At 52.8% G+C, this 57,671-nt stretch carries 51 protein-coding genes (1 of these 51 only partly in view); 14 read left to right on the forward strand and 37 right to left on the reverse strand.

Annotated features, from left to right (window positions below; genetic code table 11):
* Positions 1–141: 141 nt before the first annotated feature.
* Positions 142–1,926, reverse strand: coding sequence for an ABC transporter substrate-binding protein (locus C162_RS15495; RefSeq protein WP_036695398.1), 1,785 nt, complete (start codon positions 1,924–1,926; stop codon positions 142–144).
* A 145-nt stretch (positions 1,927–2,071) separates the two neighbouring features.
* On the opposite strand from C162_RS15495, the gene C162_RS15500 reads away from it, so the two are divergent.
* On the forward strand, positions 2,072–3,313 hold the full coding sequence (locus C162_RS15500; protein ID WP_036695399.1) for an MDR family MFS transporter: 1,242 nt from the start codon (positions 2,072–2,074) through the stop codon (positions 3,311–3,313).
* A 227-nt stretch (positions 3,314–3,540) separates the two neighbouring features.
* Here C162_RS15500 and C162_RS15505 read toward each other — a convergent pair whose 3' ends face one another.
* The 8 genes from C162_RS15505 to C162_RS15540 form a co-directional block, all read right to left on the reverse strand.
* On the reverse strand, positions 3,541–4,908 hold the full coding sequence (locus C162_RS15505; RefSeq protein WP_268748802.1) for an FAD-dependent oxidoreductase: 1,368 nt from the start codon (positions 4,906–4,908) through the stop codon (positions 3,541–3,543).
* Between the two features lie 32 nt (positions 4,909–4,940).
* Positions 4,941–5,789: a carbohydrate ABC transporter permease gene (locus C162_RS15510; RefSeq protein ID WP_156949637.1), complete on the reverse strand. Its 849-nt coding sequence runs from the start codon at positions 5,787–5,789 to the stop codon at positions 4,941–4,943.
* Positions 5,773–6,687, reverse strand: coding sequence for a carbohydrate ABC transporter permease (locus C162_RS15515; RefSeq protein WP_036695401.1), 915 nt, complete (start codon positions 6,685–6,687; stop codon positions 5,773–5,775). Before C162_RS15515 ends, C162_RS15510 begins: the two co-directional genes overlap by 17 nt.
* A gap of 18 nt (positions 6,688–6,705) precedes the next feature.
* Positions 6,706–7,398: a hypothetical protein gene (locus C162_RS15520; protein WP_036695402.1), complete on the reverse strand. Its 693-nt coding sequence runs from the start codon at positions 7,396–7,398 to the stop codon at positions 6,706–6,708.
* 86 nt (positions 7,399–7,484) lie between these two features.
* Positions 7,485–8,774, reverse strand: a complete 1,290-nt coding sequence (locus C162_RS15525; protein ID WP_036695403.1) for an ABC transporter substrate-binding protein — start codon at positions 8,772–8,774, stop codon at positions 7,485–7,487.
* A gap of 131 nt (positions 8,775–8,905) precedes the next feature.
* Positions 8,906–9,673, reverse strand: coding sequence for a response regulator transcription factor (locus C162_RS15530; protein WP_036695404.1), 768 nt, complete (start codon positions 9,671–9,673; stop codon positions 8,906–8,908).
* Positions 9,666–11,495, reverse strand: a complete 1,830-nt coding sequence (locus C162_RS15535) for a cache domain-containing sensor histidine kinase (RefSeq protein WP_036695405.1) — start codon at positions 11,493–11,495, stop codon at positions 9,666–9,668. The genes C162_RS15530 and C162_RS15535 overlap by 8 nt, the downstream gene beginning before the upstream one ends.
* 214 nt (positions 11,496–11,709) lie before the next feature.
* Entirely contained in the window at positions 11,710–12,672 is a 963-nt protein-coding gene (locus tag C162_RS15540; protein ID WP_036695406.1) for a helix-turn-helix transcriptional regulator, read from the reverse strand.
* A 100-nt stretch (positions 12,673–12,772) separates the two neighbouring features.
* On the opposite strand from C162_RS15540, the gene C162_RS15545 reads away from it, so the two are divergent.
* Positions 12,773–13,726 (forward strand): Gfo/Idh/MocA family protein, encoded by a 954-nt coding sequence (locus C162_RS15545; protein WP_036695407.1) that lies wholly within the window; start codon positions 12,773–12,775, stop codon positions 13,724–13,726.
* A 716-nt stretch (positions 13,727–14,442) separates the two neighbouring features.
* On the opposite strand, the gene C162_RS15550 is transcribed toward C162_RS15545, so the two are convergent.
* The 5 genes from C162_RS15550 to C162_RS15570 all read right to left on the reverse strand — a co-directional run bounded on the left by C162_RS15550 (position 14,443) and on the right by C162_RS15570 (position 18,271).
* Complete coding sequence (locus tag C162_RS15550) at positions 14,443–14,931, reverse strand: flavodoxin domain-containing protein (RefSeq protein ID WP_036695408.1); 489 nt, start codon at positions 14,929–14,931, stop codon at positions 14,443–14,445.
* An 11-nt stretch (positions 14,932–14,942) separates the two neighbouring features.
* Positions 14,943–15,842 (reverse strand): hypothetical protein, encoded by a 900-nt coding sequence (locus C162_RS15555; RefSeq protein WP_051493549.1) that lies wholly within the window; start codon positions 15,840–15,842, stop codon positions 14,943–14,945.
* Positions 15,843–15,852: 10 nt separating this feature from the next.
* The gene (locus C162_RS15560; protein ID WP_051493550.1) at positions 15,853–16,476 is read right to left on the reverse strand and encodes a TetR/AcrR family transcriptional regulator; all 624 of its coding nucleotides are present in this window, start codon (positions 16,474–16,476) and stop codon (positions 15,853–15,855) included.
* 184 nt (positions 16,477–16,660) lie between these two features.
* The gene (locus tag C162_RS15565) at positions 16,661–17,728 is read right to left on the reverse strand and encodes a hypothetical protein (protein ID WP_036695409.1); all 1,068 of its coding nucleotides are present in this window, start codon (positions 17,726–17,728) and stop codon (positions 16,661–16,663) included.
* A 33-nt stretch (positions 17,729–17,761) separates the two neighbouring features.
* Positions 17,762–18,271: a GNAT family N-acetyltransferase gene (locus C162_RS15570; protein WP_036695410.1), complete on the reverse strand. Its 510-nt coding sequence runs from the start codon at positions 18,269–18,271 to the stop codon at positions 17,762–17,764.
* 135 nt (positions 18,272–18,406) lie between these two features.
* Here C162_RS15570 and xerS point away from each other — a divergent pair, with 135 nt between their 5' ends.
* The 4 genes from xerS (at position 18,407) to map (ending at position 21,982) form a co-directional block, all read left to right on the forward strand.
* Complete coding sequence (xerS, locus tag C162_RS15575) at positions 18,407–19,501, forward strand: tyrosine recombinase XerS (protein ID WP_036695504.1); 1,095 nt, start codon at positions 18,407–18,409, stop codon at positions 19,499–19,501.
* 49 nt (positions 19,502–19,550) lie between these two features.
* Complete coding sequence (locus C162_RS15580) at positions 19,551–20,420, forward strand: pentapeptide repeat-containing protein (RefSeq protein WP_036695411.1); 870 nt, start codon at positions 19,551–19,553, stop codon at positions 20,418–20,420.
* 142 nt (positions 20,421–20,562) lie between these two features.
* Positions 20,563–21,189, forward strand: a complete 627-nt coding sequence (locus C162_RS15585; RefSeq protein ID WP_036695412.1) for a TetR/AcrR family transcriptional regulator — start codon at positions 20,563–20,565, stop codon at positions 21,187–21,189.
* A 43-nt stretch (positions 21,190–21,232) separates the two neighbouring features.
* Positions 21,233–21,982 carry a type I methionyl aminopeptidase gene (gene map / locus C162_RS15590; protein WP_036695413.1) on the forward strand — a complete coding sequence of 250 codons (750 nt, stop codon included), beginning with the start codon at positions 21,233–21,235 and terminating at the stop codon, positions 21,980–21,982.
* An 803-nt stretch (positions 21,983–22,785) separates the two neighbouring features.
* Here the strand turns inward: map and C162_RS15595 are convergent.
* From C162_RS15595 to C162_RS15630, 8 genes are all read right to left on the reverse strand, one after another.
* Positions 22,786–24,006 carry a molybdopterin molybdotransferase MoeA gene (locus C162_RS15595; RefSeq protein ID WP_442792441.1) on the reverse strand — a complete coding sequence of 407 codons (1,221 nt, stop codon included), beginning with the start codon at positions 24,004–24,006 and terminating at the stop codon, positions 22,786–22,788.
* 295 nt (positions 24,007–24,301) lie between these two features.
* Positions 24,302–24,808 carry a DUF4178 domain-containing protein gene (locus C162_RS15600; protein ID WP_036695414.1) on the reverse strand — a complete coding sequence of 169 codons (507 nt, stop codon included), beginning with the start codon at positions 24,806–24,808 and terminating at the stop codon, positions 24,302–24,304.
* A 38-nt stretch (positions 24,809–24,846) separates the two neighbouring features.
* Positions 24,847–25,257: a DUF350 domain-containing protein gene (locus C162_RS15605; protein WP_036695415.1), complete on the reverse strand. Its 411-nt coding sequence runs from the start codon at positions 25,255–25,257 to the stop codon at positions 24,847–24,849.
* Positions 25,258–25,383: 126 nt separating this feature from the next.
* Positions 25,384–26,052, reverse strand: coding sequence for a PspA/IM30 family protein (locus C162_RS15610; RefSeq protein WP_036695416.1), 669 nt, complete (start codon positions 26,050–26,052; stop codon positions 25,384–25,386).
* A 68-nt stretch (positions 26,053–26,120) separates the two neighbouring features.
* Positions 26,121–26,465, reverse strand: a complete 345-nt coding sequence (locus C162_RS15615) for a prenylated flavin chaperone LpdD (protein ID WP_036695417.1) — start codon at positions 26,463–26,465, stop codon at positions 26,121–26,123.
* Positions 26,466–26,558: 93 nt separating this feature from the next.
* Positions 26,559–27,491, reverse strand: a complete 933-nt coding sequence (locus C162_RS15620; protein ID WP_036695418.1) for a dihydroorotate dehydrogenase — start codon at positions 27,489–27,491, stop codon at positions 26,559–26,561.
* Complete coding sequence (locus C162_RS15625; RefSeq protein ID WP_036695419.1) at positions 27,484–28,188, reverse strand: dihydroorotate dehydrogenase electron transfer subunit; 705 nt, start codon at positions 28,186–28,188, stop codon at positions 27,484–27,486. The genes C162_RS15620 and C162_RS15625 overlap by 8 nt, the downstream gene beginning before the upstream one ends.
* A gap of 86 nt (positions 28,189–28,274) precedes the next feature.
* Entirely contained in the window at positions 28,275–29,315 is a 1,041-nt protein-coding gene (locus C162_RS15630; RefSeq protein WP_036695420.1) for an NADH:flavin oxidoreductase/NADH oxidase, read from the reverse strand.
* A gap of 179 nt (positions 29,316–29,494) precedes the next feature.
* Here C162_RS15630 and C162_RS15635 point away from each other — a divergent pair, with 179 nt between their 5' ends.
* Positions 29,495–30,394: a polysaccharide deacetylase family protein gene (locus C162_RS15635; RefSeq protein WP_036695421.1), complete on the forward strand. Its 900-nt coding sequence runs from the start codon at positions 29,495–29,497 to the stop codon at positions 30,392–30,394.
* Between the two features lie 218 nt (positions 30,395–30,612).
* Here C162_RS15635 and C162_RS15640 read toward each other — a convergent pair whose 3' ends face one another.
* Entirely contained in the window at positions 30,613–31,296 is a 684-nt protein-coding gene (locus tag C162_RS15640) for a 3D domain-containing protein (protein ID WP_036695422.1), read from the reverse strand.
* A gap of 300 nt (positions 31,297–31,596) precedes the next feature.
* Between C162_RS15640 and ppk1 the strand changes: the two genes are divergently transcribed.
* Positions 31,597–33,717 (forward strand): polyphosphate kinase 1, encoded by a 2,121-nt coding sequence (ppk1, locus tag C162_RS15645; protein ID WP_036695423.1) that lies wholly within the window; start codon positions 31,597–31,599, stop codon positions 33,715–33,717.
* Here ppk1 and C162_RS15650 read toward each other — a convergent pair.
* The 4 genes from C162_RS15650 to C162_RS15665 all read right to left on the reverse strand — a co-directional run bounded on the left by C162_RS15650 (position 33,665) and on the right by C162_RS15665 (position 37,628).
* On the reverse strand, positions 33,665–35,191 hold the full coding sequence (locus tag C162_RS15650; protein WP_036695424.1) for a Ppx/GppA phosphatase family protein: 1,527 nt from the start codon (positions 35,189–35,191) through the stop codon (positions 33,665–33,667). The two genes, ppk1 and C162_RS15650, sit on opposite strands and share 53 nt — an antisense overlap.
* A gap of 108 nt (positions 35,192–35,299) precedes the next feature.
* Entirely contained in the window at positions 35,300–36,022 is a 723-nt protein-coding gene (locus C162_RS15655; protein ID WP_036695425.1) for an amino acid ABC transporter ATP-binding protein, read from the reverse strand.
* Positions 36,009–36,668: an amino acid ABC transporter permease gene (locus tag C162_RS15660; protein ID WP_036695426.1), complete on the reverse strand. Its 660-nt coding sequence runs from the start codon at positions 36,666–36,668 to the stop codon at positions 36,009–36,011. The genes C162_RS15655 and C162_RS15660 overlap by 14 nt, the downstream gene beginning before the upstream one ends.
* Positions 36,669–36,803: 135 nt before the next feature.
* Entirely contained in the window at positions 36,804–37,628 is an 825-nt protein-coding gene (locus C162_RS15665) for a transporter substrate-binding domain-containing protein (protein ID WP_036695427.1), read from the reverse strand.
* A gap of 234 nt (positions 37,629–37,862) precedes the next feature.
* On the opposite strand from C162_RS15665, the gene C162_RS15670 reads away from it, so the two are divergent.
* Both C162_RS15670 and C162_RS15675 read left to right on the forward strand, forming a co-directional pair.
* Positions 37,863–39,626 (forward strand): alpha-glycosidase, encoded by a 1,764-nt coding sequence (locus C162_RS15670; RefSeq protein WP_036695428.1) that lies wholly within the window; start codon positions 37,863–37,865, stop codon positions 39,624–39,626.
* The gene (locus tag C162_RS15675) at positions 39,619–39,990 is read left to right on the forward strand and encodes a nuclear transport factor 2 family protein (protein ID WP_051493553.1); all 372 of its coding nucleotides are present in this window, start codon (positions 39,619–39,621) and stop codon (positions 39,988–39,990) included. The genes C162_RS15670 and C162_RS15675 overlap by 8 nt, the downstream gene beginning before the upstream one ends.
* Positions 39,991–40,346: 356 nt before the next feature.
* On the opposite strand, the gene glgA is transcribed toward C162_RS15675, so the two are convergent.
* Both glgA and glgB read right to left on the reverse strand, forming a co-directional pair.
* Positions 40,347–41,783 carry a glycogen synthase GlgA gene (glgA, locus tag C162_RS15680; protein ID WP_036695429.1) on the reverse strand — a complete coding sequence of 479 codons (1,437 nt, stop codon included), beginning with the start codon at positions 41,781–41,783 and terminating at the stop codon, positions 40,347–40,349.
* Between the two features lie 45 nt (positions 41,784–41,828).
* Positions 41,829–43,745, reverse strand: a complete 1,917-nt coding sequence (glgB, locus tag C162_RS15685) for a 1,4-alpha-glucan branching protein GlgB (RefSeq protein ID WP_036695430.1) — start codon at positions 43,743–43,745, stop codon at positions 41,829–41,831.
* Between the two features lie 216 nt (positions 43,746–43,961).
* On the opposite strand from glgB, the gene C162_RS15690 reads away from it, so the two are divergent.
* Positions 43,962–45,182 carry a glucose-1-phosphate adenylyltransferase gene (locus C162_RS15690; protein WP_036695431.1) on the forward strand — a complete coding sequence of 407 codons (1,221 nt, stop codon included), beginning with the start codon at positions 43,962–43,964 and terminating at the stop codon, positions 45,180–45,182.
* Positions 45,183–45,269: 87 nt separating this feature from the next.
* Here the strand turns inward: C162_RS15690 and C162_RS15695 are convergent, their stop codons facing one another.
* The 5 genes from C162_RS15695 to C162_RS15715 all read right to left on the reverse strand — a co-directional run bounded on the left by C162_RS15695 (position 45,270) and on the right by C162_RS15715 (position 50,707).
* Entirely contained in the window at positions 45,270–46,703 is a 1,434-nt protein-coding gene (locus tag C162_RS15695) for a sensor histidine kinase (RefSeq protein ID WP_036695432.1), read from the reverse strand.
* A complete protein-coding gene (locus C162_RS15700; protein ID WP_036695433.1) occupies positions 46,700–47,398 on the reverse strand; it encodes a response regulator transcription factor in 699 nt (232 codons plus the stop codon). The genes C162_RS15695 and C162_RS15700 overlap by 4 nt, the downstream gene beginning before the upstream one ends.
* On the reverse strand, positions 47,391–48,698 hold the full coding sequence (locus C162_RS15705) for a hypothetical protein (protein WP_179090463.1): 1,308 nt from the start codon (positions 48,696–48,698) through the stop codon (positions 47,391–47,393). The genes C162_RS15700 and C162_RS15705 overlap by 8 nt, the downstream gene beginning before the upstream one ends.
* Positions 48,699–48,731: 33 nt before the next feature.
* Entirely contained in the window at positions 48,732–49,457 is a 726-nt protein-coding gene (locus C162_RS15710; protein WP_036695434.1) for a phosphonate ABC transporter ATP-binding protein, read from the reverse strand.
* Between the two features lie 89 nt (positions 49,458–49,546).
* On the reverse strand, positions 49,547–50,707 hold the full coding sequence (locus C162_RS15715; RefSeq protein WP_036695508.1) for an MFS transporter: 1,161 nt from the start codon (positions 50,705–50,707) through the stop codon (positions 49,547–49,549).
* 160 nt (positions 50,708–50,867) lie between these two features.
* Here C162_RS15715 and C162_RS15720 point away from each other — a divergent pair, with 160 nt between their 5' ends.
* The 3 genes from C162_RS15720 to C162_RS15730 all read left to right on the forward strand — a co-directional run bounded on the left by C162_RS15720 (position 50,868) and on the right by C162_RS15730 (position 53,408).
* Positions 50,868–51,785 carry an ArsR/SmtB family transcription factor gene (locus C162_RS15720; protein WP_036695435.1) on the forward strand — a complete coding sequence of 306 codons (918 nt, stop codon included), beginning with the start codon at positions 50,868–50,870 and terminating at the stop codon, positions 51,783–51,785.
* Between the two features lie 24 nt (positions 51,786–51,809).
* Entirely contained in the window at positions 51,810–52,562 is a 753-nt protein-coding gene (locus tag C162_RS15725; RefSeq protein ID WP_036695436.1) for an HAD family hydrolase, read from the forward strand.
* Between the two features lie 108 nt (positions 52,563–52,670).
* Entirely contained in the window at positions 52,671–53,408 is a 738-nt protein-coding gene (locus tag C162_RS15730) for a thioredoxin domain-containing protein (protein WP_036695437.1), read from the forward strand.
* Between the two features lie 99 nt (positions 53,409–53,507).
* Here C162_RS15730 and C162_RS15735 read toward each other — a convergent pair whose 3' ends face one another.
* The 3 genes from C162_RS15735 to C162_RS15745 all read right to left on the reverse strand — a co-directional run.
* A complete protein-coding gene (locus tag C162_RS15735) occupies positions 53,508–55,796 on the reverse strand; it encodes a type IA DNA topoisomerase (RefSeq protein WP_036695438.1) in 2,289 nt (762 codons plus the stop codon).
* Between the two features lie 103 nt (positions 55,797–55,899).
* Complete coding sequence (locus C162_RS15740; protein ID WP_036695439.1) at positions 55,900–56,313, reverse strand: hypothetical protein; 414 nt, start codon at positions 56,311–56,313, stop codon at positions 55,900–55,902.
* Positions 56,314–56,377: 64 nt separating this feature from the next.
* Positions 56,378–57,671, reverse strand: partial view of a proline--tRNA ligase gene (locus C162_RS15745; protein ID WP_036695440.1) — the 3' portion only. Its footprint extends 437 nt past the window's final position; the window shows 1,294 of its 1,731 coding nt (coding positions 438–1,731); its start codon lies off the right edge, out of view; it ends in the stop codon at positions 56,378–56,380.

The raw sequence follows: 57,671 nt of genomic DNA on the forward strand, positions 1-57,671 counted from the left end.
CCCGCCTCGCGCCGACTTTCTGCGAATTCAGGGGCATTAGCATAACGCTAACCGCCAGCATCAAGCACAAAGAAACGGCTGCTTGCCTTGCCCTTCATGACAGCAGCCGTTTCACAATTAAGCAAGTCGGCTAGAGACAAATTACTGAAACCCCGATTTCACCCACAGCTTGGAGATATCCAGAAATCCGAAGGAGCCAGCCTGTAGACCAAACAGATTCTGACTTAATTGCGCTTTTTTATTCATGTGACAGCCATACAGTACCCATCCGTTATCACGCAGCTTGCCTTCGGCCAGCTCCAGCACCTCTGCCCTCTCCCCGGCGGCCAACCGGGCGAAAGGCTTTAGCACCTCTGTGAGCTCAGATTTCTGGCTGTCCAGCAGCAGGTGATGCAGATAATTGGACTCATTGCGAAAATAATTGATCATCCCCCACTGCCAGTCATCCTCCAGCACTTCTTCGCAGATCACAAGATCCGCATGGCTCACCAAGTCCGGCAGTTCATAATCTGCTAAAGGATACAGCTCAAGCTGTAATCCAATCTTCCTGCTGCGCTCCTGCAGCCAAATTCCCTCATCCCGATCCTCTTTACAGGGCCGGTAGGCCAGCTTCACTACCTCTCCTCTGTATCCGCCGTCCTGAAGCAGCACCTTCGCTTCCTCTAATAACGTTTCTACGAACTCCCGCTTACTGCTCTGCCAGGGAAGGAAGCTGTCTGCCGGCATAATCCGGTTGCCTCCCAGCTCACGGATCAGCGCGAGCTGATTGTAGAGAATACGCATGGCCTGCCGGACTGCGGGATGATGGTGTACGCCTTCTTTTCGAAAATTAAACAGAAGGTATCTGCACCCGACAGCCGGATAATCGATACTGTGGCTCCTCCCCTCCTCTGCTGCGGCCACACTGCTCAGACTGGTACTGGCACCCGTCAGCTGATATTGACGTACCCCCGAGGCCAAATGCGGCAGGTACCAGATCTCGACCCGGTCCAGCAGTGGGCGGATTCCGTAGTAAAGATCGTAAGCGCTGAGTACAAGCACATCCTGGCTCAGATCCACTACCTGATAGGGCCCCGTGCCGACCGGATGCGCGGCGAAATCCACATCGTACGGAACAATCGACATATAGATCGAGCTGAACAGATGCAGGAAGAAGAAATTAGGCTGCACCAGATCAAACCGGATAACGTAATCCCCCTCCAGCTCCACATGCTTGATATCCTCAAAATGACAGATCGCCGGACTTTTAAGTCCGATCAGACGCTGGAGGGTTTCTTTTACATCCCGGGAAGTCATCATGCGGCCGTGGTGGAAGCGCACCCCCTTGCGCAGATAGAACAGGTAACTCGTACTGCTCTCGTTAGCCTCCCACGTGTGGGCCAGCCCCGGCAGGAAAACCCCGTTCTGTGCATCATAGGTAATCAAGGTACTGCAAATATGCCCCAGCAAATAGGTCTCAAAAGCGGTGTATACGGTAGCCGGGTCCAGCTTTTCCATCGCACGGTTACGGGAGATCCGCAGCACCTCCTGCCCGGAAGTGGAGCCGGGTTCGCTCCAGAAGCCCATTTGCTTATCTAGAACCGCCAGCAGGCGTTCTTTGAGCGGCTCGTTAACCGGGTATTGACCAATCAATTCGATGGCAGGCTTAATCCGGCCTTTGTTGACCAGCTCCTGAAATCTCTCCTCCAGCACCTCATCCACATGACGTAAAAAAGTCATTAGCGAGTGATTCCCTCTCCCTCTCCCAGGTATCCAGGCAATCAGCTGCTGCTCCTCCAGCTTCCGCAGAATAAACTTCACATTGCGCGGTGTGCAGCACAGGATACCGGTCAACTGCTCAATCGTCACCGGAATCGGCTGCTGGAGGCTATATACGGGAGCCAGGGCTGCGGCCAAACAGAGATAATGCGTGCTGCTGGTGTCCATAATCTCAATCTCCTTTTAAAAGGTGAAAAGTTACATATAAACCTTACACTTTTACTTCCCCCTTTGTTCTATACAATTATACATAATCATTCGATATGAAGCATGCTTCATAATCAAAAACATGGACTAGGAGACGGGGATTCAAATGAAACAACATCTGCGCCACATTCACCCGCTGGCCTGGACCATCATCATCGGAACGATGTTCGGCCGGCTGGTTACTTCAATGAGTATTCCTTTTCTCTCTATTTATCTCACGCAGGTGCTTGGCGCGTCCGCTACCCAGACCGGGTTCACGGTGGCCGTCAGCTCGTTGGCAGGGGTAATGATTAGCTTCTACGGCGGTTATATCTCGGATGTGATCGGGCGCCGGATCGTCATGCTGGTCTCTGTGTTCGGTTGGGCCTGCGTATTCTTCGGCTTCGCCGCAGCGCAGCATCTGTGGGTCTTCTTCCTGGTGAACACGCTCAACGGACTGTGCCGCGCCGTATTTGAACCGACTTCACGGGCATTATTGTCGGATATTACCCCGCCGGAACAGAAGCTGCTGGTCTTCAATCTGCGGTATGCGGCAGTAAATCTGGGTGTGGTCTTCGGCCCGATTATCGGCCTCCAGCTCGGCTCCGCCAAGTCCACCTTCCCGTTCATGATCGCCGGGATCGTCTATATCGCCTATGGCCTTGTTCTCTTCCTGCAATTCTCGGTCCACCGTGCCAGCCTGCCTGTGCATGGAGAAGCCCGGACCCCGAAGCTGCTGGATGCGCTCGCAGTCACCGGCCGGGATAAGGTATTTCTGCCCGTTCTGCTGGGAACCATCTTTTGCGTACTCGGGTATGGCCATTTCAGCTCTACACTGGCGCAGTACCTCGCGATGAACCCCCATTTCAGCAATGGCAGCCAAGTTTTCTCTTATATGCTGTCGCTTAATGCAGTGACGGTGCTGGTCGTTCAGTATCCTATTGTGCGTACAGCCAGCAAGTTCCCGCCAATTATCCCGCTGATTCTGGGCAATGTCTGCGTAGCCCTTAGTCTGCTGCTGTTCGGGATGCCTGGAGGGGTACCCCTACTGATGTTCAGCGTGGTTCTGTTCACTATCGGGGAAGTCCTGCTCTTCACGATGATGGATATGCTGATCGACCGGATTGCCAAGCCGGAGTGGAAAGGCACTTACTTCGGTACGATTGGCTTCAATAATATAGGCAGCGTCATGGCGCCTATTCTCGGAGGATTGCTGCTGGATCATTTCGGCGTTCTGAACGGGCCCGCTGTATTCGTACCGCTTGCGCTGACCACCGCGTTCGGTCTTCCTTTCCTGATTACCGCGCATAAAAGACTTCGCATCCGCGAAGCCGCCGAAGCAAGTGCACAGCGTGAGCTTGGTGCTTGAGGTATTTGAGACTAAGATAAACCCCAGACCTGCTGTGAAGCGGGGGTGGGGTTTATTGATATATACTTATCATTGTTTTTAACTTTTGTGATCGTCTCTAATAATCAATTAGTTAACATAATATTTGTTATGTTGCTAAATAATGATTATACTGCAACTAAAGCGCCCATGGACCCTCCCAGTGCCCAATGTGGTCGGTTTTTCGATTACATTCCCGCTCCATAGCTCTACAATACAACCCCATCCCGCTTCAGCTGCTCCTGCAGCTGCGGAATATCGAGCGCCTGCGGCTTCACCCCTGCGGCAGCCGCGAGCGCTGCCGCTGTTCCGGCTGCCTGGCCCGTAGCCATGCAGCTTGGTGTCAAGCGGGTCGTGGCCAGCGCTTCGTGCGAAGTCGAGATGCATCTGCCTGCGGCAAGCAGATTGGACACATTGGCGGATAGCAGACAGCCGTACGGAATATCGTACGCGCCGTCTCCGGCGATGAAGGAGGCTGTTACCCCCTTGCCGGACGGATCATGAATGTCGATCGGGTAGCCGCTGCGGGCAATGACATCACTGAACTTCCGGCCTTCTACGACATCTTCTTGGGTCAGCTGGTAATAGCCTTTGATCCGCCGCGATTCGCGGATGCCGATCTGTGGCGCAACTGCTGAGATCGAGGTCCGTTCGAAGCCCGGAACGTCGCGCTTCAGAAACTCAGCCATGAGCAGAACCTGCTTGCGGCCCTCCTGTTCCGCCAAGGTCAGATCCTCTGCGCTCGTTGCGTCCAGCCCCTGGACGCGGGTGCAGTTGATCAGCACCTCGTCGTCTGCCGGACCGGCAAAGAACAAAACCTGATCACGGTTGATCGGTACCTCAGCACGTTTCCATTGCGAGTAGAATCCGCTTACCCCGGTGAGCGGCAGGTCCGGCAGCTCGGCAATCGGCGTTTTGCTGTAGAACTCTTCGGGATGGCTGATCATATATGCCTTCACCTTATGCAAATCAACGCCGCGCATTCTGAACTTCATCGTCATCGGCTGGGAACGGTTATCCCCCTCCCGGCCCTGCAGCGTTTCGGCCCCGGACAGCTTGGCTACGTCGGCATCTCCGCTGCAATCCACGAAGATACGCCCCGTAACAGGCGTGCGTCCAGATTTGTTAGTCACGACGACATGTTCAATGACGCCGTCACGGGTCATCACCTCATCCACAAAGCTGTGCAGCAGCAGCTTCACCCCGGCTTCGCGCAGCATATCTGTAGCTACCACCTGATAAATCTCAGGATGGTACGGCGTCAGCGTATGCACGAAGCCGACCGTATCCCGCAGATGGCCCGGCGAACCGCCGCTGGCCTGCAGCCGGTCTACAATTTCCTGGGCGATGCCCTTAATGACCTGTTCACCTGAGTCTGTGTGAAAGGTCATCCAAGGATAGACCATAGCAGCGGTAGACATTCCGCCTACGAACCCGTATCGTTCAATGAGCACCGTCTGCGCCCCCAGCCGTCCGGCGGCAATAGCCGCCGTGATTCCTGCCGGGCCTCCCCCTACAACAACGACATCTGCCTCTATTGCAGGATTCATATCATCTACTCCTCTCTGGTATGTTATTCCTTCCTGGTATGTTATTCCTTTCTGGTATGCTATTCCTTCAGCCCCGTCATAGCTACGCCCTCGATGAACCGCTTCTGCGCCATGAAGAAAACGATCAGCAGCGGCACGGTTGCCATGACGGTGGCGCTCATCAGATAATGCCAGGAAGTGCCCACTTCATCTGTAAACAACGATAATCCCAGCGGCAAGGTCATCAGCTCACGCGTATTAATGAAAATAAGCGGGTCGAAGAATTCATTCCAGATGGACACGAACGTGAAAATCGTCAGTGTTGCCATCCCGGGACGGGCAATCGGCAGCATGATCATCCAGTAAATGCGGAACCGGCTGCAGCCGTCGATCATCGCCGCTTCCTCAAGCTCCGTGGGTACAGTGATGAAAAATTGGCGCATGACGAAGATCCCGAACACACCGCTTGCGCCGAAGATCGGCAACAGAATCAACGGCAGATGCGTGTCAATCCAGCCCAGGTCGCGCATGAACAGGAACATCGGGATCGCCGTCACTTCATGCGGGATCATCATGGCACTGAGCAGCACCAGAAATACGGCATTTCTTCCGGTGAAGGGAATCTTGGCAAACGCATAACCGGCCAGCGAAGCGAAAAACACTGTTCCCGCCACGACGACAAATGAGATATAGACGCTGTTAAAATAGAAGCGGTGAAACGGGATCAGCGTAAAGACATCCACATAATTCTGAAACTGAAATACCGGCGGAATCAGCTGCGGCGGGTAGGTGAAAATATCCTGCGGCCGTTTGAAGGAAGTAGACAGCATCCACAGAAACGGAATAAGCATAATCAGCGATACCGCCGTTAATGCAGCATACACTCCTGCTACAGACCACTTTTTGCCGGCGCTAGGCATCGCTCTCATTGAATACCCACCTCTTTCGCAGCTGCCACTGCAGCAGAGTCAAGATCAACACCACAAAGAACAACACAAATGCAAGCGCCGAAGCGTAGCCCATCTGGAACAGCTTGAACGCTTTTTCCCAGATGTAATAGACCAGTACCTTGGTGCTGTTACTCGGCCCGCCCTGGGTCATCACATAGATCTGGCCGAACACCTTCAGCGAGCCAATTACGGTCATCACCACGGTCAGAAATACGGTTGGCGTAATCATGGGAAGGGTCACGTTGAAAAAGGTTTTGGTCTTGCCTGCCCCGTCCAGCTCAGCCGCCTCGTAGAGCGAACGCGATACCTGCTGGATGGCAGCGATGAATAATACCATATTTAGGCCCACATTCTTCAGTACACTTGTCACAATAACGGCTGGCATCGCCAGTCTCTCGTCATACAGCCAAGCTGCCCCTTTAATGTTGAAGAGCATCAAGAGCTGATTGATCAGCCCGGAATCGGTGGCAAACATGTACTTCCAGACGATGGACCAGACGATCAGCGAAGTCATTACGGGAACGAAGATCGCGGTACGGAAGATGCCGATTCCCTTCAGGCTTCGGGATAACAGCAGCGCCAGCATCAGAGCCAGCACAATGTTAAACGGCACCAGACCCAGAGTGAAATAAGCCGTATTGCCGAAGACCTTCCAGAACAGCGGGTCCACCGCAATATCCTTGTAATTATCCAGACCGACGAACCGGTGCTCGCCAAGCAGCGGCCAGTCATTTAGACTCATATAGAGCGCTTTCCCCATTGGAAATAACAATAATAACGTGAAACCAAGCAGCATTGGCGATATAAAAAGCCATCCGGTCACCTGTGCCTCGCGGGCAAGCGGACCCTTGTTTCGTCTCTTGAGCTTTCTGTTCATGCCGGAATTCACCGCCCCCTAGCTCAATTTGTCTATGGCACCACGGAACGAGCTAACCGCACGCCGCAGCTCATCTTCTGTCTTGCCCGTCACCACTGCACCTAACATGATCGCTTTCACTCCCGCGCGCTGCAAGGACGGTACATCTCCTGTAACCAGCTTACGCTGGGAAGGCACCAGGACGGGAAGACCGGAATGGTCGGCCAAATACCGGTATTTCAGCAGATCTGCGAAGCTAAGACCCGCCCCGTATTCGCTGCCAGGTACAATCGAAGCTTCAAGCGCTGTGATCCCGAACTGCGCCCCTTCCCGGACCTGACTGAGATCATAGGTGTCATTAATGGCAAAGGTCCGGTCCAAGCTGTGATCCTCCAGCATAAAGGACGGCAGATGATGGGCATAGATCGAATAGAAATCGAACCCGAGCGGAGCAAGCCGCCTAATCTCTTCTTCCGACACACCCCCTAAGCTGCCTGAGGGCACTACCCCAAAGGGACCGTCAAAGGTAGAGCGGATCTCGCTAAAAATATCTTCATAGCCCTCAAGCGGACCGAAATGCGTACCGCTGGCCCGGTGGCCGACATTAAAATGAACCTTCAAAGCATCGGCGCCTTCCTCAAGCGCTGCCTTTGCCAGTCTTATATCATTGGCAGGAAGGCTGATGATCAAGGACAGGCCGCTTTGCTCCAATCTGCGCTTCAATTTACCCATTGTATTTCGCTCCCCATTTCGGGCGGTCCGTCAAGCCGGACGCTGCACTCTGTTGAACGCCGGTTGACGGACCCTTGCCCGGAGTCTTATTTCAAAATAGCCTCGACATCGCTCTGCATCTTCGCCATATTGTCCTTGGCGGACGCGGATTGGCCGAACAGGCGGTCAAAGCCTTGCAGCACAGCATTGTCGATATCCTGCCAGCGGATGTGGCCTGGAATGATGCGCGCCTTCGGCATTTCATCGATAACAGCTTGCACGATGTGCTCGGCTGGCGGGTTGTTCGGCTGATTCAGGAACGCATCGGAACTCAGCACCGATGTGCGCGGAGGTACGAAATAAGTGGAAGTCGCCTCAATGCCTGACTGGCTGGCGAACAGCTTGAGCAGTTTTTTGGCTTCCTCCGGATGCTTGCTGTCCTTGAACAGCGTATAGCCTGCTTGGCCCAGCATCGGAACACTGCCTGCGGAGCCGGACGGCATCGGTGCAATGCTCCATTCAAACCCTTTAATGTCACGCGCTTTCGAGACATAGCTGTAGTTGTCGAAGAACATTCCCAGATTCCCCGCATCGAAGCTGATCTGCTCGCCTGCTTTCGGGTGGGATTCGTCCTTATACATCATCCGCTCCAGCAGCTCCAGGGTCTCCACGCCGTACTGGTCGTTCCAGGTGAAAGCGGTCAGATCCTCATTGAACGGGCCGCTTCCATAAGACCAGGCGTACGAAGACAGAATGGCCCAGGTCTTCCAGTCACGGAAGAAGTTCGCGCCATATACCCGGCCCCCAGCGTCTTTGACAGCAATTGCTTTGGCGGATTCCTCGAAGGTCTTCCAGGTCCATTTCCCTTCGGAGGCCAGTGTATTCGGGTCGGTCAGGTTCGCCTTATCGAACAGCGTCTTGTTGTAGAACATGACCACCGGCGGTGTCGAGAACGGCAGGCCAAGCAATTGATCCCCGTCCCGGAACAAATCTAGCGTGCTCGGAATATAATCATCCAGGTTAAAGGAAGCATCGTCTTTGAAGGAGGAGACATCCGCCAGAATCCCGTTGGCCTTGAACTGCGGGATCATCCGCTCCGATACCCAGGCGATATCCGGAAGGGATTTCCCTGCGGCCAGCACGGATATTTTCTGCTGATAATCCGTGAATGGCACCGAATCCATGGTCACCTTAATGCCCGGATTATCTGCTTCAAATTGGCTGATCAGCTTGTTGTAAACATCCATATGCCCTTGATTGCCCCACATCAGAAACTTTAACTCCACATCTCCCTGTTTCCCGGGACTCTCAGCATTTCCGCTTGCTGTGGGCTTGGCACAACCTGCCGTTAAACCCAGCAGCATGGCTGAAAGAAGCACTGCTCCTGCTTTTTTCATGAATATCCCCCTTTGATATGTTAGTTTTAATGACTCTTTTAGTATAAAGGAGACGTATCCGGTGTAGAAATCATCCAAAATACAGGAATGGTTCGTTATATTTATGTTTTTACGTTAGATTAACTAACATTTCATTCTTGACTATTAAATTGATTGCGGTATTCTCCACCCGTCATCCCCGTCTGCTGCTTGAACACCAGCATGAAATGCTTCGGGCTTTGATGGCCGGATAGCCGGGCGACATCATAAATTTTGAGCTGGGTATGGCTGAGCAGCCATTTCGCACGTTCCATCCGGGAATCGGTTACATAGTCTGAATAATTGCAGCCCGCCTCCCCCTTGAACAGCTGGCTCAGATACGTAGCGTTCAGATTGACATGGGAAGCTACCGTCTGCAGCCGCAGATCACCGTCAATATGCAGTCTGACATATTCCTTAACATCCCGTATGATCTTGCGCGTATCTCCCCCGCTCTCCACCCGCAGCGGGCCTGGCGTATGTTCCAGGGAAGATATGCCATGACGCTTATCGAGCAGCAACCGTGCTTTTTCCATCACACTAACCAGTTCATGACGTTCTACCGGCTTTAACAGGTAATGAAGAACGCCGTATTCAATGGCTTTTTGGGCGTATTCGAATTCGCCGTATCCACTCACAATGATGACGAGCAGCCCGGGATACATCGACTTCACCTTTTCGGCCAGCGCCAGACCGTCCATTTCCTTCATACGGATATCGGTAATCATTACGTCCGGCAGCTCAGACTTTAAGTACAGCAGCGCTTCCCGTCCACCCGGCATTTCAGCCGTCACCTCAAAAAAGGGCGCCGACCGGCTAATCAGCTCACGCATCCCTTGTCTAATTACGATTTCGTCCTCTACGAGCAGCACTTTATACATCCTCTTCTCCCCCTGATTCCGGTATCGTTATTGTAATGGTCACGGCCAGCCCTTGCCCCGGACTTCCGTCAACCGTGAGACTCCCGCCTTCCCCGTACAGCAGCTTGATCCGCTGGCCGATATTGCGTAGCCCCAGACTCTCCTCCTCGCTGCGCCGGAGCGAATCCATGGAGGGATCTTGTTCGATCTCCCGGTTCAGCTCCGTGAGTGCCTCCTCCTCTAATCCGTTCCCGTCGTCGCGGACCGTAATTAATAGCTCGTTGTCAAAACGCAGCGCTGACACCCAGATCGTCCCTTCTTCGCGCCCCGCGATCCCGTGCTCAATGGCGTTCTCCACCAGCGGCTGAATCGTGAGCTTCGGTATGCGCAAATGCAGTACTTCTTCTTCAATCTCGTTATGCACCGTCAGCTTCCCGCCGAAACGAATCTGCTGGATACGCACATAGGAGTCTACGAACGCAATTTCCTCTCCCAGCGATACGAGCCGGCCGGCCTTGTCAATCGTATAGCGAAGCAGCTTGCCCAGTGCGGATACCATATCCGATACCTCATCATGCCTGCGCTGGACGGCCATCATATTGATCGATTCCAGCGTATTATAGATAAAATGCGGGTTGATCTGACTCTGCAGGGCGGACAGCTCTGCCTCCTTTTCCCGGAGGCGGGTCACAAGCACCTCATGAAACAGGCGGTTGATTTCGTCCATCATCTTGTTGAACCCGCGCCCTAGCTGCCCGAATTCATCTCCCCCAAGCGGACTGACCCGCTTGTTGAAATCTCCCCGCTCCACCCTGGACATATTACTCTTGAGCTCCACCAGCGGGAGGGTAATCCGGTACGATACCGCATAAGCGAGCAGCAGCACCGTCACCAGGCAAAAGAGGGCAAGCCATAACGTGAAAATCATCATCGCGCGTGATTCCTTCAGCATGACTCCAATGGGGGTCAGACCGATGATGGAAAGGCCCGAATACGGGGACTTATGGCTGATAAACAAATAATCTGTACCTCCCAGCCTCTCCCGCTCCCCGCCATGCAACTCTTTAATCCGCCCGGAGCCCATAAGCTGGCCGTAGGCCGACTGCCCGTTATCCGGCTTTTGCTCATACAGCAGCCGCTGATCTCCATCAATGATCATCAGATTCGTGGACTCTTCAATCTTCAGCTTCGCAAAAACAGAGCCAAAGGCCGATTGCTTAGCGTCAATAAGGATGTAACCCAGACGCCTTAGCGTCCTGGGTTCCTTGATAACCCTGGCTACCGAAATATAAGATGAAGGGTCGGTTCCGGCATAATAAGACGGACGATGCGGAGGAAGAATGATCCACTCGCCGTCCGACCGCGTAAGGGCGCTGAACCATTCGTCATGCCTGGCATCCCACGAGGTGTTGACCGCAAGCGGTTCTACATTGGAGAACAGGGTTCCGCTGTTGCTCAGCAGGTGAATGCCCCGGATTTCCGGTCGGTCATAGGCCTGTGCAGAGGTATATAGCTTCATTTTCTGATAATCATCAGACAGTGCCCATGTGCCTGAGCCCATAGGACCATCGTATTTAGCCAGAATAGATAACACCTGTTCATCATACAGTGGCATCAGCGACAACCGCTCCAGATCCTTCAGCAGCCTATCCAGATTGGCGTTGGCCTGTCCGGCCACATCCACTGTATATTGCTTTGTTTTCTCGTTCAAGGTGGAGGAGAAATGACGGTACGTCACCATCCCCTGTACACTTAACGGCAGCAGCGTCAGCATGGTGAACAAGAGCAGCAGTCTGGTGCGCATTTTACTTCTTCTCAACCGTAGGATCAGCCCTTGCAGCATCTCAAGTCCTCCTTTTGTTAAGTAAGCTGACATCTAAACCTCTGTACAGTTTATCGTATAATGTTCTGTAATTGAATTCTATCCTCTTATGTTTGGAAAAGGTACGGTTCAACAAAGTCAATAAACCCCAAACCTGCTGACAAGCAAGGTCTGGGGTTTATTATTGTCACTCTTGGATCGCCAGTTAGGTTAACATAATATTGATTATGTTTACCTAACTGTGATTATACATTTTATCCCACATTCGTACTTGATTGCTGACATACTCTCTCAGCTCCGGCGGTCCCACAATTTCAGCATGAACCAATAGCGGCAGCACCCTCGCACAGGCCGAGTTATGATCATACATATTCACCGTTACAAGCCTTGCTTCTCCATCAGATTCTGTATTCATGACATCCAGCCCCTGCAATATCTGCTCATTCTTAACGCGAGTACGGATGACCACCGGATAGAACTCCCGCGCTCTGCTGGTCTGAACGAAGGCTTGCTCTGCTTGACTCCAGTATGCCTGGAGAGAGAACTGCTCAGGGATGGCATAGGTCTCGTCCAACAAAGTAACGGCAGTGAACCGTTCGCATTTGAATGTCCGCAGATCCCCGGCGCGCTCGCAATAGGCGGCAAGATACCACTCCCCACGCTTCACGATGAGTCCATAGGGCTGAAGCTTCCGCAGTGAGTTCTCCCCATTCACCTTACGGTAATCTGCCGTAATCTTCCGCCCCCTCCACACTGCAGTGCGCAGAGTCTCAAGATACGGCACCGCTGTCTGACCGCTCCACCACGGCGTAGCATCGAACAGAAACCGGCGCTGCGCGGTACGGATATCATCCTGGTAGGGTGCCGGCAAGCTTGCTTCCAGCTTCAGAAGCGCACTCTTGAGCAGCAGACTGGTTTCTCCTGAACCGCCCGCCGGCATCCCCATCCCTGTCAAAAAGAGCTGTACTACCTCTTCCCCATGCAGCCTCCGCAGATTCACCGTATAGCCTTCCATGAGCGAAATCCCGCCGTCCGGCCCGGTGGCCGACACAAGTGGAAGGCCCGATTCCGCCAGGACATCAACATCCCTGTAGATCGAACGGACAGAGGTTTCCAGCGCTTCGGCCAGCTCCTTGGCCTTCATTTTCCCCCGGGATTCAAGCAGTAAAAGTATTCCAATCAGTCGGTGCAGCCGCATGCGTCTCCCCCAAGTCTCATATTCGTCATCTATTCTTGCCGCTCTGTTGTCAACAATAGGGCGTTAAGATGAATGTATCAAATGTAAGGAGCTGCTGCAAATGAATATTGGCATATTGGGAACTGGATTCGGGGCGTATCATGCCTCTCTGTTCAAGCAAATGGAGTTCGTGAACCGGATCGTGGTCTTCGGGAGAAATGAGGCCAAACTGTTGAAGCTGAAGGAAGAGCTGGGGGTAGAGATCACGATGAATGCTGAGGACATTTTGTCTGATCCCGCGATTGACGTAGTGGATATCTGTCTGCCGTCTTCACTACATAAGACCTATGCGTTAGAGGCGCTGAGACGGGGAAAACATGTTTTTTGCGAGACGCCGGTTGTTCTGGAGCCTAAAGAAGGACGGGAGCTGCTGGACGCCGAACAGCGGTATGGCCGCAGAATCCTCGTCAATCAATTCATCAAATTCGATTATGCCTATGAATACCTGGAGCAGGCGGTTCGTGAGGAGACCTACGGGAAGCTTCTGCATCTGAGTATGCGCCGGGAGACCGCTCCGCTCTGGGGGGATCTGGGCCTCTCGGCCATCGCTGCCAATCTGATGATTCATGAGCTGGATTTCATCGCCTGGCTGATGGATTCACCTGTACCTTCTGCGGTCTGGGGTACCTCCGGTGACAAGGATGGACAGGCGCTGGTCCTGGCCTCCTTCCTGCAGCCTGAGTGGAGTGCACAGCTCACTGTTTCTTCGCAGATGCCGGGGAGTTATCCTTTTACTATCGGGTATGAAGCCTATTTCGAGCAGGCGAAGCTGGAGTTCCGTGAGTGCAGTGATGCGAATGGGGTGATCCAGGCGAGCCTTGCCGCGTATACTTCCGAGGGGCAAGCGGCCATCCCGCTGATTCCGAGTGATACCTATGCCAAAAGCTTGCGCCACGCCCTCCTGAGCCTCCGGGACAGAACAAATTCTACGCTGTCGCTGCGACATGCGCTGAAGTCTCTGAACATGGCCTTCCAAATGACAGATCAGCTTACAGCGGGTATAGTAGCTTTGTGATTCTGCCGGCCAGAAACTGGCCAATGCAGGCTTCACGTATCGGGCCGCCCGGTACTAAGCGAAGTTTGGGGAACGGAAGTAGTTGGATTTTCTACATTTGCTGATGAACGAATCATCCCTTTTGAGATAACAATTGGAAAAATGGCACTTCTTCGGGCGCATTCCCGGCAAATACGCAACATCGCCTTCAGTAGATGCTGTTTTTCCAATTGCTTCAGGAGATCCACCTTGATACAGGTGAAAAAAGATACATTTTTCCACGTGTTTCCTTCAACTAGCTCCGCTCCGCAGCCCTGTACTGGCTGATCAACGACAAGTCCAGATGCGTAACCCGCCCGTATGGGTTGACAGCGATGATCTGTTTTGGCAGGGGTTCAGCTCTCTTTTTCCTTTAGTTAGTTACTAAGGTTAGATGTAGGTTTGGGTTTAGGCGTAGTAATGAAGGGGAGCTTGTATTTTTGCTTTTACTATTATGAATTTTTCATATGATGAAATATAGTAATTAAGGTGTGCAGCGTTGGTGTGTTTCTTTTTGAGAGTTTTCTTTTTGATACGCTATAGTTATTGGCTATAAGTTAACATAATCTGTGTTATGTTTCTCAATGTCCTACTATCACTCTTGTCACCTAATTCACCCTTCAATTTAACACATTTCCGCTTCAAAATACTGCTGCTCCACCTCATTACATCGCCGCTAACCTTCGTTCTCCTCCACCCTACCCGCCTGCCGCCATCGTATGCGCGAAGCGTTCCAGCTTATCCATGGACAGCCCGCCTCCTGTCTTGTGCTCCTTGCCTTTTACCATACGTATAACCCACTTATCCAGCGCAGATATCCGGTCCGGGTAGATCTCATCGCCCATGATCTCTCTGGCAAGCGCCTTGTTGTAGATGATCCCGGGATATGCCTGCTTAAGCTCCTGCTCCCCCTTCTCCCCTGTCATTCCTGCACAGATGTACAATCCCAGCCGTTTGGTTAAAAGCTCTTGCTTGTGCTGGGCTGTAAATGCAGCCATCTCCTTACGGATTCTTCCATAGTAGATCGAGCCGCCTAAAATTACTGTGTCGTAGCCAGTCAGATCGGGCAACTTGCCAGATCTCAGATTCACCACCTCAGCCCCGTCCAGCCTGGCTTGCAGCAGTAAAGCGGCTTTTTCAGTACATCCGTATTTGCTTGCATACACGATCAAGATCCGATTGCTCATGAAGTCCGCCTCTATTCTATAGGTAATGGGATTGCAGGTGGTGCGGGTTCCTGCGCGTTGCGAAGTACAAGAATGAGACACCAGATGACTGCCAGATTGAAGATTGGAAACAGGATCAACTCTACCATGGAGACATGAACTCCTGCCCTCAGCATCCCAATCATCATGGAGGAGATAGAGGTTAGCAGGGTTGCCGCTTTTACCAGGACAACAGGAGCCAGAAGGTAACCGTAAGACTGCCTACGGACGAGCAATACCCCTGTTAGCACCATGACCGGAAGCAATACAGCTAAATCCAGTGCCTGAATCACCAGCGTGGTATAATGCTCCAGCCCCTCAGGTGAGGTACCCTGCCGCCAGCCGCCGGCAATCCGTCCCAGCCAAAGCATGATAATCAGGAAAGCAATCAGCAGCAGGATGAAGCCAATGCTTACCGCCGGAAGCTTGGGCTTCATCACTACCCCGTCCCGTTCCAACGAGCGAAAGACCATAATAAATGCAAATAAGCTTGCCGAGAAGAGCATGACGTAGACCAAAAACAGATCATTATACATGGCCAGAAAACAGTATGAAGCATAGGTATAGGTGAAGTATCCGAGCGCTCCGGCCAGCAGCAGCCGCCCCCGGATCGTTCCTCTGAGACTCATGAGCAGAGATACGAACAGCAGAGGAATTCCCACCGCTAGCGTAATGCCATCTTGGGCGATCGCCTGGGCTGCTGCGGACAAAGAATCTTCCTTGTAGATGCCGCTTCCGTACAATTCAATCTGTTCTCCCCGGATGGAGGTGAAGATGGGATGGCTCCCCTCATTCTCAGATTCTTCACCTGAAAATAGCCCGATTCCTGACGCAACAATCCCAAGCACTATCACCATCCACGTTAAAAAGGTAATGGTTCGTCTATGTCTCATCTTAGTCCTCCTATCCTTGTGCAATACGCACCATGGCTTCTATGTGCCGGTTAATCAGAGCCTCCTTCTGCACCTCAGGCAGATTCCCCTCTACCATCAGCCTCATTATCAGTCCAAAAGCTGCGCTCCAGATGATTTGGGCGGTGAGTTCAAGCTCCCTCTGCTTACAGGAGGCCATCCCGCTGAATTGACGGAGCGTATCACAGAGCATGGCGATCCCGCTGCTTTCCAGGGCTGCTCCCTGATGCAAAACCCCGGTGTGGCTAAGCACGGACGGCGAATCATTCAGCATCATACTCCGGTACTGTGAGCCTTCTGCGGTTGTGACCTTAATGAACTGTCTCAGCGAGCGTCTTAAGCACTCTTCTGGAGAGTTTTCATCTGGTGAAGCTTCCGATCCGGCAATCAGTCCGCCCATTAGCTCCCGGTAGCCCCGCTGAAGAAGCTGTTCCACAATGTCTTCTTTTCCCTGAAAATAGTGATAAATAATGCCTGCCGAATACTCCATCCGTTCAGCGATTTTGCGGATCGACAGCTGCCTGATCCCCTTCTCTGCCAGCAGCTCGCCAGCCGTAGTGAGAATCAGATTACGCATCGCTTCGCGCTCCTGCTCTTGTCTCTCTGCTTTGCTCATGATCGTTAGACTCCTTCTGTTAAGGTGCTGCTGGTTCGCTTGATTGAACACTGTAATGTTTTTGAACACCGTTCAACATAGATTATAGACGTCAGGACCTGGGAAGGTTGTGATTATTTATACAGCAAAAAAGCCTGAAACCCCATAGGTGTCTCAAGCTTTCGAGCTTCGGCAGGCGCTCTGCCTAATCAATATTAGCGATCTTCCACTCCCCCTGCTTATTCGGCAGCAATGAAATCTCGTAAGTGCTCTCAGTAATATAGCCCTCAGAGGTCATCTGAGTAAACTCAACATAGAAGCCTGCCCGCTTAGTTCCCTCGATAGGAATTCCGACTAGGGTCAGTTTATTGAAGCGGTAGACATTCTTATTGTCCAGTAAGAAGGACTGTAAGTTGTCTTTAAGCAGCGGTGAATACATCGTGGCAGCGAACTTTTCTTTGTCCTTAGCTGCCCAGGCTGCAATACAGTCCAGTGTCTCCTGGAGCGCTTGCTTATTGCCCGGACTGGAGCCTACATCAGGGACCTTGAAGAACACTCCCGGCTTAATCGGCGGTTGCTTCTCCATGTATTCCATACCACTCAGCATAGATGTGAAGAGGGGAAGCAGCTTATCCCGTTGCTCGTCCTGAATATGGATCTCGGCCTGGAAAGAATCCTTGTGGGCTGTGAAAATAAATGCCTCAACCCTCCGGTCCCCCTCCACCCTGCTTCCTTCATATTCCTTGAACTTCAGCAGTCCCCGGTCTGTGCCCGGTTCATGCTTCCCGCCAGTTACATCCTTCGCTGAGCTTAGCTTAATTAACGTAATATAATTATGCTTGTCCGCTGTTCCCCACGCCGTTCTGCCATCCTGTTCAAAACGGATCATCGTCTCCGGCAAAAACACCCCGAGCGGTAAGGTCTGGTCTGCGGAGTAATCTGCTTGGACATTGACGCCATCCAGCTCGTACCCACTGCCGCTTCCTGAATACTCCGGTACTTCTTCGGGAATCAGCGACACGGATTTAGCAGCAGGCGCGGCTGTTGCAGACGGAGTCGGAACCGCGGATGCAGGAGCAGCTATTGTAGCCGTAACGGCTGAGGGTGTTGCTGACGGCTGATCCGTATGCTCAACAACCGAAGATCCCTGATCCGCAGTATTACTGCAGCCTGTACTGATTGCTATTGCAGCCGCTATACAGCCCGCTCCCCATAAGCTCATTCGCTTGGACAATTTAATCACCTCAGTTACCAGACGCCGGATACGATCCAAAGTTGCGCTAAATCCTTCCAGGAATAGGCGAATTTATTTCTTAACTCTATTAGTATTTAATGTGCTGAAATATTGGCTGGGATTGCCTTGGCGGGAGTTGAACCGCTCCTGGAAATCACCGCCGGTATAAGCTCCGATGACCCGGTGCCAGAAATCCCGCGCAGGGATGTTGGCACGAATCTGCGACACCTTCCAGCTGCCCGGGAACATGTCGAACAGCCGGTGTGCCGCCCAGGTTCCTACACCACTGCGACGGTAGCGCTGCATCACAAAAAACTCCGTCATATAGAACTCGCCCTCCGGGTCGCGCAGCAGACGGTCGATCAGGGCAAAGCCTGCGACATTGCCGTCTACGGTGAACAGGTAGACGAATTTATTTTTACCGCTGCTCCAGTAAGCCTCAAGTCCCGGATAGGACGGGAACAATCCTTCACGGTCCACCTGCAGCTCCAGGTAGCGGGTAAAGTCATACAAATAGAACTGCATCAATCTGCTTATCATCTGCTTCTGCTCTTTAGGAACCAGCTCGATTCCAAGTTCCATTAAGGTTCACCTCTGCCGTTTTCGTTTACTACCCATCATATAACTTTGTCTCATCAGGAGCAAGGTTTGCCAGAAACATGGTAAGATAGAAGGACAGCCCTCCCCCTTGGGGAAACTATAAAGAAGGTGAAGCACATCAGTATTCAAAAAGCGGCCGACCGGGCAAACCTGGATCAGCGGCTGCCGCAAATGCCCTGGTTTGTCCAGCAGTTTATCGACTATAAACGGCCGGATTTGTCCCCCTCCACGCTGCTGGAGTATATCCGTGACTATGAATCCTTTTTCGGCTGGCTGCGGGGTGAAGGTCTGTCTGTTGCGGCCAGCAATGCTGACATCACACTCCTTGAGCTGGAGACCCTGCATATGGACAGCATTGTCGGCTACCGTCTGCACTTGACCACCCGGGCTGAGAATGCCAATTCGCGGGTGACCGTATCCCGTAAGCTGTCTGCGCTGCGCTCCCTGTTCCATTACTTAAGCCAGATTGCTGAGGATGAGAACTTTTACCCGCTGCTGAAGCGTAATATTATGGCCAAGGTTGAGATCAAGCGCATTCACAAACCGAAGGATACCGCCGCCAAGCTCAAAGGTAAAATTCTGGAGGACGAGGAGCTGCTGGAGTTCGTAGGCTACATCTATGAAGGATATGGCACAGATGTGGAAGCCAATAAGCAGGCTTATTATTCTTGGCAGCTTAACCGTGAACGGGATGCCTGTATTGCCAGTCTGATCCTGAATTCCGGCCTGCGCGTCTCCGAGGTGGTTAATCTGAGCGTGGATGATATAGATGTCACTAATAAGCTGCTCTATGTATTCCGCAAGGGTCATAACGACGAGACCTTCAAGACCCCGGTCTATTTCCGGGAACAGTCGAAGGATGATCTCAGCTTGTATCTAAGCCTCCGCCAGAATAGGTATAAAACGCCGAAACGGGAAAAAGCCCTCTTCATTGCCCTGCCCAACGGCAGCAAAGAAGGCAAACGGATGACCAAACGGGCGATCCAGGAGATGATCATCAAATACGCCAAACGGTTCGGCAAGCCTTATCTGACGGTGCATAAGCTGCGGCACTCTTTTGCCACCGATTATTACCTGCAGAATGACATCTACCGGACAAAGGAACAACTGGGCCATGCTTCTACAGAGACTACCGAGATCTATGCCCATCTCACGGATAAAACGATGTCTGAGGCGATTGAACGCCGTATGGACAATGAACCGCCGCAGTAATCTGCATGAACCGCTATGTTAATCCTATTCATTTTTTGGAGGAATACATTTGTTAGACAATCATTCATTTTCTGAATCCCATACTACGAACCCCGGACTGCCGGAGCTGCAATCGGATTGTCTGAACTGCTTCGGACTATGCTGCGCAGCACTTCATTTCTCTGCTTCCTCAGACTTCGCCATAGACAAGCCTGCCGGACAGCCCTGTCCCAATCTGCGGGAGGACTTCCTCTGCGGCATTCATACTGAGCTGAGAAAACGCGGCTTCCGGGGATGTACGGTATATGACTGCTTTGGGGCCGGGCAGAAAATCTCCAATCTAACCTATGGCGGACGCGACTGGCGTCAGGCTCCCGAGACTGCTGGACAGATGTTCGAGGTTCTTCCTGTTATGCGCCAGCTGCATGAGTTGCTATGGTATCTGCACGAGGCACTGGCGCTGCGCGGGACCGAGACCCTGCATGATTCACTTATCAAAATGTTGGATCAGACACAGGCTCTCACCCTGCTCAGTCCGGAAAAGCTGCTTCAGCTCGAAGTGCCTGTGCACCGCGCTGAAGTCAACGAGCTGCTGCTGCGTGCCAGCGAGCTAGCGCGCACCGCTGCCCGCAAGCAGCTTGCCCCGGCTCCGAAGCGCCAGAAGAACTATGGACGCGGGGCCGATCTGATTGGGGCCAAGCTGCGCGGGGCCGACCTCCGTTGCCTCAGCTTACGCGGCGCATATCTGATCGCTGCGGATCTCAGCGGCGCTGACCTGCGGTTCGCCGATCTGATTGGCGCGGACTTCCGCGACACGAATCTAAGCGGAGCCGATCTGCGGGGCAGCCTCTTCCTGACTCAGGCACAGCTGCAAGCTGCGCAAGGCAGCCCGTCCACCAAGCTGCCAGAATCCTTAAGGCATCCAGAGCACTGGGCTTGAGATGAATAAACCGGATGATGTTCTATCCGGTTTTTTTGTGATGTTCAGCATATTTATTCAACGTTTTCCCCTTGCCATTTGCCTGCTGATGTTTTATATTGACATGACAGCAGGTCTAAAATAAACGAGGTGAACGGATAAGATGACTCCCCGCACGAAGGAACAGAACGAAGATATCCGGCTGCGGCGGCTGGTGCAGATCCGCAAGGCAGCAGCGGACGTATTTTTGAATAAAGGGCCTCTATTAGAAATCCGGGATGTGGCTGTGGAGGCCGGTCTCGGTTATGGTACGGTCTATCATTATTACAGCAACAAGGGCGATTTGCTTCACGACTTGTTATGGGATGCGCTCGACCGGGCCGGGGAATGGCTGAAGTCCCTGCATATGGCAGAGCCGGAGCTGCCGTTAAAGATACCGCTTGACAGTTCTGCCGCCGGGGTGCGGCTATTGCAGCTATGGGCGGAAGATCACGCTATCTATCTGTTGTGTAAGCAGGCGGGTGAGGGATTCCCTACTCTGCCTGAAGCCCGCTCTTCCCCGCTCATTGCCGAGTTCCGCCGGGAGGTGCTGACCCCGTTGTCCACGTTGCTTGGCACCGGACTTACGGAGGTCTTAGTGTCTCATGAGCGAGCAACTGTCGATGCACAGCATGAATTGCAGCACACGGAGATGCTGTTAGCCGCTCTGGTCGGCTGTGCTGCATTGTCCCTCCGCAGAGGGCAGCTTAATGAAGATGCAACGGAGATCGTCAGAATTCTTAAACTATAAAATATTGAAACTATTGAAAGATTAAGGAGCGGATACACACAACATGATTATTCTTAAATCCCCCAGAGAAATTGAAGAGATGAAGCAAGCCAGCCAAATTGTTGCCGACTGCTACCGTGAGGTGTCCAAACGGATCGTACCCGGTATCACCACGCTTGAAATTAATGATTTTGTGGCCAAACATATCACCAAGCTCGGCGGCAAGCAGTTTACCAAAGGCTACAACGGTTTCCCTGCCGAGACCTGCATATCTATTAATGATGTGGTTGCTCACGGGATTCCATCCAGCAAGCGGGTCGTGAAGGAAGGTGACTTGCTGAAGCTGGACATTGTGGCGCAATACGGAGGTTGGTTCGGAGATTCATGCATGAGCTACGCTGTGGGTGAGATCGGGCCGGAGGCGCAGAGATTAATGCAGGTTACGAAGGAATGCCTCGACCTGGGCATCGCCCGGGCTGTTCCGGGAGGACGGCTGGGTGACATCACATCGGCTATCCAGCAGCATGCCGAAGCACACGGTTATTCGGTTGTGCGTGATCTGCTGGCGCATGGCATCGGACGAAGCCTGCATGAGGAGCCGAGCTACGTGCATATCGGCACCGCAGGCAAAGGCATCCGCCTCAAAGAAGGCATGGTGTTTACGATTGAGCCCATGATTAACGAAGGCACATACCAGATCTCCATAGACGATGATGAATGGACCGCGAGAACGGCTGACGGCAAACTATCCGCGCAGTATGAGCACACCATTGCCATCACCGCAGATGGACCGCTGATTTTAACGGCCCAGTAATCATTGTAGTCGACTTTAACACATAGGCTAGACCTTATTGTCCCCTTATGAATCCTAAAAGCCCTCCCGTTTCTGTCTAGGGACTGTCCCCTAATAGAATACTGGAGGGTTCTGTTTGTTACCTTTGTGACCGGGTTTTGCGGTTACGGCATTGGATGCTGTCGCGCGATTGGGTGATTCTGCTTGTTGGGTGCTGGTTAGTGTTTTGAACTTACTATTGTGAATTTTTCATGTGTTGAATTTTTAAATACTTTTGAGTTCAAAGCAGCAGTTAGTCGGATGCTGTGGGCGCTGGAAAGATAGCAACTGTACTTAGTACAATAGAATGCGGTAATAACGGCTTCAAAATAGAATCTATTGTATTCCGTACAATCGAATGTTGAACAAAGGCCCTTTTTCATCCAAAACACACCATTCTAATGTATGAAGTACAATAGAATTTCATTTCACGGTCAACTATGCGTTTTCTGTTGCAGAAAATACAATTAGTTACCTTTATCCATAATAACTATTATGAATTTTTCATATGATGAAATTAAATAATAAAGATTTAGTTGGTTAGTTCTTTGCTCGATTCTCGCCCATACGGGCAAATTTAGTTGTACAGACTACAATTAGTCAAGGAACTCCTTGCTTTTACCGTTTTTAATTGTACAGAATACATCTATCCCTGAAAGCTCGCCTCAAGCGAACCTCTTCCAGTCATTCATTCAGTCATTCATCCGTCCATCCATCGCCTCATCTCACTTCTAAATGAACTCACCTCTTAAGTTCTGATGCTCCCCAATTCATTTAGTCAAAACTCACCCCCAGATCTCACCCGGCAGCTTCAGCACAGTTACCTTGTCCCCGGCATATAATTGTCCGCTGTCCGGCGGGATGACGATCAGGCAGTCGCTGTCTTTGATCGTAACCGTGACGGATGACTCGTCTACAGCGGCTGGATAAGCATAGAGCACTGCTTCGCGGATCTCCAGACGGGCACGGACATAACGGGTGAAGCTGTTGGTTCTCTTATAATCTTCACCCAGCACTACTGTCCATTCCGGCAGATACGGATGTGCTGCCCCCTGCATCAGTCCGATGACCGGACGGGCAAACAGCTGGAATCCTACGAAGCAGGCGCCCGGATTGCCGGATAAGGCGAGCAGGATGCTCCCGCCGCGAACGGCTGCCGTAGTGACGCTGCCGGGGCGCATGGCTATTTTATTGAACAGCATCTCTCCACTTTGCTCACGGACCAAATCCCCCATAATATCATAATCCCCGACAGATACGCCGCCTGTAGTAATCACCAGATCGTAGCTCTCCAGTGCCATCTGCACCTTACTGCGGGCCAGCTCCAGATCATCGATGATCGCACCCAGCATCACGGGCTCACCGCCCGCTTCCCGGATTAGCGCCTCCAACATGGGAGAGTTGCTGTTGCGGATTTTGCCCGGGACTAACGGCTCGTCCACCTCCAGCAGTTCAGTTCCGGTAGCGAAGACAGCCACCTTGGGTCTGCGGCGGACAGGAACCTCCGCCACCCCGAGCGCTGCCAGAACAGCAATTTCGCCAGCGCCGATTAGAGTCCCTTCAGGAAGCACTGGATCACCTGTTCTAAGCTCCAAACCGCAAGGGGTAATATGCAACCCCCGCTCTTGCGGCTTACGGATACCGACATAAGTGACTCCGCCCTCCATCCGGCTCTCCGTAGCTTCCATCATAATCACGGTGTCTGCGCCGCCTGGAATCTGAGCGCCAGTCATAATGCGCGCAGCAGTGCCAGCCGTAATCTCTCTGGAGGCTACTGCGCCGCAGGGAATGACATCAACGACTTCAAGCCAGACCGTGTCAGGGTCCCCTGCCGCTAAAGTATCTGCCGCAATCACGGCGAAGCCGTCCATGCTGGAGCGGTCAAATGCCGGAAAAGGATGCGGTGCAGCAATAGATTCACCCAGATACCGCCCGCTGCTGCGATCCAGGGGTACACCTTCCAGCGCAAGCAGCGCAGCATAAGGCTTAAGCCTGCCTTGCGCCACTGTAACTTGAAGCGCTGCGCGCTGAAATTTATCATTACTGTATTCGTTGTTAAATTCCTTGTTATTCTCCCTGCTATAGTCCTTGTTATGGTTCTCTCGGTTAATCACTGTTGAATTCACTCCTTCTGTTCCATCCGGTGGTTTGCTGCTCATTAAGCCAATTACGCCCTATTCTAACATGAAGACATGGCAAAAGGGATGCACTGGCCCTGTAACAAGCGCATGCACCCCTTATTCAATCCCGATTCTATTCAATTGTCTGCTGCCAGCAGCCCTGCCCTGCTCCAGTTCAAGCTTAAGATGCGCGGATCACTCTTACGTCAGCCGAAAGGACACTTTCACCCTCATACAGCATGAACCGTCCATTCTGCCATTCCACGCGCAGCAGCCGCGAATCATCCGACTGGTATTGCCAGACATGCTGCTCCCCGCCGTTCATATAAGGCGTCTGCCCGGTAACGGCGGCATACCCTTCATATTCTTCCTCCAGGTAGAAGGTCCGGTCATCCAGCTCCAGGGTAGCCGGGACCTCGGAAGGACTGTCCAGACGCCCGTCTATCGGGTGATACAATCTGTATTGCAGCTCTTCCCGCTCTTCTATATACAGATAGGCGATCCGGCTCCCGTCGCGCAGTGTCAGTACAACTGCATTACGGCCGCTCGTCTTCGTCCGGCCCGTCACTTCATAGGTGACCAGGGAGACCTCACAGATATCTCCGGGAGACAGAGTCAGCATGCTTGCGGGCGCTTTAGGCGCCTCCGGCTTCGAGAACAGATTGCCGATTCTTTTCCAAAGACCCAAAGCCATCATCCTCCTACAGATTGGTACGCTAATCTTTCTTATCCGCGAATAAAGGCCGCAATAATCAATGCTCCGGTCACATGCAGCGAGCCTGCCATCAGGCCGTAGCCGACCTTGCCAAGCTGGGTGCCATGATCCAGTTCAAGATTCCCCCACCGGCTCAGGAGCTGCTCTACCGTCTTCTCCAGCACGAATAACAGGACAAAAGATACTATAGAGACTATAAGGGCGGTCCCGAGCCGGTTCGCCGCAGCAATGGATGCCGATAAAATATAGCCTTGTGACAGCAGCTTCAACACCAGCCGGGTAGTCACGGCCATATTCCCCGCCTTCAGCTCTTCCATATCATTATAACGGGTAAACAACGAATCCACGAGCATCAGCACACACAGCAGCACTGCGCCGCTGACCGTCCATACTACCATGGACACCAGGGTATCGAAATCCATTACTCCAGCCCCCGCTTGTTCATATTTCCTAACCGGTAAGACAAACATAAAGCGAAGGAGAAACCGCTGGTTCTGTCTCCCCTTCGCCTGTGGACAATTGCCTGAAGTCCGGCTTATGCCAATATGTTATTGTTTCTCGTATTGCTTCATCAGCGCAGCCAGCTCATCTTCAACCGCCTGGTCTTTGCCTAGCTTCTCGAACTCATCATCCAGCGATTTGTTGCCCGAGCTCATCTCGTTGCTGGCTTCTGCCTGTGCTTCGGCCTGCAGCATCTTGTCTTCCATCCGTTTGAGTCCGGCAGAAGCAGAGTCGGAGCTGAAGCCGCTCATCGCTTTGTTGATTTCGGTCTGCGCCTTCGCAGCGTTGTAACGGGCAACGAGTGTCTCCCGCTTGTTCTTCATCTGGGTAAGCTGTTTGCGCATTTCGTCGAGCTTGCCGCGCAGATTGTCGGCGGAAGCCTTGTTCTGGTCGAAGCTGGCCTTGTACTCTACAAGCTTGGCTTCAGCCGATTTCTTCTCTTCAAGAGCACGGCGGGCCAGATCGGCGTTACCGGCTTGAGCGGCTGCATGAGCTTGCTGATTACGCTTGTTCACCAGCGCTTCCTGCTCTTCGTACAATTGTTTGAATTTCTTCTCAATAGCGATCTGGGCAGCTACCGCTTTCTCGGCATCCTCCAGATCCTCCGTCATGTCACGAATGTACTGGTCGGTCATTTTAACCGGATCTTCTGCTTTATCAATAATCGCATTCACATTGGACATGGTCAGATCACGCAATCTTTTAAATATAGACATGGTTCATTCCTCCAAAAGTAAAGTTAGTGGTTCAATGGTATCTTTTACGCAGAGAGAAGAGGATCGTTTCAAAAATTTGTTCCGGTCTTCTGCACTAAATATTGCTCCACCTTATCATTCACAATATTTACGACCTCCAGGATGCCCTCTTTGCTCAGATCGTCATAGTGAATGCCCATCACAACCGTGACTGTCCGGTTCAATGCGGCAGCAGCCTTAAGCGCAATGGCTTCACTGATCGTATGCTCCTTATGATGGGGAACGGCAGAGGTCATCACCCGCACGAGGTCTCCGTCCATGTACGCTGTACTTGCGGCACCGATATGGCGCACACCCCCGGTAATCAGCATCAGCAGATCACGGCCCACCTCGGTCTCGGATAACACAATATCATCAGGATGCACCGGATTCATTGGCAAGCTGAACTCCCCTCCCTTTATATTAACCATAGGCTGTAGAGATCTCTCATTCTGCGGCAAAAAGATCATTGTATACCGGCTTGCTGCCTATACAATACCACGGATCTCATCCAGTGAGGAAATATTCTCTTCCTCCATAAACTGCTGCAATTCTTCTACAAGCGTACTGCCCGCCCGCAAATTCATGAAGTTGTAGGTTCCAACCTGTATTATAGTGGCCCCAGCCATAATAAATTCAATAATATCCGTAGCCGAAGTGATGCCGCCCATACCGATTACCGGAATGGTTACCCTGCGGGATACCTGATGCACCATACGCAGAGCCACCGGCTTAATCGCCGGTCCGGACAGTCCCGCATAGAGGTTATTGAACACACTGCGGCGGCGGCGGACATCAATCTTCATCCCGGAGATCGTGTTGATCAGAGAGACGGCGTCCGCGCCCTCTGCTTCGCACATCACTGCCATCTCTGCGATATCCTCGGCATTCGGCGACAGCTTCACGGCCAGCGGCAGGCTTGTAGCCGCCCGTACCGCACGAACCACTTCCTGGGCTGCCGGAGTTTTGATGCCAAAAGCAATCCCGCCCTCCTTCACGTTCGGGCAGGAGATATTCAGCTCAATCATATCCACGGCCGGCTTTCCGGCCAGAAGACGGGCATCCGCATCACGCTGAATCAGTTCAGCACCCAGTACGTAATCCGCCAGCGTGTTGCCGCCAAGGTTCACGATACGTGCGGTATCCAGTGTCTCCCAATACGGAAGTTCCTTGGCCAGAAAAGCTTCTACACCAGGATTCTCAAGTCCTACGCTGTTCAGCATCCCGGAAGGGGTCTCATAGACGCGGATTCCGGGATTACCGGCTTTGGCATGAAGCGTAAGCCCTTTGCCGGAGATTCCGCCAAGCAGTGAAACATCATATAACCGGCCATATTCACGGCCGAAACCGAAGGTGCCGGAAGCCATCACAATCGGGTTCTTGAAGGATACACCGGCAATCGTTGCAGTTGTATTAATCATGGAATAATACCTCCTCAGCCAGGAAGACAGGACCGTCTGCACAGGCTTTGCGCTGCCCGTCCTTGCAGGAGACGCTGCAGACCAGACAAGCGCCGATGCCGCAGGCCATCCTGTTCTCCAGGGACAGATAGACGTCTGGGCGCTTACCTGCGGTATCTAGGGCTATGCCCTTGAGCTGTGCAGCCTTCAGCATCGGATGCGGGCCGCAGACGAAGATATTGTCATACGCCGAGAAATCCACGCTGTCCAGGATCAGTCCGCCTACATCGACGGTCAGCTCAGCAGCCAGAGGACGGAAGGCTTCAGTACGGAATGGCTCACGGCTGAAGCCGAGATAGATATCGCTTCGCGGAAGCTTCTGCGCACAATAATACAGCGGAGCAATTCCGATCCCCCCGCCCACTAACGCAACCTTACCTTCTACCTGCGGGAAGCCTGTACCGAACGGCCCCTCCAGCTCCACCGGATCGCCCGGATTCAATCCGGCAAGGATCTCAGTACCCTCGCCTACTATGTGATACAAGAATTCAACACCGTTATCATTCACCTGATGTATGCTAAGGGGTCTTGACAGCAGCGGATAGGCTCCCCATGCCCGCAGCATGTAGAACTGACCCATCTCCCCGCTGTTCCCCCCTTCAACTACCAGGTGGTATACTCCTTCAGCCAGCCGCTCATTACTAATCACCGTCGCCACGTTATCAAGCTCCTTCAAATTTAATCTTATTAACCATGCCTTAGAAGGAACTTAAAATCTGTGACATTATTCACAAATGATGCCCTCTATTTCTTGTTCCAGATTCCGCGCACATAGGGTGCGGGCAGATCGGACGAATCAATTCCGCCCAGCGCCTCAGCAGCATGAAGCGTCCAGTACGGGTCACTGAGCAGGCCTCTGCCTACAGCTACAAGCTCTGCCTTCGCTTCCGTTATCACAGCCTGCGCTTCCTCATAGGACTCCAGGCGTCCTACAGCGATAACGGGGACCTGTAATCCACTGCGTATGTACTCGGCAAGCTCCACCTGATAAGCTGATCCTGCATTAGGGCCGCCATTCGAGCCTATCGGCCCCTCCCCGCCCGAGGATACATGGAACAGGTCTACGCCTGCATCCTTATAGCGGCGGCAGAATTCCAGCGCATAAGCTTCATCATAACCGCCCTCCACATATTCCTTGGCGGACACCCGCATGATTAGCGGCATCTCAGCCGGCAGTACCTCACGCACTGCCTCTACCACCTGTTCCCCGAACAAGATGGGGTCTTGGCCATACTCATCATCCCGGACGTTGGAGAGCGGGGAATGGAACTGGTGGATGAGGTATCCATGGGCTCCATGCAGCTCGACAGTATCGAATCCCGCTTCAACCGCGCGCCGCGCCGCTTCCCGGAAGGCGATAATCAGCTCCGCAATCTCTTCACGGCTAAGCTCCTTGGGCATAGCATAGTTGCCGTCGAACGGAATCGCTGAAGGAGCAACCGGCGGGGCGGCATCGACAGCTTTGCGACCGGCATGACCGAGCTGAATCGCTATCTTCGCTCCAAAGGCATGAACGGCCTCCGTTAACCGCTTGTACGCCGGAATCTGTCCATCGTCCCAGATCCCGGTGTCCTGATTGGTGATCCGTCCATCGGGGTGAACTCCACTCATCTCTACAATAATAAAGCCTGTCCCGCCGACAGCACGACTGACATAATGCACATGATGCCAGTCTGTGGGAACACCGTCCTGCTTCTCAACCGCATACTGGCACATCGGCGGCATAACCACGCGGTTCTTCAGGGTTAAAGCCTTAAGTTCATAAGGTGTAAACAAATCAGCCATGCTTGTCTCATCCTTCCCGTATCTATGATCCATCTCAGTATACAACGATTTGGGAAAGTGATAAATCTTTGAATACTCTGCAGATGGTACGGCATCGGCATAAATTCACGGCTGCTTGGAAATAACAACCCTTATATTCTAAACTAACCGGACCCGTGGTTGGAGGAGGCATCGTCCTGATGAAACTGACAATATTCCGCCGCATTGTGCTGTTTATATCTGTCATTGCCTTGGCCCTGTCTGCACCTGCTGCTGAGCTAGTATCTGTCTCTGCAGCAGCAGCGGCAGATAGTCCTGCGCCAGTGCCGGCACAAGAGATCCTGCCATCTTCCCGGCCCCGAGCTTCTATTGAAGACGAAACGGCGGTGCCGGCCGGATCGTCAGCCTCCCAATCTTCAGTAAGCCGCCATAAAAAGAGCAAGGGCCTCTCCCTCAGCCAATTGCTGCGCAAATACCCGGAGACCCTCAAGACCCAGGGTCCCCGCCGTAAAATGATCGCTCTTACCTTCGATGATGTGCCTGATCCGCGCTTCACCCCGCAGCTCCTGGATGTGCTGCGTAAATATAAAGTCAAAGCCACCTTCTTCGTGGTCGGCAGCCGTGCGGAGAAGCACCCTGCCTTGGTAGCACGGATGATCCGCGAAGGCCATGCCATCGGCAACCACTCCTATAATCACCCCCAGTTCAGCAAGCTGAGTATGAATGCCTTCCGCATCCAGATTATCCGCACGGAGAATATTCTGCAGCTGCTGGCCGGATACAAGCCGAAGCTGATTCGCCCGCCGTATGGCGATATCAACGAGCCGCAGGTGAAGTGGGCGAAGTCACATGGCTATAAGCTGGTGAACTGGAACGTTGACTCGCTCGACTGGAGAGGACTGTCCAAAAATCAGGTCAAGCACAATATCCTCTCCCGGGCCGGCAGAGGGGCTATTATCCTTCAGCACGGGGGCGGCGGCAGAGGCAGTAACCTCCAAGGGACGCTGCAGGCGCTGCCAGAGATCATCGGCATTCTGCGGCAGCGGGGATACAGCTTCGTGACCGTTCCCCAGATGCTCCAGGTCAGCAAGAGCAAATAACCGCTTGATCATTAGAGTCCTAACAAGCGGAAACGGCTTTGCCGTCCTTTTTAAGGAAGGTATCGTTTCAGCGAGAAATATAAGGATAAGTTATCGTGTGTAACATATAAATTCTTATAATTTAAAAAAGGAAACAAAACCGGCGGAAGCTGCCTGGTTTTGTTTCCTTTTCATGATTACGTATTGCGCTTACTATGGTGCAAAGATTCATTATCGGTTTATTCAATAATATATAAATGTACATACTGATAACCGAAATCGGCTACAAAGCTCTGGCTGCCCGGAATAAAGATATCGATCCGGTTGCCCTTGATCGCACTCCCCATATCCGTCGCTGTCGCTACGAAGGCTTGCTTCGGAAGGCCCGGATGGGTATACCCGGTCACGAGCACCTTCGTTCCCAGCGGAATCACGCTCGGGTCAACGGCGATGGTTCCGAGCTTCAGCGCATTGCCGAAATAATCGACCGCTCCCCACTTGCCATTCTCGCTGGCTGCCGAGGAATAGGCGGAAGCTTTGACCTGCAGCACTTTGGCATAATTAAATTCTTTGCCCCAGGCTTGAACTGTGTTGGTTGCCGGCTGCACACTCAGGGCTTGAACTTCTGCTGCGTCCACAGCTTCTACTGAAGCTGCTGCAGTATTGGCTACTGCCACAGTCTTGGCTTGAACATCACCCGGAATGGTGAATTTCAGCCCGGGATAGATATTTAGCGCTGAAATCTGCGGGTTCGCATTCATAAGCTCATCAACGCTTATGCCATAATGATTGGATAGAGTATAATAGGTAGTAGTATCTCCAGCGATATGTACGCTGTCGGCTTGAACGGGAGCTGCGTGAAGCAAGGTGCCGAGTCCCAGTACGGCCGCCAGGGCGGTGATGGCTCTGATCTTGAGTTTCATGAATTGCCTCCTTCAATGGTGACGCCAGGTTTGTAAACTAACAGTAATGAATATATCACAACTTTGTAACCATTGGCTATGTTTTTGTGGCAATTGGAAATAATTATCCTAAATAAAGCGTTATCAAGAATGTAAATATTACATATTCTTAATCATTATTAAGGGACCCGGTATAAATATGCCATGTTTCCTGAATATTCGCAAAAATTTTACACAGTTTTAACATTTCTCACTCAAGCAAATAGTAGAATGAAAGAATACGATATCTTAACTAGACATTGAAGCAACCTTGGAGGGTCCATGAACGTGAATACAGATGAGAAAAAAATCAACACCATCAGTCCTGCAACAGCCTATCTTAACCGTGACCTCAGCTGGATCGAGTTCAACCGCCGGGTGCTCGGCGAGGCACAAGACCCGGAGAACCCGCTGATTGAGCGGGCTAAATTCCTGGCCATCGTGTCCAGTAATCTGGATGAGTTCATCAGTGTCCGGGTAGCGGGCATCCAGGATCAGATCCGGGCGGGATATACCAAAAAAGATTTCACCGGCTACACGCCCTCCGGCCTCTATAAACGCCTCAGCAAACGGGTCACCAAAATCGTCGCAGACCAGTATCGCACCTTCAAGGATATTTCACGCAGCCTGCATAAAGAAGGCATTGTGTTCGTTGATTATGAAGACTTAACACCGGCACAGGAGCAGTCGATTGAGGAATACTACCGTGATATTATTTTCCCTGTGCTGACTCCGATGGCAGTCGACCAGAGCCGTCCGTTCCCGCTGGTCCACAGCCAGTTCATCTATCTGGCTGTCGTACTGACACGCAAGAACAGCCAGGAGGAAGAGCCTTACTTCGCCATTCTGCAGATTCCGTCCAATCTGCCGCGCTGCATTCCCTTGCCGCACCGCGCGAACAGCAAGAAACGGCAATTCGTATTCATTGAAGATGTGATCCGCCATCATATTCAGACCTTGTTCAGCGGTTATGATCCGGTAGCCGTCAGTGAATTCCGCCTGACCCGCAACTCTGACCTGACGATAGATGAAGAAGGCGCAGAAGACCTGCTGGAGGAGATTGAGAAAGAGCTCCGCAAACGCCGCCGCGGTGTGCCTGCCCGTCTGGAAGTCCAGAAAGGCATCCATCCGTATGCGCTGGAGCAGCTGCAGGCTGAATTCGAGCTGGAGGACTTCGTCTTCGAAATCGAAGGCCCGCTTGATCTCGGCTTCTTGCGCAGCTTCACCAGCAGTCTGAAGGGCTTCAGCTATCTGCTCTATCCGCCTGTTGAGCCGATGTATCCGGCGGAATTCGATGAGAATGAAGATTTCTTCGAGGTGCTGAGCCAGCGTGATGTGCTGGTCTATCATCCATATGAATCCTTCGATGCGATGACGGATTTCATTATCCAGGCCTCCGAGGATGAGCAGGTGATGGCGATCAAAATGACGCTGTACCGGGTCAGCGGCAATTCTCCGCTGATTACTGCGCTCGCCAATGCAGCCGAGTCCGGCAAGCAGGTTACGGTGGTCGTGGAGCTGAAGGCCCGCTTCGATGAGGAACGCAACATCGCCTGGGCGCGTAAGCTGGAGCAGTCCGGCTGCCACGTGGTCTACGGTCTCGTCGGCCTCAAGACCCATGCCAAGGTAACGCTGATCGTCCGCCAGGAAGGCTCGGAGCTGCGCCGCTATGTTCATGTGGGAACAGGCAATTACAATGACAGCACGGCCAAGGCCTATACCGACCTTAGCCTGTTCACCGCCAATCACGAGATTGGCCTGGATGCGTCCGAGCTGTTCAATCAGATGACAGGCTACTCTGCCAACTACAATTGGAACTCCTTCATCGTAGCACCGACTAACATGAGCCTGTCGCTCCAGAAGCTGATTCTGCGTGAGGCAGAACATGCTGCCGCAGGCCGGCCTGCACGGATTATCGCCAAGATGAACTCCCTGTCGAACCAGGAGGTTATTGATTATCTGTACAGCGCAGCCCAGGCGGGAGTGTCCATCGACCTGATCGTCCGGGGAGTCTGCTGCCTGCGTCCGGGAATTGAAGGCCTCAGTGAGCGCATTACGGTACGCAGCATAGTGGACCGCTTCCTGGAGCACTCACGTATCTATTATTTCGAGAACGGCGGCGATCCCGAGGTCTACCTGTCCAGTGCCGACTGGATGACGCGTAACCTGACCCGGCGGATCGAGCTGATGTGTCCGGTCAAGGATAGCGGTATCCGCGATCAGATTGTCAAAATTCTGGAGCTGTCGCTGATGGACAATATCAAATCCAGCTTCCTTCAGCCAAACGGATATTATGAACGGATCGACGACAAAAAGGCCCCGCTCCGGAGCCAGTTCGCCGCTATGGATGTTACCCGCTGGAAGGGAAGCCGAGCTTTACCTTCACCGACCAAGCATTCCTGAAGGTTTTGAGCGCATTCTCAATGTCCTCCAGGCCAATTAGCACCTGTCCGCCCTGAAGCTCCAGATCCAGCGTATGATTATGCAGACGGGACTTCAGCCCGCTGACAATGCCGATCTCGGTGCTGTCCAGCGCGATGCTTAACTGCACTAATGTACCCAGCTTATGAATCCATTCCTCGTCGGAAGGCAGCAAAATGTCCTTATGCATCAGGGATAATTTCTGCTTCCGGCTTTTTGTGCTGTAAGAAGCGATGTACGCGCTAAGAATCAGCTGGCGGTGCGTCAGTCCGCGGATGGGTGAATTCATGAGCCAGTAGTGGGTGTGCCGCTTAGATTGATAATAGTTAATGTTGGAGCCTGTCCGGTGCAGCATAATCGCCACATAGACCAGCATCTCCTGCTCCTCCCGGTCCCCTTCCCGCTCAAAGGCCCCCAGCAGGCTCAGCGCCAGCTTGTTGATATGGTCGAGATGCCGCTTAGAGGTACGGATATCGAAGCGGATAATCGTATCCAGGCTGTATTCCAGCGCGCTGTCACGCACCGGCTGCTCGGGCTCCAGCAGATCATGCAGCATGCCCTCACGCAGGCCTTCCCCGCTGATCAGCGCCTGGCTGGCACCAATGTAATGATAGACGGTATGGAAAATAATCAGCCCGGACACGATGATATCCGCCCGGCTTTTGGACAGCCCGTCCAGGTCCTTACGCTTCTCAAAGGGGGTAACAGGCAGAACCTCCATGAACCGTTCGATCGTCTCGTTCTCCAGAACATAGCCATGGGAATTAGGCAGCGAATAATCGCGGTTCCGCTGATCGAGCTTCGCCAGTGAGCGAAGTGTTCCTCCCAGCCCGTATAGCGGAAGTCCGGTGCCCGTCGATAGCCAGTCATGCTCCACCAGCCTGCCGGTTACGTATAATTGCAGCTTGCGGATCTGCTCCGCATTCCAGTTGCCGCCCTGGCTGAACATCTGATTCGTGTTGACCGCACCGAACGGGAACGAGATACTCTGCTGATAACGCCGTCCTCGAAATAAGGTAACCTCGGTACTCCCTCCGCCGATATCAATCACGAAGCCGTCCTGGACGTCAAAAGCATTGATCACCCCAAGGAAGCCGAAATATGCTTCCTGATATCCGCTGACCACTTCAATCGGAATGGACGAAGCCTCGGACAGATAGCTGATGATCTCCGCAGAGTTAGCTGCATTACGGATGGCGGCGGTGGCGCCTGCACGGATTCTCTCTACTTCAAAATCATCGCAAATCTCCTTGAACTGCTGAAGAACAGGTATGATTGTATTCATATCCTTCTTCTCCAGCCGGCCTTCCTTCGTAATCTTCTCGCTCAAACGGGCAGAGTACTTACATTCCTTGATGATTTTGTAGCCGCCTGCCTGTGTCGTGTCATAAATTACAAGTCGTATGGAGTTGGAACCAATATCAATAATGCCGATCCGGCAAAGATCATCTCTCATCTGTATGTACTCCTTTTCAAGTAGATTGATCATTTGTATACTATATCAAACATTGTACACTACGCCAAAATAAAATAACCCCATGCGGTGGGGTTATTAGCCGGCTTTCTATAATACCTTGCTGAGAAAATCACGCGTGCGGGCATGCTTGGGATGACCGAACACCTCTGCCGGTGTCCCTTGCTCCACAACCACTCCGCCGTCCATGAACAGGATACGGTCCCCCACTTCACGGGCGAAGCCCATTTCGTGCGTTACAATCACCATAGTCATGCCGTTCACTGCCAGTTGCTTCATAACCTCCAGCACTTCACCGACCATCTCCGGGTCCAGCGCCGAGGTTGGCTCGTCGAACAGCATAACATGCGGCTGCATAGCCAGCGCCCGGGCGATTGCGATCCGCTGCTTCTGTCCGCCGGAGAGCTGGGCCGGATAAGCATCGCGCTTGTCCTCAAGGCCTACCGTACGCAGCAGCTCCATCGCAAACTTCTCTGCCTCTGCAGCCTGCTGCTTCTTCACCTTGAGCGGGGCGAGCATAATGTTCTGCAGCACGGATTTGTGCGGGAACAGGTTGAACTGCTGGAACACCATGCCCATTTTCTCGCGGGTCACGTTGATGTCATGGCGCTTCGCGGTAATGGATTGACCCTCGAAGCTGATCTCGCCGCCCGTAGGCTGCTCCAGCAGGTTCAGACAGCGCAGAAAGGTGCTTTTGCCCGATCCGCTGGGGCCGATGACGACAACGACCTCGCCCTTGTGAATATTCAGATCAATGCCCTTCAGGATCTCCAGCTTCCCAAAGCTCTTCCGCAGGTTCTTAACCTCGATCATCCGTGTTCAGCCTCCGTTCCAATATACCCAGCAGCTTGGATAGTATGAATGTCAGTACGAAATACATGATGGCAATAATAACATAGGGTGTTAGGCCCTCATACGTAATCGTTGTGATGGTCTTCGCCTGAAAGAACAGGTCTGCAACCCCGATCATAGACACGATTGAAGATTCTTTGATGATGGTAATAAATTCATTGCCGATGGCCGGCAGCACATTCTTAATCGCCTGTGGCAGCACGATATAGCGCAGCGTCATCCCCTGCTTCATTCCGAGTGAACGTGCCGCTTCAACCTGACCGCGGTCCACCCCTTGAATCCCGGCGCGGAAAATCTCCGCCAGATAAGCAGAACTGTTGATGGTTAATGTAATCGCACCGGACTGGATCGGCGTAAACTCAAGTCCAAGCTCCGTTAACCCGTAGTGAATCAGAAACAGCTGCACCAGCATCGGCGTCCCGCGTAAGAATTCGACCCATGCGGTGGCGATAAAGCGCAGAATTCTCCATTTGGACATCCGCAGGAGCGACACCAGGATGCCGAGTACGAAACCGAAGAATACCCCCAGTACTGCAAGCAGCAGTGTGTACTGCAGACCGGATAAGAATAAATTGCGGTACTCATAAGCCATATCGAATAGATTCATTGCCCTCAAACCCTCCTTTTCTCAAAAAAATAGAAAACGGCGGATCACCGCCATTTTCTGCATGATAGAGCATGATCCCGCAGCCAGCTGCGGGCCTATCCTTGATCTCTGCTAACCGTATATGCGGTTCGCGTGTTATTTGCTCTCAGCAAGCTCGCTTGCTGCCGCTACGAATTCATCAATCTTGCCTTCGGAGTTCAGGCGTCCGAGTGTCTTATTCACTTGATCGAGCAGCTCGGTGTTGCCCTTCTTCACGCCGATGACATAACCGTCATCTTCAACCTCCGGCTTGGCATCGGTGATCACGAGGCCCTTGACGTTCTTCACAAAGGACTTGGCCACAGGTCCTTCCATGATGGAAGCATCCACCCGGTTCGACTGCAGCTGCAGGACGATTTCGGAGATTTTGCTGAGGGAGGTCAGCTGTGCGCCTTCGATGCCCTTAGCGATACCCTCCTGAATGGAACCGGTCTGAATTCCGATCTTGGCGCCCTTCAGTGCGTCCATGGTAGCGAATTTGTCCTTATCGGCTTCACGCACTACGACAGCCTGCTCTGCCTTATAGTAGATGTCCGAAAGGCCTACGGCTTCAGCGCGTTCCGGCGTGGGGCTAAGTCCCGAAATGACCATATCGATCCGGCCGCTTGCCAGCTCATTCAGCAAAGAGTCGAACGGAAGATCCTTAATCTCCAGCTCCTGGCCCAGATCAGCGGCGATCTCCTTGGCAATCTCGATATCGAAACCAACAATCGTATCATTGCCTTCAACCATCTTGTGGAATTCATATGGAGGAAAGTCTGCGCTTGTGCCCATAATCAGCTTCTTAGCCGGCGCTTCTGTGCTTGCAGCACCGCCATTCCCGCTTGCTGCGGTATTGTTCTTATCGTTATTGGAGCCGCATCCGGCTAGCAGTCCTGCTGCCAGCAGCAGTCCCATAGAAAGTTTACCCCATTTGTTCATTTGTCCCGTCTCCCCTATTCTATTTATGTTCTCTCTACTGTTCCGTCTCATTGACCGATTTATTATAAATCACTTCGCATGAATATGCAAAGACAATTTTGTGACAAAAACCTGTTACGGCGACAAAAAAATGCACATCCTATGAAGGTGGTATATAATACTACCTACTATAGATTATCTCCAATTGCCTCATGAATCATTACAGTTTCCACCCAACTTACAGGAGGTGCTACTATGCTGCTTGAAGCGATGTACCATGTTCCCCGTGACAAATGGGCTTATGCCTATGATACTGAAACGATTCATCTGCGTGTGCGCACCAAACGTGATGATGTGGACTATGTAGTCGCCCTTACCGGCGACAAGTACGATTGGCAGCATACTTCTTATGACATCATCATGGAGAAGGCCGCCTCCGATGACAAATTCGACTACTGGGAAGCGGCGGTCCGGCCCAAGTATAAGCGGCTTAGCTATACTTTTCGCGTGAGTAAAGGTATGGAGACGGTCTATCTGCTCGATAATGGTATCCGCTCCGAATGCCCGCCCGCTCCAAATCACTTCTACGAATTCCCCTATATCCACGGGATCGACTTGTTCCGGGTTCCTCCCTGGGCAAAGGATGCGGTGTTCTACCAGATCATGACCGAGCGGTTCGCGAATGGCAATCCCCTGATTAATCCGGAAGGCACGCAGCCCTGGGGCGGTAAGCCCGAGCTGAATAATTTCTTCGGCGGCGACCTTCAGGGCGTGCTGGATCATCTGGATGATCTGCAGGAGCTGGGCGTCAATGCCCTCTACTTCACCCCGCTGTTCGTCTCCTCTTCCAATCATAAATATGACATCGTGGATTACCGGAGAGTCGACCCGCATTTCGGCGATAATGAGCTGCTGAAGCAGGTCGTCGAGGAATGCCACAGACGGGGCCTGCGCGTCATGCTTGACGCCGTATTCAACCATTGCAGCGATCAGTTCCCGCCCTTCCAGGATGTTCTGGCCAAGGGGGAGTACTCGGTCTACCGGGATTGGTTTCATGTGAACTCTTTTCCGGCTGAGATTGTGGACGGCATTCCCACCTATGACACGTTCGGCTTCTACGGCAATATGCCGAAGTTCAACACTGCCAATCATGAAGTAAAATCTTACCTGCTGGAGGTAGCCGAATACTGGATTAAGGAGATCAAGGTGGACGGCTGGCGGCTGGATGTGGCCAACGAGGTGGACCATCACTTCTGGCGCGATTTCCGCAAGGTGGTCAAAGCCGCGAACCCGGATGCTTACATCGTCGGCGAGGTGTGGAGCGACTCCTTAACCTGGCTGCTCGGCGACCAGTTCGATTCGGTGATGAACTATCCCTTCTCGGGGACGGTGCTGGAATTCTTCAATGGCGGGATGGACGGCATCACCTTCGGTCACCGGATCGGCGGCCTGCTCATGCGTTATCCGCAGCAGACGAACGAGGTGGTCTTCAATCTGCTCGGCAGTCACGACACCCCCCGCCTGCTCACCGTGCTTGGTGAAGATAAACGGAAGCTGAAGCTGACGGTCGTCTTCCTGTTCACCTTCATGGGCACTCCCTGCATCTATTACGGCGATGAGATTGGCCTGACCGGCAACGAGGACCCGGATTGCCGCAAATGTATGGAATGGGATCAGGGCAAGCAGGACCGCGAGCTGTATGACTTTTACCGGATGATGATTAGTTTGCGCAAGGAGCATAAAGTCCTCCGCGAAGGCCGCTTCCGGATTCTTCAGTCCTGCGAGCACGACCCGTGCATCGTCTATGAGCGCGCCGATGAGCTGATCCACTTCACGGTCTGGATGAACAATTCGCCGCAGCCCCGCACGCTCAGCCACCCGATGGAGACCAGTGACTGGCTGGATGCACTTACGGGTGAGGCGGTCGTTCCAGAACGCGGGATGATGAACGTGGCGCTTGAGCCGTACGAGTACCGGATTCTGTTCCGGCATATTGTGGAGGAGGCATCTAATGATTGAACGCGAGCAGCAGATCAGACAATATTTCGATTCATGGATTAACAAGGACAACTCTATATTAAGTACCATCTTCGATCCCAACATTGTGTATACCGAAAGCTACGGCCCTCAGTATCGGGGATTTGACACCCTGTTGTTGTGGTTCGAGGACTGGAATACGCGTGGTACGGTATTGAACTGGACGATCAAGCAATTCATCCATCAGGGCCATATGACTGTGGTGGAATGGTACTTTAAGTGTGAGTATGATGCAGTGACCGATGCTTTTGACGGGGTCTCCTTAATCGAATTTAATCCCGGAAACCAGATCGTGAGTCTAAAAGAATTCCAATCCAAAATCCCCCATTCTTATCCTTATACCTGACTTGAATTTTCTTATTTCTTTAATGCTACTTGTTTAGATGGAAAAACGCATCTTAATTTAGCCAATTTTCATGGTTAGAGGCAATTAGTTGGATAAACGTCATCTCTTTTCGCTGAATTCCTTAATATGAGGAAGTTTGGGCTAATTAAGTGCCATTTTTCCATTTGCTGCTGAGGATGTGTTTTTCCTTCCGTTAACAAGTGCCTGAAATACACCTATTCCCTCCAGCTAATCGGCACAAATCCCCCTGGTAATTATGGTTCCTCGTATCCAGTGAACCAAGTGCAACAGAAAAAGGCATCCCTTAGTCCATGATGAACTGAGGGGTGCCTTTTCCATCCTGATCCTGCTATTTCCTATTCCGCTGGAGCGGCCGTAATGTTGTTATAAATATCAATGTACTGCTGTGCGGATACGTTCCAGCTGTAGTCGCCGGAGAATGCGTTTTTGGCTACCTTTTTCCAGTGCTCGGGCTTATGGTAGAACGATACGGCGCGGCGGAGCGTATGCATCATATCGTGGGCGTTATAATCCTGGAAGGTGAAGCCATTGCCCTCCCCAGTATATTCATTGTATGCCTGTACGGTATCGTTCAGCCCGCCTGTCTCACGAACCACCGGAATGCTGCCGTAACGGAGCGCCAGAAGCTGGCTGATGCCGCAAGGCTCAAATTTGGACGGCATCAGGAAAATGTCGCTGGCGGCGTAGATTTTGCGGGATAAGGCATCACTGAAAGTAATCTGTGATGACAGCTTAGTCGGGTAACGCCACTGCGCCTCGCGGAACCAGCGTTCGTATACCTCATCCCCCGTCCCCAGCAGCACGAACTGAATATCATCGTAGTATAGCAGCTCGTCCAGCACACGGGTCAGCAGATCCAGTCCTTTGGAATCCACCAGACGCGTGACCATAGCTATCATTGGAATGTAAGGAGCCACCGGCAATCCCAGCTCCTGTTGGAGTCCCAGCTTGTTCTCGGCTTTTTTGGCCAGGTTGGACCGGTACTTGGTGAAGATTGCCGTATCACTGGACGGATTATAGCTCTTGGTATCAATTCCGTTCACAATGCCGCTCAGCGCATCAGAACGCGAAGTCAGGAGGCCATCGAGACCATAGCCGTAGTATGGGGTCCGAATCTCATCGGCATAGGTCGGGCTAACGGTAGTGACATGATCACTGTAGACAATCCCGCCCTTCATATAATTCACATTCCCGTAATACTCCACGCCCAGGAAATAGCTGTCATCCAGACCCAGCAGCTCACCCAGCACCGTATACGGAAAGACTCCCTGGTACAGGAGATTATGTATGGTGAATACCGTACGCATCTCACTGTAGAACGGATTATGCCGGTAGTGCGCCTGCAGCAGCAGAGGAACAACCGCAGCATGCCAGTCATGGCAATGGATCACATCCGGCTGGAAGCTAATCGCCGGCAGGCATTCCAGTACCGCCCGGTTGAAGTACGCGAAGCGCTCGCCGTCATCCATATAGCCATAAATCCCGTCACGGCCGAAGTAATACTCATTGTCAACGAAATAGACGGGAATCCCTTCAAACACGACCTTTTCAATCCCGCAATACTGATTGCGCCAGCCAATCGGAACGTCCAGCGTAGCGACAGGCTCCATCAGTGCGGAATACTTCTCAGGAATTCCTTTGTATTTGGGCAAAATCACCCGGACATCGACCCCGGCCGCCTTGAGGGCCTTCGGCAAAGCGCCGATGACATCGGCCAGTCCGCCTGTTTTGATAAATGGATGGGCTTCCGCCGCGGCAAATAGTACTTTCATTCCATCTCCCCCTTATTTAATTGCTTATTCGGACAATTCCTGCCTTTAAACGGTCTTGCGGCCTGACTTCTTAAGCACCAAGAAGCTAAGCGGCGGCAGGGTCAGCTCTATACTATTCACCTGATTATGCCACTCGGTCTTGGTGCTCTTCAGCGGCTCATTATGGAAGCCCGATCCGCCGTATTCGTTGCTCTCCGAGCTGAATAATTCCTCATATACGCCCGGACGCGGCACGCCGATACGGTAATGGCGGCGCTCCTCCGGCTGGAAGTTGATGATAATCAGCAGCGTGTCCACCGGGCGTTTGCCTCTGCGGATATAGGATACGATACTCTGCCCGCTATCGTCAGCATCAATCCACTGGTAGCCAGCCATGTCATGGTCCAGCTCCCACAGCGATTTTTCGGCAAGGTATAGCTGATTCAGCGCAGCCGTATAGGCCTGCATCCGCCGGTGGCTCTCATAATCCAGCAGCAGCCAGTCAAGCTGCTCCTGATCCTTCCATTCAATGAATTGTCCGAACTCTCCGCCCATGAACAGCAGCTTCTTGCCCGGATGGCTGATCTGATATCCGAGAAGCTGGCGCAGACCGGCGAATTTCTGCTCATAGGACCCGGGCATTTTGTCCAGCAGCGACTTCTTGCCGTGCACTACCTCATCATGTGACAGCGGCAACGTATAGTTCTCGGCATAAGCATAGCATATCGGGAAGGTCAACAAATTATGATGATACGGGCGTGATCCGAAATCCCGTTCTATGTAGCCCAAGGTGTCATTCATCCAGCCCATATTCCATTTGTAGTTGAAGCCCAAGCCGCCTTCATGCACCGGTGAGGTTACGCCCGGCCAGGCACTGGATTCTTCCGCCATCATGAGCGCCTTCGGATAATACTGGAAAATCGTCTGGTTGAGCTGCTGAATGAACCGGATGGCTTCCAGATTCTCCAGCCCTCCATGCTCATTCGTCCGGTACTGATGGTGTTCCTTCTCGAAATCAAGCCGCAGCATACTCGTAACCGCATCCACACGCATGCCGTCAATATGATACTTCTCGAACCAGAACAAGGCATTGGAGATTAGGAACGATGAGATTTCCGGCTTGCTGAAGTCAAAGGACAAGGTCCCCCAGCCCGGCTTCTCCGCCAGCATCGGATCGGCATATTCATACAGCGGCGAACCGTCGAACAAGCGCAGACCATGGGCATCCTTGGCAAAATGGGCTGGGACCCAGTCCAGAATGACCCCAATGCCTGCCTGATGCAGCTGATCGATCAGGTACATCAGATCCTGCGGCTCTCCGAAACGGCTGGTAGCAGCAAAATAACCGGTTCCCTGGTAGCCCCAGGACAGATCATAAGGATGTTCAGCCAGCGGCATGAACTCCACATGGGTATAGCTCATTTCACTCAGGTAGGGAATCAGCAGGCTGCTGATCTCACGATAAGTATAGAGTTCGCCGTCTTCCTTTTGCCGCCAGGTGCCCAGATGCATTTCATAAATGTTCATGGGTGCCTGATACGGACCTTTACTCTTCCGCCGCCATGCGGCATCCCCCCATTTGTAGCCGTCCAGATTGGCCACAACGGATGCCGTTGCCGGACGCACTTCAGCGTGGAAGGCATAGGGGTCTGCTTTGAGGAAGCTTGTACCATCTGTTCCTGTAATCCTGTATTTGTAAAAAGTTCCCGGCTCCATTCCCGGGAAAAAACGACTCCAAAATCCTGAATCGGGTATCTTATATAACGTATCCAGATCAGATGTTCCATCCCAGCTGTTATGATCTCCCGCCAGTCCTACATATGCCGCATGAGGAGCCCACACGGTAAAACGAACGCCGGCCTGCCCTTCTTGGACGGCAATGTGCGCGCCAAGCATCGTATAGCTGCGATAATTCGTGCCCTCATGGAACAGATAAATATCTTCAGCGGACGGGAGGTTTTCTGTTTTTGGTAAATCGGCCAAATCATCACCACCTTAGGATATATGATGCACCTATTACATTACCCGAATATATAGATTTTGAAAATGATTTTGAGAGAAGTCCGGGCAATTTCTGAATATTGAAAATAAACATGTAATTTTTCCACAGATACAGCAATATAATTCACCTATGTCGTTTCAAGCGCTTGTTCTGAGTGTATATTACAAGCATTGACAAAAAAATGGGAGGGATAACACATGAGTAAGAAAGAATGTATCGCCATGCTCCTGGCGGGCGGGGAAGGCCGCAGATTGGCCCCCTTGACTTCCAGCATGGCTAAGCCTGCAGTCCCTTTCGGCGGACAGTACCGGATTATTGATTTTCCCCTCAGCAACTGTGTGAATTCCAAGATTGATACCATCGGAGTACTGACTCAGTATGAAGCAGAATCCTTGCATCAGCATATCGGTGAAGGCGAGCCCTGGGGGCTGCATAGCCGCAGTGACCGGGGTGTAAGGCTGCTCCCTTCAGGTGTTGAAGGCAGAGACAGCTATACAGGCACCGCCGATGCTATTTATAAGAATATTGAATATATAGACAGTCAGAACCCGGAGCATGTACTTATCCTGTCGGGAGACCATATCTACCACATGGATTACCGCAAAATGCTCGATTATCACATCGCCAAGTCTGCGAAGGCAACGATATCGGTTATGGAGGTTCCTTGGGATGAAGCGAGCCGCTTCGGCGTGATGAACGTGGATGAAGATTTCAAGATCTCCGAATTTGCCGAAAAACCACAAGCTCCGAAGAGCAACCTGGCGTCTATGGGCATCTATCTGTTCGAGTGGTCCTACTTGAAGGCTCATTTACTGCAGGATGCAACGAATATGGAGTCCGGTCATGATTTCGGTAAGGATGTTATTCCGTCCATGCTGGATGCGAGCAATGAACTGTTCGCTTACCGATTCGAAGGTTACTGGAGAGATGTTGGTACCGTTGGCAGCCTCTGGGAAGCTCATATGGATCTTCTGCAAGAGGATGGCTTCCAGCTAGATAACTCCCGCTGGCCGATGTACAGCCGGGCACAACGCACCAAGCTGGCTGCGATCAGACCCCGCACTCAATCTGCTTCAGCAAATTGCCTGATTCATGAAACCTGCCAGCTCGAAGGCAGCCCGCAGCGTTCGGTCATCTTCGGCGGTGTGGAGATCGGCAAGCAGAGCAGAATCAAGCAGAGCGTGGTAATGCCGGGTGCCCGCATTGGACGCGGTGTTCTGATTGAACACGCCATTATCGGTGAAGGTGCTGTGATCAAGGATGGCGCTGTAATCAAAGGCAGTGCAGACAACATCGTGGTTGTCGGCCCGCATGAGATTGTAGCTGCTAAGCCGCTGGTACGTACTCAGCCTGCCCGTCTGCTTCAGGAGGTCTATGAGAAGGCCGGCCGTTTGCGTGCGGAAGGAATGCCTTCATAAACAAAAATTCAGCCCTAAGGGCTGCTACATACAAAGGGATACAGCTCCGGTCCGCCCGGACGATAGCTGTATCCCTTTTGTATCTTGCTATGAAGTTAACTGTGGGTTGCCGGGTCGGGTATTCCCTTGCTGGCTGTCATCCAGCGGCAGAATGACGGTAACCTGAGTACCCTTGCCCAGCTCGCTGTCCATTTCCAGCTTACCGTTATGAAGCTCCACGATCTGCTGGGAGATCGCTAGCCCGAGGCCCGTTCCCCCGTTAAGGGCATCGACCTGGAAGAAGCGGTCCCGCACTCTGGACAGATGCGCTTCACTGATTCCAATACCACTGTCACGAACAGTAACAGCCATCTCAATACCGGATAAACGCTCCGCCGACAGCACAATACTGGAATCCTCCGGCGAGAACTTCACCGCATTATCCACCAGATTGAGGAAGACCTGCTTGAGGCGGTTGGCATCCCCCTTGATGAAGATCGTCTCCTCGCATTCCAGCAGCAGATGAATCCGTTTCTTCTCGGCCTTCGCCCAGATATTGAGCAGCGTCTCCTGCAGCAGAACCTTAATATCCACCTGCCCCATCGACAGCTTCATTTCATTCTGCTGAAGCTTCGAGAAGTCGAGGATTTCTTCCACCAGCCCAATCAGCCTGTCACTCTCTCTGGAGATAATTCCGACCCCAAGCTTAGTCTCTTCAGGGTCATAACCCCCGGAGACCAGCGTCTCGCTCCAACCCTTGATGCTGGTCAGCGGAGTACGCAGCTCATGAGAGATTGAGGAGATGAAATCATCCTTGATCTGATTGCTGCGGACAATCTCGTCCGCCATATAGTTGAGCGTTGAAGCGAGTCCGCCGATCTCGTACCGGTAATCGCCTTTGATCCGGGTCGTGAACTTGCCCTTCGCCATCTGCGCCGATACGGCCGTAATATTATTCAGCGGTCGCACAATCGAATTGGCGAGCCCGAAGCTCAGCAACAGCACGATGGTGAGGACTGCCACCCCGATGCCCAGGGAGAGCAAGGTCAGATTAAGCAGATCTTTATTAATACCTTCCATCGAGGACAGATACCGCAGGACATAAGAATCATGAGTGTTGATCCGCACCATCTTGGATACGGCCATGACACTTTCATTCGTGCCGGCCTGCCGCCCCACCCAGCGTCCTATACTACCGCCCACCGCCTCTGGGACATCACTGGTGGTGATGGTCCGGTCCGGCTGAAACCCGGTCGAGCTGGTGATAATATCTCCTTTAAGAGTCAGGACCTCAAGCTCTGTATTTTCCAGATTGAACAATTCGAGTAAACCCTGCAACTGGTTCGCCGATGTGCCGTTTAAGTTACCATATTTAACCATACTTTCAGCTGCACTAATCTGTGTAGTGATCTTGGTGTAGATGCTGTCGTAATAATAAGTGCGGATCGCCAGCAGAAAGGTTGTCTCAACCAGGAGAAGCGCTACAAAGACTACAAGAATATAGTGCAGTACGATCTGTCTGCGCATCCCCTTCTTGATCATTGTACCTGGCCTTTCCATTTATAGCCGTGTCCCCACACTGTCTGCAGATATTCAGGCTCCGATGGATTATTCTCGATTTTTTGGCGCAAGCGACGGATATTGACGTCAACGATCTTAGGGTCGCCCATATATTCCTTGCCCCAGACATGATCGAGCAGGGAATCACGGCTGAGCGGCGTATTCTCCTTCTCCAGGAAGAATTGCACCAGTGAGAACTCTGTTGGGGTAAGCTCAATGGCTTCCCCGCTCCGCTTGAACTGCTTCGAGATCAGATCCAGGGTGAACGGACCCGACTGGAACGATACCTTGGCTGACTGCTCGCGGTGAACATTGACCCGGCGCAGCAGCGACTGGATACGGGCGATCAGCTCAGTGGGACTGAACGGCTTGCTGACATGGTCATCTGCTCCCACCGACAGCGCATAGACTTTATCCTGCTCCTGTACTTTGGCCGTCAAGAAAATAATCCCCAGCCGTTCATTGGTCTCCCGGATACGTCTGCATACCTCAAAGCCGTCGATACCAGGTACCATTACATCCAAGAGGGCGATATCAATGTCATGGATAGTAGTCAGCTTATGCAGCGCCTCATGGCCATCCGCCGCCTCAAGCACCTCAAAACCGTTGCGCTTCAGATTAATCACAATAAAACTGCGGATGGACTCTTCATCCTCCAGAATTAATACTTTACTCATTGATTCCCTTCCTTTCAATAGTGGATTGGATTCGCCCATCCCCTCCTCCGATTGTATTCTGTTCCAGTCCTCCCCGGTACCCGATCATTTTATCCAGATCGCGTCCGAGCAGCTTCCAGCCGTTGTTCTTCACATTGTCCCATTCCGCAGGCGAGAAGAATGTTACTTCGGCGACCGTCTCTCCGGTATCCGTCATTATGAATTTGAGCGATTTGTTCTGAACCGACTTCGTGTCCACGGTCACACGCTCCTGCCATTCGGGGGCAAAATTGATGGTGAACCGGTCCAGCGGATCATTATAGAGCTGGGTACTGAAGGTCAGGCCGTCTTTCCCGTCCCATTTGTAATAAGAATTGAAATACGGAATGGTCTCCGGGTCGAAATACTCCCAGCCCTTGGGGGGAACCAGCATGCCAATCTCAATAATTCCGTCCGAATCAATATCCTCACTGACAATTTTGCGGTCCTTGAAGGTTAGGTCATTCCCTGGAATAGCGACACGCAGCTTGTTATTTTCCATTACAACCACTGTTGTATACGCTGAGTGAGAATCCACGGCTGAATCCAGTACAATCCCTTCTTTGTTCGCAGCAACTTTTCCTGAGACAATATTGTAATAGCTATTGAAATAAGGGTCTAGGTCGTCCAATTGATCCAGCACCTTGAAGCTGTCATTGTACTGGTAGGTTGTTATTGTAGCGAATTCATTGCGCTTGAAGTATACCACGGTAATATCCGCAATCCCGTCTTCATTCAGATCATCGATGATATATTTAGTATATGGCTTGGTTAGAATCTCTTCCAGCACTCCCCCGGAATAACTGTAGACAACCATACCTTTCACACCCTTATCTTCGGTGCGGGAATACCCGGCAATAATGTTGAGCTTACCGTCACCAGTAACATCCTGAAGATCTACAGAATCCAGAATGTTGCCAACACCATCGAACGTAAGCTTCTTGACCCAGGCATCCCCCTGCTTCTCCAGAATCATCCCGTGATTAACTACAGCTTCATTCTTCGTCTGGTAGAACACAAGCGTCTCCATCACGCCATCCCGGTCCAGGTCCTCCGTAAAAATAGAGCTGTTATCATCATTGGCCGGACGGGTCAAGGTACCATCCAGCGCCTTCAAGGAAGAGTTAATCGCTGCCATCAGCGAAGCCTTGTCCGCAGGCAGCTGGGGCACCCTCATCTGGGATACAGGATCGCTGATGAAGGTGCAGCCGGGCAGGGCAAACAGCGACAGGGCGGCTGCGGCAAGTCCTCCCAGGACACGCATACGCATATTCAACTTCATTTACGCTCTCCTTACTGAACGCCTTGTCTTACTTCACAGGTGCAGCCGCTCCTGTGAGGTCAGCCGGCGTCCTTTGACATCATGCTTGATTCTTCCGTCCTCCAGCACCCACAGACGGCTGGCGTAACGCTCGGCCAGCTCAATCGGCAGCACCGTAAGCACGGTAAGTCCTGTCTCCTTGCACAGATTGCGGAGGGTCTCCAGCACATTATCCGCAGTCTTGGGGTCAAGGCCCGTCACCGGCTCATCCGCCAGGATGACCTTGGCGCCATGGACCAATGCCCGGGCAATGGCTACACGCTGACGTTCACCGCCGCTGAGCTGGCCGGACTTCAGCTTGGCCTTGTCCAGCAATCCAAGCAGATCAAGCTGGTCCATCGCCCCCATATAATCATCTGAGCGGACCATGCCTGTAGCCATCCGCCACAGTGGCGTCTGGGAGGCCTGTCCAATCAGCACATTCTTGAGTGCAGTGCGGTTCGGATTCAGCTCCGCATTCTGCTCCAGATAGGCCCATTCCCGGCGGATTTTACGTTTGCCGGCGAAGGGGCTCTTCATAATATCCTGCCCATCTACCCTGAAATTCCCTCTGTCCCACTTCTCACGCAGGGCAAGGCAGCGCAGCAGTGTTGATTTCCCGCTGCCGCTGGCTCCCAACAGCGCTACAAATTCTCCCGGTTCTAACTGAAATCCGATATCCTGAAGCACCGGTGTTTTATCTTCCCCGACCGCTTTGGCCAAATGTTCAACTGTAATCATAGGTCAGCCTCTCCTGTCTTCGACTCTACTCTATAGTGTACTCTGAAAGCGGGATCAAATTCCATGCGAGCATTCGTTCTTATTCTACCTTATATCATCTTCCGTGGCGAGAACAATAACCCTGCCAGCCCAAATACAATGTACAGACCGCCCATCACGGCAAACACACTGCCTCCCCAGCCGAATTGCAGCAGCAGCCCGCCGATGCCCGGCCCCGCTATACTTCCCAGACTATAATGGAAGGAAGCGACTACATTGGCAGCGGGAAGCAGCTTACGCGGCAAAATATCGGCGGCATAGCTTAATCCTAGTGAGAAAAAGGAGCCGACAAGTCCCCCGGCCACCATCAGCACCAGCAGGGTGAGCAGGAAATGGTCGCCGGTAAGCGGAAGCAGTGTGAAGGCCAGGCCTCCTCCTGTCCCCGCAGCAATCAGGATGGCCTTGCGGCCAAAGCGGTCGCTCCATATGCCGAGCGGCAGCTGGAGCACCAGGCCTCCGATGCCTGCAAAAGGCAGCAAAGCAGCAATCTGGTCTGCACTGAACCCGGTGCGCAGCCCGTATACCGGGAAGCTGCTGTTCAGGCTGGCTTCCATATAGCCGTATAGCAGCGCTGGAATCAGCGCATACCAAGCAAGCCGGTAGCTCCGGCCGAACCTGCTAGCCTGGCCTTCGTTATGATCCATAGCTTCCGGCCGCGAGTCAGGCAGCTTGAAGCCGACAATCAGCAGGACGATTACGAACAGCAGAGCTGTAATCAGGAACGGTGCGGGCTGCCCGAACCGCAGCAGGCTGATGCCAAGTGGACCGAGGCTAAAGCCCAGTCCATAGGACATCCCGTAGAGTGACAGGTTCCGTCCACGGTGCTCCGCTGGTGTCATGAGCAGCACCCATAGCTGCGCAGCGTAATTAACCGCCGAATCGCCGATCCCGACAAGCACGCGGAGCACGAACCAGACCTTCACGCCGGTAAGGAGCGGGAACAGCAGCAGTGATACCAGAACCAGCGCGAGACCGGCGGCGATCAGCTTCTTGAAGCCGATGGCACCAAGCACCCGTTCCGCAATCAGAGTCATGGCAAATGAGCCTACATACAAGGCAGCCGCGTTAAGTCCGTTCAACGAGGACGATACGCCTTCCTGCTCAAGCAGAATGGATAAGACCGGCAGCAGCATCCCCTGGCTAAGCCCTGCCAGAATAATCACGGCAATCAAAATCGAATAATTCATTCTACCGCTCTGTCCAAGCGGCATCGGTGTAGAATCTGACACAAGTAAATCCTCCTATGTAATTCATTGATGTGCGGAATCTGATGTCCATACGGCAAACACCGAACATTATAGTAGACAACCCTCTTCAAAACAAGAGATAATATATAGAAGTGTCTGATTTTCTGGAGGTGACCCGGCTTAAATGAAGTATGAACTGAACATTGATGTTTCCCCCGTATACGAACTGCTGGACAGTTTCATGTTATATGTAACCAAGAAATGGACCTCCAATCTGGACATCGGCACCGACTGGATCCGGGATGTGGACGGCCGCTTCACCCCCGCGCAGCTGGCTGCACTGAAGCAGGCCGCCGAGTGGCCGTTCGAAGATTATGATGTACTCTATGCCTGGGCTTACAGCCGGGGCGAGGCATCCAAGGTGCTGCAGTTCCTGGCTGAGCTGGAGAACTCTTCACTTGAGGATTGCCTCCGGCGGACCGAGCCGTTCTTCCATAACTTCACGGCCGGGGAATGCGCGCGGATCAAGAACGGGTACACGCCTCTTTTGCGGATATGGTATGAGCATTATTTCCGCCATGTGGAGCATACCCTGCTGCCGCTGCTGATTGAAGACGCTTCTGAGAAAAAAATGCTGGAGAGCAAAATGGATATGGTCCCGCTAATCGAATACGCTTCCGGCGGAATTGTCATTGAGGACATTCCCGGGCTGGAGACGATCGTGCTGCTGCCTACCGTGCATAACCGGCCGATCAACACGTATTGCTTCTTTAAGAATCTGATGCTGGTGCAATATCCGGTAGATGTCCCTTCAGACAATGAGGAGGAGCCGCCCACAGTGCTGCTTCGTTTAACACAGGCTCTCTCTGACTCCACCCGGCTGAGACTGCTGCGCTTCGTGGCGAACGAACCGAAGACGCTGTGGGAGATGCAGTCCGAACTGAGCCTGTCCAGGGAGATGCTGATGCATCATCTGCTTAGTCTGCGGGTCGCAGGGCTGCTGCGGGTCCATCTGCGTGGTGAAGGTACCGAACGCTACAGCATACGCCCGGACGGGGCCTCGGAGCTCCAGATGTTTCTGGAGTCCTATATCCGTATCTAACAGACCAACTTAGGAGTGAACCTCATGAAGTATTTGACCCAACAAGTAATCTTTGATCTTGATGATACCCTGGTGCATTGCAATAAGTATTTTGACCTCATTCTTGGACAGTATTTCGAGCTGATGTCAGACTGGTTCAGCGATTATCAGCCTACCATCGGCGAACTGCGCAGCAAGCAGGTGGAGATTGATGTCGAGACCGTTAGCACAAGCGGCCTGGCCAGCGACAATTTCCCGAAATCACTGATTGCCACCTACCGTTATTTCTGCAGCAAATATAGCCGCAAGCCTGATGCCTTCGAGGAGCGGCAGCTGATGAAGCTGGGCCTGAGCGTATACGACCAAGAGGTAGAGGCTTATCCAGGTATGGTGGAGACGCTGGATACCCTCAAGCAGGACGGCCATTCCCTCTATCTCTATACCGGCGGCGACGACACCATCCAGCAGCGCAAAATCGCCCAAATGAAGCTGGACGCCTATTTCGATGACCGCATCTATATCCGCCAGCACAAGAATGTAGAGGCGCTTGAGAATATCCTGACCACCTACCCGTTCGACCGCAAAATCACCTGGATGATCGGCAACTCCCTGCGTACGGATGTACTGCCCGCGCTGACTGCCGGGATCAACAGCATCTATCTGAAGCAGCCGACGGAGTGGCTCTACAATCTGATTGAGCTGGAGCGGGAGATGCAGCAGTCCGTCATGACCATCTCTGCCATTCACGAGGTGCCTCCGGTGATCCGCACCGCTGCGCTGCGGGAGCATCACGGCTGATTGACGGCTTCATCAGGATCAGGCAATTGTTACAAATGGCATAGGCAGCCTGCCACCGGTAAGATTATACTATTTGAGTAGATTTTTACATCGCGCAGGAGGCTGTCCATGAATAACAAAGCTAACCGTTCCAAGAATACCCCGAATCACGGGCGACTGCTCCCTATGCTGCTTGCAGTGATTGCCGTGCTGCTGATCGCCCTTCTTGCCTTCTTCCTTACACAGGGCAAATCGTCCGGCACCGAGGCGCTCGATAATCTCCCTAACTACACTGATGTGAAGGGCAAGATCGTAGTGGACGGGCTGAAATACGAGAAGCAGCCGCATTTGGGCAGCGAAGACGCCAAGGTGAAGGTGATCGAATTCGCCGATTTCAAATGCCCTGCCTGCAAAAATTGGACCGCCTCCTACCTCGATACGTTCATCAAGGACTACGTAGACAGCGGGAAAGCCCAGTTCTACTTCATGAACTTCGCCTTCATTGACCGGGATTCTTACCTGGCCGCCAGTGCCGGGGAAGCTATCTATCAGCAGAATAATGAGAAGTTCTGGGAGTATCTCCACAAGCTCTACGAGAGCCAGGGCGATGAGAGCAAGATCTGGGCAACGCAGAAGTTCATCACTAAGTTCGTGAAGGACAATATTGCAGGGATTGACCAAGAGCAGTTCGAACAGGATCTGAAGAACCATACGTATATGTACGATGTCAAAGAAGACTTCAAAATCGCCGGAGCTTACGGCGTCAACGGCACACCAAAGTTCATGGTGAACGGCGTCCTGCTGCCGGATTCCTCTTATGAAGGCTTAAGTGCCGCCGTTGAAGCAGCCTTGAGTGCAGCTAAATAACTTAACCCCAAAACACTTAATTTTCTATTAAAAGAGCGCCCCGGCCGGGAGATCTGGCCGGGGCGCTCTTCAGTTAATGAATGATCAACAGGTAATGAATTATTCCACGGCCAGCTGGCCGGTATCCATATTCTGCAGCACCAGCTTGCCTTCAAGCGGTGCGCCGTCCTCACCGGTCAGCTTCAGCTTCCCGGTCCGGCCCTTCTCAATCAGGGCCTTCACTTGGGTGTCGGTGAGCGTGCGCCCGTGATTCTCCTTCCAGATCACGAAGCCGCAGCCCTCCTTATAATGAGAGCAGCCGTAGCCCTTGCGGCCCATGAAGATCATGCCGCCGCAACCGGGACGCGGGCAGGAGCCGATGACCTTCGGCCCGGTATCCCCGTTCTTCCCGGCAGCGGCAGGTGCCGCGCGGCGCGGTCTTGCTGCTGCCGGCCGGGCAGTCGCTTGGCCATCACCCGCTTTGCTGCCGGCCGCCTTGCGCGGCGCAGCAGCCGAACTGCGGCCCTTGCCGCCGCTGTTCAGCGAAGGCGTATCCCCTTCGAAGGAGGTCTTAGCGGCGCGCGACTGTACACGGACCTTGTCCACAATCATGGAAGCGAACCTCTTCACATTCTCCATGAATTGTCCGTCCGCTGCGGTGCCGCGGGCAATTTCATTGAGCCGGCGCTCCCACTGCCCGGTCATTTCCGGGGAGGTCAGCAGTTCCACACCTGCCCCGCGGATCAGCTCAACCGCCGTCCGCCCCTTTTGGGTGATGGCGATCTTTTTCCCCTGCATCTCCACATAGCCGACATTCTTCAGCCGTTCAATTGTAGCGGCCCGGGTCGCCGGAGTGCCCAGCCCCGAATCCTTCATGGCATCGCGCAGCTCTTCGTCCTCAATCTGCTTGCCTGCGCTCTCCATTGCCTTCAGCAAGGTTCCTTCGGTGTAATGCTTCGGAGGCTGGGTATCCTTCTCCTTCACAATCGCATCGCTGCAGATCACTTCACCCTCCGCTTGAACCGAGAACGGCTCGTTCACCTCAAGCTCTTCTTCCTCCTCGTCCTCCTTGCCTTTGCCCTTGGCCGGTCTAGACTTGTCCTTCTTCTGGTCTGCGTAGATTACCTTCCAGCCGAGGCTGAGCAGCTCCTTGACCGTAGTCTTGAACTTCTCAGCTTCCACTTCGGTCATCACCGTATGCACCTTATATTCCGCAGCCGGATAGAACTGGGAGAGGAAGCGGCGGACAATCAGATCGTACAGCTTGGCCTCGTCCGCACTCAGCCCGTTCGCCTTACGGTTCGTAGGCAGAATCGCATGGTGATCCTCGACCTTGGACGGATTACAAATAAACTTGTTGCCTTTATGAACCAGGTTACGGTTTGCACCCTTCACCCAATCGTCGTACTGCGTGCCCTGAAGGGCCGACAGCGTCTTGTGCATTTCAGGAATATTCTGCTCCGTAACATAATTGGAGTTGGTACGCGGGTAAGAGATTACCTTGTGCTTCTCATACAGCGCCTGGGCGATATCCAGTGTTTTTTTGGCGGAGAAGGCATATTTCCCGTTCGCCTCACGCTGCAGCAGCGTCAGATCGTACAGCTTGTTCGGATATTCCTTGGTCTCTTTAACCTCATAGAGAACAATCCGGGCGGGCTTGCCTTTGACCTTGGCTGCAAGCGCCTCTGCCTTCGCACCATCCGTTAACCGGTCGCCCTGCCACATTCCTTTATACGTCAGCTCATTCTGGGTGAAATGTCCTTCCACCTCAAAGAACTTCAGCGAGGAAAACGCTTCAATGGTCTTCTGACGGTCATAGATCAGCGCCAGCACGGGCGTCTGCACTCGTCCTACGGAGAGCAGCACATTATGCTTGGTGGTAAACGCGCGCGAGCCGTTCATCCCAATCAGCCAGTCCGCCTCGCTGCGTGCCCGGGCCGCTTTGGTCAGATTCTCGTATTCCGACCCGTCCTTCAGCTCCTGGAAACCCTTGCGGATCGTCTCCGGTGTCAGATCGGAGATCCACAGCCGCTTCACCGGCTGGTTCAGCTCCAGGTAACGCTGGATCAGCGAGAAAATATGCTGGCCCTCACGCCCGGCATCGCAGGAGTTCACCAGCAGATCACTGCGCTTCGCCAGCTCCCCGATCACCTTCAGCTGATCCATGGTGCGTGCGTTAGGCAGCAGCTTGAACTCCTCAGGGATGATCGGCAGATCATTAATGTTCCATTTTTTATATTTATTGTCGTAAGCTTCGGGCTCTGCCAGGCCAATCAGATGCCCAATCGCCCAGGTGATGATGTACTGCTCCCCTTCCAGATAGGAACGGTAGTTTTTGGCCTTCGGTTCTATTGCGGCGGCGATATTCCGCCCCATGTCCGGTTTCTCCGCAATAATGAGTGTCTTCAACAATAATCGCTCCTTACCCTCGGTTCATTACAAAAGTTGTCCAGTAGTCTATTATACCATTCCCGGACCCCAAAATCCGCTTCACATTATTAAAGCCTGTAACCTAAGGGCGGAAGATAGCCATCATAATGAGCAGTGCCCCAATAATCAGGCTGAACAGTTCGAGCACATCTCCCCTGGGCCAGTGCTTGCGGAAAAATACGACTGCAGGCTGGGCAAGCCCCGCTATCAGATACAGAACAGCCAGCAGCAGACCAAAGGAAAGTATGGTGAAAATAGGGGCATTCCTCTGAGGGCCTCCGATGAAGGTAATCAGCACAACCAGCACCGTCAGAATATACAGAATACACCGGAAGAAGATAATCCACGGCCCGGACTTTGCGGGTGCAGGTTTTATCGGGACTTGCTGTTCCCTGGCCCGCTCTTCCAGTAAGCGGCGGATCTCCTCAGGATGCTCCTTACGCATTTTCTGCATCTGTCTGGCATTGTCAAGACGGCGTCGCAAGCGTCCAAACATGCATCTCCCTCCTCTCCAGGGCGGCAATTTATGCGGTATTGCCCTATTTTACCAAATCCTCAATTCAAGCAAAAGTAGAATCCGGTGCGGACTTCAGACTGCTTACGCGCAGCACGGCCTCGCTCATATCGATTACTTCCTTGTTACCCGTTCTGCGGTCCATGTATTCAACCCTTTGCTCTGCGGCCAGCTTGCCGACAACCAGCGCCACCGGTATACCCATCAATCCGGCATCCTTGAATTTGACCCCGGCCCGCTCATCGCGGTCGTCCAGCAGGGTATCAATGCCCAAGGCGGTCAGCCGTACATACAGAGCTTCGGCAAGCTCACGCTGCGCTGTATCTTGGACAGACATCAGCAGAATATGAACCGTATATGGAGCCAGGCTCTGCGGCCAGATCAGCCCCTGGTCATCGTTGCTCTGCTCTGCCACTGCGGCCAGCAAGCGGGAGATTCCTATACCGTAGCAGCCCATTACCATAGGCCGGGTGCGGCCGTCCGCATCCAGATAATCTGCCCCCAGCTTCTCACTGTAGACCGTGCCCAGCTTGAAGACATGCCCTACCTCGATGCCCTGATGGAAATCCAGCTCCCCTTCGCTGCACTGCGGACAGCAGTCGCCGGCAACCGCATTGCGGAAATCCCCCACCTGCGTCAGCGGGAAGTCCCGGCCGGGCACCACTCCGCGCAGATGGTAATCCTCTTCCCCCGCGCCTGTGACTGCTTCTGTCATGGCTGCAACAGCAGCATCTACCAGGAGAGGCATGGACAATCCGGCAGGACCGACATAACCGCTTACGGTTCCGGCGGTCTCCTGTACATGCATGGCATCAGCCAGTGTAATGTCACCGCAGCCGAGGTACTTTTGCACCTTCAGCTCATTCACCTCATGATCTCCACGGACCAGCACAGCAAATATCTTGCCGCCGCCTGTGTATATTAATGTCTTGATGATATCCTGCGGTCTGAGCTGACTCTCCTGCTCCAGCTGCTGAATGGTCTTCTGGGCAGGGGTGTGGAATCGCTCTGGAGCAGGCCGTGCGGCATAATCTTGTCTATGCGGCGCAGCCCCGCTCTGCACTTCTGCCTGCTCCAGATTCGCAGCATATCCGCACAGGGAGCATACAGCTATCGTATCCTCGCCTATCTCTGACAGAGCCATGAATTCATGGTTCTGGCCTTTGCCGCCAATCGCTCCGGCATTCGCCTGCACCGCCTGGTACTTCAGGCCGCAGCGGTCAAATATCCGCTCATAAGCGCTGTACATCACCTGATAGGCCAGATCCAGGCCATTCCAGTCCGTATCAAACGTATAAGCATCCTTCATCAGGAATTCTCTTCCACGCAGAAGTCCTGAG

The sequence above is a fragment of the Paenibacillus sp. FSL R7-269 genome (genome assembly GCF_000517865.1).
GTDB lineage: Bacteria > Bacillota > Bacilli > Paenibacillales > Paenibacillaceae > Paenibacillus_AQ.

Coding starts and splice junctions, on each gene's coding strand:
- C162_RS15495 (WP_036695398.1), bottom strand. CDS start 1,926: ATGGACACCAGCAGCACGCATTATCTCTGTTTGGCCGCAGCCCTGGCT.
- C162_RS15500 (WP_036695399.1), top strand. CDS start 2,072: ATGAAACAACATCTGCGCCACATTCACCCGCTGGCCTGGACCATCATC.
- C162_RS15510 (WP_156949637.1), bottom strand. CDS start 5,789: ATGAGAGCGATGCCTAGCGCCGGCAAAAAGTGGTCTGTAGCAGGAGTG.
- C162_RS15515 (WP_036695401.1), bottom strand. CDS start 6,687: ATGAACAGAAAGCTCAAGAGACGAAACAAGGGTCCGCTTGCCCGCGAG.
- C162_RS15520 (WP_036695402.1), bottom strand. CDS start 7,398: ATGGGTAAATTGAAGCGCAGATTGGAGCAAAGCGGCCTGTCCTTGATC.
- C162_RS15525 (WP_036695403.1), bottom strand. CDS start 8,774: ATGAAAAAAGCAGGAGCAGTGCTTCTTTCAGCCATGCTGCTGGGTTTA.
- C162_RS15530 (WP_036695404.1), bottom strand. CDS start 9,673: ATGTATAAAGTGCTGCTCGTAGAGGACGAAATCGTAATTAGACAAGGG.
- C162_RS15535 (WP_036695405.1), bottom strand. CDS start 11,495: ATGCTGCAAGGGCTGATCCTACGGTTGAGAAGAAGTAAAATGCGCACC.
- C162_RS15540 (WP_036695406.1), bottom strand. CDS start 12,672: ATGCGGCTGCACCGACTGATTGGAATACTTTTACTGCTTGAATCCCGG.
- C162_RS15545 (WP_036695407.1), top strand. CDS start 12,773: ATGAATATTGGCATATTGGGAACTGGATTCGGGGCGTATCATGCCTCT.
- C162_RS15550 (WP_036695408.1), bottom strand. CDS start 14,931: ATGAGCAATCGGATCTTGATCGTGTATGCAAGCAAATACGGATGTACT.
- C162_RS15555 (WP_051493549.1), bottom strand. CDS start 15,842: ATGAGACATAGACGAACCATTACCTTTTTAACGTGGATGGTGATAGTG.
- C162_RS15560 (WP_051493550.1), bottom strand. CDS start 16,476: ATGAGCAAAGCAGAGAGACAAGAGCAGGAGCGCGAAGCGATGCGTAAT.
- C162_RS15570 (WP_036695410.1), bottom strand. CDS start 18,271: ATGGAACTTGGAATCGAGCTGGTTCCTAAAGAGCAGAAGCAGATGATA.
- C162_RS15585 (WP_036695412.1), top strand. CDS start 20,563: ATGACTCCCCGCACGAAGGAACAGAACGAAGATATCCGGCTGCGGCGG.
- map (WP_036695413.1), top strand. CDS start 21,233: ATGATTATTCTTAAATCCCCCAGAGAAATTGAAGAGATGAAGCAAGCC.
- C162_RS15605 (WP_036695415.1), bottom strand. CDS start 25,257: ATGGATTTCGATACCCTGGTGTCCATGGTAGTATGGACGGTCAGCGGC.
- C162_RS15610 (WP_036695416.1), bottom strand. CDS start 26,052: ATGTCTATATTTAAAAGATTGCGTGATCTGACCATGTCCAATGTGAAT.
- C162_RS15615 (WP_036695417.1), bottom strand. CDS start 26,465: ATGAATCCGGTGCATCCTGATGATATTGTGTTATCCGAGACCGAGGTG.
- C162_RS15620 (WP_036695418.1), bottom strand. CDS start 27,491: ATGATTAATACAACTGCAACGATTGCCGGTGTATCCTTCAAGAACCCG.
- C162_RS15630 (WP_036695420.1), bottom strand. CDS start 29,315: ATGGCTGATTTGTTTACACCTTATGAACTTAAGGCTTTAACCCTGAAG.
- C162_RS15635 (WP_036695421.1), top strand. CDS start 29,495: ATGAAACTGACAATATTCCGCCGCATTGTGCTGTTTATATCTGTCATT.
- C162_RS15640 (WP_036695422.1), bottom strand. CDS start 31,296: ATGAAACTCAAGATCAGAGCCATCACCGCCCTGGCGGCCGTACTGGGA.
- ppk1 (WP_036695423.1), top strand. CDS start 31,597: ATGAACGTGAATACAGATGAGAAAAAAATCAACACCATCAGTCCTGCA.
- C162_RS15650 (WP_036695424.1), bottom strand. CDS start 35,191: ATGAGAGATGATCTTTGCCGGATCGGCATTATTGATATTGGTTCCAAC.
- C162_RS15655 (WP_036695425.1), bottom strand. CDS start 36,022: ATGATCGAGGTTAAGAACCTGCGGAAGAGCTTTGGGAAGCTGGAGATC.
- C162_RS15660 (WP_036695426.1), bottom strand. CDS start 36,668: ATGAATCTATTCGATATGGCTTATGAGTACCGCAATTTATTCTTATCC.
- C162_RS15665 (WP_036695427.1), bottom strand. CDS start 37,628: ATGAACAAATGGGGTAAACTTTCTATGGGACTGCTGCTGGCAGCAGGA.
- C162_RS15670 (WP_036695428.1), top strand. CDS start 37,863: ATGCTGCTTGAAGCGATGTACCATGTTCCCCGTGACAAATGGGCTTAT.
- C162_RS15675 (WP_051493553.1), top strand. CDS start 39,619: ATGATTGAACGCGAGCAGCAGATCAGACAATATTTCGATTCATGGATT.
- glgA (WP_036695429.1), bottom strand. CDS start 41,783: ATGAAAGTACTATTTGCCGCGGCGGAAGCCCATCCATTTATCAAAACA.
- C162_RS15690 (WP_036695431.1), top strand. CDS start 43,962: ATGAGTAAGAAAGAATGTATCGCCATGCTCCTGGCGGGCGGGGAAGGC.
- C162_RS15695 (WP_036695432.1), bottom strand. CDS start 46,703: ATGATCAAGAAGGGGATGCGCAGACAGATCGTACTGCACTATATTCTT.
- C162_RS15700 (WP_036695433.1), bottom strand. CDS start 47,398: ATGAGTAAAGTATTAATTCTGGAGGATGAAGAGTCCATCCGCAGTTTT.
- C162_RS15705 (WP_179090463.1), bottom strand. CDS start 48,698: ATGAAGTTGAATATGCGTATGCGTGTCCTGGGAGGACTTGCCGCAGCC.
- C162_RS15710 (WP_036695434.1), bottom strand. CDS start 49,457: ATGATTACAGTTGAACATTTGGCCAAAGCGGTCGGGGAAGATAAAACA.
- C162_RS15715 (WP_036695508.1), bottom strand. CDS start 50,707: ATGCCGCTTGGACAGAGCGGTAGAATGAATTATTCGATTTTGATTGCC.
- C162_RS15720 (WP_036695435.1), top strand. CDS start 50,868: ATGAAGTATGAACTGAACATTGATGTTTCCCCCGTATACGAACTGCTG.
- C162_RS15725 (WP_036695436.1), top strand. CDS start 51,810: ATGAAGTATTTGACCCAACAAGTAATCTTTGATCTTGATGATACCCTG.
- C162_RS15730 (WP_036695437.1), top strand. CDS start 52,671: ATGAATAACAAAGCTAACCGTTCCAAGAATACCCCGAATCACGGGCGA.
- C162_RS15740 (WP_036695439.1), bottom strand. CDS start 56,313: ATGTTTGGACGCTTGCGACGCCGTCTTGACAATGCCAGACAGATGCAG.